Below are 57671 nucleotides of genomic sequence, written 5' to 3'. Positions count from 1 at the left end.
ACGGAGGCCGAGCGCACGCTCGACCTGAACGGTATTGCACCGGTCGAGGCCATTACGCGTCTTGCGCATTTTGTGTGGGACTACTACCGGGATCATCCGGAGCTGCTGCGTCTCATCAACAATGAGAATCTGCACGAGGCGCGCTACATGCAGAAGTCCACGCGCATCCGGGAGATGATCTCGCCCATTGTGGCGACGCTGGGCAGCATTCTCGAACGCGGCCAGCGCGCGGGTCTGTTCCGCACCAATGTCGACCCGCTGCGCTTTTACGTCACGCTCTCGGGCCTCGGCTACTACATCGTGTCGAATCGCTTCACGCTGGAGGCGACACTCGGCCGCGATTTCAGCAGCGCTTCCGAGCGTAGCGAAGTCGTGCAGATGAACACCGAGTTGCTGCTCGCGTATCTGCTTAGACGCTAGAACACGCGCTAAGCCAGGCGAGTCAGGCGCTAAGGTCACCCAGGCCGAACCACGCCTAACCACGCCGAACCAGGTGTTAGGCGCCACGCGCGGCTATCTGGCGGCGCGAAGCGCGCGATCGGGGTGCATGCGTGCGGGTGACGCCGCGCGCGCTTTCGCGAGCCTCAAACAACAACGGCCCCTTGCAGGGGCCGTTGTTTTGCGTTCGATGCGCGCGCAACCTTCTGGCGGGCGTCCCGGTTTACCCGAATCGCGCCATGCCGTTGCCTTCAGGCTTCGACTTTTTCCTTCGCGACCTTGGGTGCCTTGTTGTGGGCAAGGATGAAGTCGCGCAGTTGCGGATAAATGATGGTGCGCCAGCGGCGGCCCGAGAAAATGCCGTAGTGGCCGCACTTTTCCGCGGTGAAATGCTGCTTGTGCTCCGCCGGAATACCGCTGCACAGGTCCTGAGCGGCGCGCGTCTGACCGTCGCCGGAGATGTCGTCGAGCTCGCCTTCGATCGTGAAGAGGGCGGTCTTCTTGATGTCCTGTGGCCGCACGCGCTCGCCGGCCACGTCCCAGGTGCCTTCAGCCAGACGGAATTCCTGGAAGACGACGCGAATCGTGTCGAGGTAATAGTCGGCGTCCATGTCGAGCACCGCGTTGTACTCGTCATAGAAACGGCGGTGCGCTTCGGCGTCGTCTTCGTCGCCGCGCAAGAGGCTCTGGTAGTAATCCCAATGCGAGGCCGCGTGCCGTTCCGGATTCATGGCCACAAAACCCGTGTGTTGCAGGAAGCCCGGATAGACCTTGCGGCCCACACCCGGATAGTTCGGCGGCACCGTGTAGATCACGTTGTTGTCGAACCATTCGAACGAGTGCTGCGTGGCGAGCGAGTTGACCGAGGTCGGGCTCTTACGCGCGTCGATCGGGCCGCCCATCATCGTCATTGTGCGCGGCGTTTCTTCGCCGCGGCTCGCCATCAGCGAAATGGCGGCCAGCACCGGCACTGTAGGCTGGCACACGGAGATCACGTGCAGATCTTTGGCGCCGATGTGACGGATGAATTCCTGAATATAAGCAACGTAATCGTCGAGGTGGAACGCGCCGTCTTCGAGCGGCACCATGCGTGCGTCGATCCAGTCGGTGATGTACACCTTGTGGTCCTGCAGCAGCGTGCGCACCGTGTCGCGCAGCAGCGTGGAGTGGTGGCCGGACAACGGCGCGCACACCAGCACGACCGGCTCGTCTTTCAGTTGGCTGACAGCGCCGCTGTCGTCGGCGAAACGCTTGAAACGCAGCAGACGGCAGAACGGCTTCTCGACGATCGTCTGTTCGATGATCGGGATGTTATGACCATCCTTAACAATCTGGTGCAGGTTGAATTCGGGTTTTTCGTAGTCTTTGCCTAGCCGGTAGAGCAATTCGTAACCGGCGGAAAGACGTGTGGCGCCTGGCACATAGGCGAAAGGGCTGGCCGGATTCGCGAAGGATTTCGACGCGGCCTGGGCCCAGGCGGTCAGCGGGCTGAGCAGAGCCCGCTGGAATTCATGCAGTTGATAGAGCATGGGTGCTCCGGCGTTGGGGCGATTCGCATGGGGCTTCGCAAACACGCGTTTCGCGTTGCAGCGGGCCGTTGTGGTTGTAGGCGCTTGATTATCGGCCAAGAGTCTCGTTTGATGATATCGGACAAAGTATATTTGTGCAATGCAGCAACGCGACGCCCCCTGGCAGCTAAAACGTCATTAACTCATGGTACGGGCGATGTTGCCGTGCCGCTATACGGGGTTGCCGCAGGGTCAAGTTTGCCCGTCTCCGTGCCGTTATGCGGCGGCTGCCCGGCCGCTCTCGCCATTTCCTGCTCGTGTTTCATCAGGTTCAGCCCGGTGTGCACCAGCGCCACGTGCGAAAACGCCTGCGGGAAGTTGCCGACGAGGCGCTTCGCGGCCGGGTCGTATTCCTCCGCCAGCAGACCGACGTCGTTGACGAGCGCGAGCAGGCGTTCGTACATGGCCTCCGCTTCGGCGACGCGTCCCTGCATCGCGAGGTTGTCCACCATCCAGAAGCTGCACGCGAGGAAGGTACCCTCGCCGGGCGGCAGGCCGTCGTCGACTTCCGTCGTGCGGTAGCGCATCACGAAGCCGTCGCGCAGCAGGTATTTCTCGGTAGCGGCGAGCGTGCCGATCACGCGCGGATCCGACGGCGGCAGGAAGCCCACCTGCGGCAGCAGCAGCACGCTCGCGTCGAGTTCGTCGCCGCCGAACACCTGGGTGAAGGCGTTGAGCTGGGGATTCCAGCTTTTCTCGCAGACCGTCGCGTGAATCTGTTCGCGAATCTCGCGCCAGTGGTCGAGCGGGCCGGGCAGCTCGAACGATTCGGCGGACTTGATCGCGCGATCGAACGCCACCCAGGCCATCACCTTCGAGAAGGTGAAATGCTGGCGGCCGCCGCGCGTTTCCCAGATGCCTTCGTCGGGTTCCTGCCAGATCGTTTCCAGGTGTTCGAGCATTTCGCACTGCACGTTCCAGGTGGTCTCGTCCGCTTGCAGGCCGCCCACGCGCGCGAGATGCAGTGCGTTCATCACTTCGCCGTACACATCGAGCTGAAGCTGGCCGGCCGCATTGTTGCCGATGCGCACCGGCTTCGCGCCCTGGTAGCCGGGCAGCCAGTCCACCTCGAACTCCGGCAGACGCCGTTCGCCGCTGATCCCGTACATGATCTGCAACTGCTCGGGCGCGCCGGCCATCACGCGAGCCAGCCAGCTGCGCCACGCGCGCGCTTCGTCGAAGTAGCCGCCGCGCATCATGGCGAGCAGCGTGATGGTGGCGTCGCGCAGCCAGCAATAGCGGTAGTCCCAGTTGCGCGTGCCGCCCAGCTGCTCGGGGAGCGACGTGGTAGGCGCCGCCACGATGCCGCCGGTCGGCTCGTAGGCGAGCGCCTTGAGCGTAATCAGCGAGCGGCGGATCGGCGCGGCGTACTTGCCTTCGACCGTGCTGCGCGCCGACCACTCGAGCCAGTGGTTCTCGGTCCGTGCGAGGGCGGTGTGCGGATCGCGGGCCGGCGGAATGCGCAGGTGCGACGGCGAATAAGCGAGCGCAAACGGCACCCGTTCGCCGGGCGATACCGTGAACTCGGCGACGGTGTGCATGTTCTCGCCGCGCAGCTCGACGGGCGTGCGCAGCACAGCCGTATCCGGCCCGACGATCGCCTTGATGCCGCTGTCGTGCTTCAGGCGGCTGACCCACGGAATCGAAAAGCCGTAATCGAAACGCAGCACCAGTTCCATCTTCATGCGCACGGTGCCGCGCCGGCCCACGACGATGCGCACCAGTTCCGACCAGCCGTTGCCGGGCGGCATGAAGTCGATCACGGTGACCGCGCCTTCGTCGGTTTCGAAATCGGTCTCGAGGATCAGCGTTTCGCCGCGATAGCGGCGGGTGATCTTCGCCGGCGTGTCGGAGACGGGCGCGATCAGCCAGCGGCCGTTTTTTTCCGTGCCGAGCAGGGCGGCGAAGCACGCGCCGGAGTCGAACCGCGGCCAGCAGAGCCAGTCGACGGAACCGTCACGGGAGATCAGTGCGGCGGTGTGGCCGTCGCCGACGAGGGCATAGTCTTCGATGAGTGCGGGCATAGGTGACTGGGTAAGCGGAATGAGCGGGGCGTGGCCGGCGTGTCAAGCGTACGCCCGGAACGCCCCGGGGCTTGGTTTAGTACCGGACCTGTGCCATGCGGTTTGGTTCAGCCGGTCTGACAGGCAAAAGCGGGACAACCTCGGGGCAGCTTGCGGCAGATTCGGGGCAACTTCGCATTGGCATTTTGAGATAGCGCTGCCTACAATCGGACTTTTGGATGATGGGCGAAGATTGGGCCGCAGGCGTGGGAAGGCCGGTCTATCGCGCACGCAAACGCTGTTTTCGAGGACGAAAGCCATGCTGAACCCGTCGAAATCCGATTGCATCACCATTCTCTCGGCCGCCAGCGAACTCGCTGACGATTCCATGCTGCCGCTCGATGCCGGCCGCCTCGGCCTGTCCCGCAACGGGATGCAGGCCGCCGCCCTGTTCCTGATCGAGCGGGCCTGCTTCAAGCGTCATCGGGAGGGTGACGGCCATTATGCCGTCGGCGGCCTGTCGCTGCAGGGACGTCTGCGGCTCGACCAGCTCGCGAACGGCTAGGCCACGCGGATAATCCCGAGGGGCTGGGTCGACTTCTGCGCTTGACTTCGCTTCAGCCGGGCGGCGCCAACCGGCCGCCTGGTTGTGTCCGCACGCCAGTCGCTCGAACTCAAAAGTGCGAAGCGCCTACGCCGAAGATGCCGATCACCCCGATGATGACCAGATAGATCGCGACGATGTAATTGAGCAGACGCGGCATCACGAGGATGAGGATGCCGGCGATCAGCGAAACGACGGGGCCCAGGCTGAGGGTGATGTTCATTGAGACTCCGAGTGGTGAGACGGGTGTGAGAGAGGGTTCTCATGGGCAGCAGGGTGCACCGCCCGCCAACACCGGTTGCCAGCCTTGCGGGCTGCGCGATCCGGCTCAACGCCTGGCTTCTATCTTCTATACTGGCGCGGATAACTAAAACGTTCCAAATCGCGTGGCAGACCAGCGACACCATCAAAACCGAATAACCCGATGTCCAGGAGGTCGACATGCATCGTAGTGCCCAAGCCGCCGCAAGCGCCGCGTCACACTCTTCGCTTCAACCTGTCCGGAAGGCCGCATTGACGCCATCTGCCCGGTCTGTCCGTTCGATCATAAAAGGTTTCGTGCTCATGGTCTCGATTGTCGCTACCCATGCGTTTGCCCAGGACGCCGGCCCGGCACCGGCCGACGGCGTCTACGACATGATTGTCGGTACCTACACGGGCGGCAAGAGCGAAGGGCTCTACGTCTACCGGTTCGATACGAAGACCGGCGAGGCCACCCGCGTGTCGGTCGCGCAGACGGTCAACCCGTCGTATCTCGTGGTGAGCGGCGACCGCCGCCATGTGTACGCGGTCAACGAACTGCCCGGCGACAACGGCCCGGCCACGCAACGCGGCGGCATCAGCGCGTTCGGCTTCGATCCGGCGAGCGGGCAGTTGACCTTTCTCAACAAGGTGTCGGCGGAGGGCAACGACCCGTGCTATCTGAAGATTTCGCCGGACGGCAAGTATCTGCTGACCGCGAACTATTCGGTGGCGGCGGACCCGGGCGGCAGCTTCGCGGTGTTCCCGCTGCAGGCGGACGGCCAGGTGGGTCAGGCGGTGCTGACCGTGCATCATGAAGGCGGCGGTCCGGTGAAGGGTCGTCAGGACAACTCGCATGTGCATTCAACCGTGTTCTCGCCGGACGGCCAGTATCTGTTCGCGCAGGATCTCGGCGCGGACAAGCTGTACTCGTACCGCTACACGCCGGATGGCAGCCGCGGCCTGTTCGGTCCGACGGAGTGGCGTTATACGGATGTGAAGGCCGGCAGCGGTCCGCGTCACCTAGTGTTTGGAGTGGACGGCAAATACGCGTATCTGACGAGCGAACTGGCTGCGACGGTCAGTACGTTCCGCTACGACGACGGCAAGCTCACGCTGCTGCAGGTGTCGCCGCTCACGCAGCCGGGCTTCAAGGGGCAGGTGGGGGCAGCGGCAATCCATCTGTCGCCGGACGGACGCTTCCTCTACGCGACCAACCGCGGCGACGCGAACGAGATTGTGATCTTCGCGGTTGACGCGGCGAACGGCCATCTGAAACTGGTGGGCCGGCAGTCGAGCCTCGGCAAGTCGCCGCGCGAGTTTGCCATCGATCCGACCGGTAACTGGCTGATCGTCGGCAATCAGAACAGCGACACCGCGTATGTGTTCAGGCGCGATCAGCAGACCGGTTTGCTCGAGGCGAATCCGAAGCGGATTGAGATCGGCTCGCCGGTGGATTTCAAGCTGGTGTCGCCGTCTTGAGGTTGGGGGGGGACGTAGCGTCACGAAGCAGTGTCCTAAGGCGTCTTGAACCCTAAGCAAAACGGGCCTCGGAAGCATGCATGCCTCCGAGGCCCGTTTCATTTTCTGACGCAGCAGCGGCTTTCGCCTATTCAGCCGGTCCCGGTGCGAGCACTTCGCGGCTACCGTTGATGCCCATCGACGACACCAGTCCCGCCGTTTCCATCTGTTCGACGAGTCGCGCTGCGCGGTTGTAGCCAATGCGCAATTGCCGCTGCACCGACGAGATCGACGCGCGCCGCGTGCGCACCACGAAGGCGACGGCTTCGTCGTAGAGCGGATCGGCTTCGGCGTCCGGCGCGTCGCCGAACAGGTCCTGGGTCGCGCCTTCGCTGGCGGGGCCGTCGAGAATGCCTTCTTCGTATTGCGGCTCGCCGAACTGCTTCAGATATTCGACGATCCGATGCACTTCCTCGTCGGCGACGAACGCGCCGTGCACGCGCTGCGGATAGCCGGTGCCCGGCGGCAGGAACAGCATGTCGCCCTGGCCGAGCAGCGATTCGGCGCCCATCTGGTCGAGAATCGTACGCGAGTCGATCTTCGAGGACACCTGGAAGGCGACCCGGGTCGGAATGTTGGCCTTGATGAGGCCGGTGATCACATCGACGGACGGGCGCTGGGTGGCGAGGATCAGGTGGATGCCGGCGGCGCGCGCTTTCTGCGCGAGCCGCGCAATCAGTTCTTCGATCTTCTTGCCGGCGACCATCATCAGGTCGGCCAGCTCGTCGATCACCACCACGATCAGCGGCAGCGTGGCGAGCGGTTCGGGGGCTTCGGGCGTCAACGAAAACGGATTGCCGAGCTTCTTGCCGGCGGCCTCGGCATCGCGGATTTTCTGATTGAAGCCGGCGAGATTACGCACGCCGACCGCCGACATCAGCCGGTAGCGCTTCTCCATTTCGCCGACACACCAGTTGAGCGCGTTGGCGGCGAGCTTCATGTCGGTGACGACCGGGGCGAGCAGATGCGGAATCCCTTCGTAGACCGACAGTTCGAGCATCTTCGGGTCGATCATGATCAACCGCACTTCTTCGGGCGTCGCCTTGTAGAGCAGCGACACGATCATCGCGTTGATCGCCACCGACTTGCCCGAGCCGGTCGTGCCGGCCACCAGCATGTGCGGCGCTTTGGCGAGATCGGCGACCACCGGATGACCGGTGATGTCCTTGCCCATCGCAAGCGTAAGCATGGAGTGCGAATGCTGGTAGACGTTCGCCTCGAGGATTTCCGACAGGCGGATGGTCTGACGCTTCGCGTTCGGCAGCTCGAGACCCATGCAGGTCTTACCGGGAATCGTCTCGACCACGCGGATCGAGGTGAGGCCGAGGCCGCGCGAGAGGTCCTTCATCAGGCCGACGATCTGGCTGCCGCGTACGCCGAGCGCGGGCTCGACTTCGAAGCGCGTGATTACCGGGCCGGCCGATGCGCCCACCACCGTCACCGGCACCTTGAACTCCTGCAGGCGCTGTTCGATCAACTGGCCGGTTTCGGCGAGCCGTTCTTCGGAGACGGGTTCGACATCGGTGTCGGCGCGCGCGAGCAGGTCGAGCGTCGGCAGTTCGACGCGCGACGCAGCGGGCGCGCGGAATTCGAATACGGTGGGCGTGTGGCCGCTGACCGGAGCGCGCGGCGCGATGGGTTCGTTGGCCGGTTCGCTGCGCGGCAGGGTGAACGGCGCGGGGGTGGGGGCGTCCTGGGGCGTAGCGTTCGGTTCGGCGAAAATCTCTTCGATTGCTTCGTCGCTTGCTTCGTCGTGGACTCCGGCGAAAGCGGGTGCGGTGTCGCGGATGGCGGTTGAGGCGCTGACGTGGTCGAGCGGGTCGTCGTCGGGATTGTCGATATGGTCCGACAGCGGCTCGCGTGTAGCCTGGGCGTCGATGCTCGCAACGTTCGCCGCCGCGAAGCCGGGGAAGCGCACGACGTTCGATGGGGTAGGGGCGGGCGCGGACGGCGGCGTTGCGGCGTCCATTTCCGTTTCCCATGGCGCGAGCGCTTTGTCGATGACGAGCTCCGCCGCAGGTGCGTGCATCGCATTTGCAGCGCTCGCGTGGTCGACGTTCGGCGTGGCCGGTGCCTCGCCACTGTCCATGTGCGCGGGTGTGTCGACGGCGGCGGGAAGTACCTGGGCGGATGCTTCAATGGGTTTATCCACCGGCGCATCGTCAACCGGCGACCCGGCTTCAGGCGACACGATAGGCCAGCTCACCGGTTCGGCGAGTTCGTGGTGTGCGGTGACGGGGGCCTCGGCGGCCGGCTCGCCCAGAGGCGCGCTGGACGCATCGACCGTTGCCGCCTCGCTCGCCGGCATAGGAGTTGGAGTCGGCGCTGGAATTGGCGCAGGCGCAGGTGCCGGCGCAGGCGCTGCCGTTGGCGTCTCATGCGTCACGTCCTCCGCAACCGGCATAGCGGGCACGTCGTTCGCAAACCTGATCGCCTCTGGAACCGTGCGTCGAGCGAGGCTCGCGCCTGCGATGGTTGTCCAGCGAGCCGCGTTCTCTTCGATGCTGCGCAGCGTCTCCTGCACGCTGGCGGGCGGGGTGACGTGTTCGGTCGTTGCTGCGGGCCGCGAAAAGCTCGGGGCGCGCGAACCGGAGACGGCCGGGTGTCGATGCGCCTGCGCCGCGTTGGCGACCGGTCGCTGCGTTTGCGTCGGAGCGGGCGCCGGTGAGGGGCGTGAGGCGGGCGTAGCGGCGGAGGGCGTGCCGGGGCGCACCGGCTGATTGACGTGTTGCGCCGAAGGCGCGCGGTTCGCGGCTGCCGGGGAAGCGGGCGCCGCGCCAGGTGCGACCCGACCAGGAACGATTCCCTTCGACGGAGCCGCCGTGCCGCTCGTCCCGGCCCCGACGCCCCGCGCTACTGCAGCTCCGCGCGCCGCCGAACCCGGCTCGCGCAACCAGCCCGCCGGCGCGACGGGTTCAGCCGGCGCCCACGCAGCCGCCTTGTCGATCGCAGCACCGGTATGCTGAGCCGGCGCCGGTCCAGCACCTTGCCGAGCCGGCGTACCGGCCCGTGTCCGTCCCGCCTGGTCAGCCGCTGCGGCTTGACCGCGCGGCGTCGCATTTCGTGCTTGCCAACCCGCGCCACCCGGCGCCGCACCCGCCGCGCGCGCGTCGCCCCCCAGCGCATCCTTACCCAGCGCGTCCTTCCCGCCAGCCAGACCGGCCGCGCCAGCACCCGCTCCACGCGTCGCAGCCGGCGGCCGCCACACGGTCGGACGCGCATAGCGGCCTTTGGTCTTGGGGGCCATCGTATTGGTTGGCGTCGAGGCGTACGGAGGCAGCGTGTCGTCGACTGTGCTGCGGCGGCGCGCGTCTTCATCGCGTTTGGCCAGCCCGCGGCTCAGGCCGAGGCCGAATGCCGAATCCGCCCACAAGGCGACACTGCTCCAGCGAAACTCGAGCAGCCACGGCAGGCTCACCACCAGCAGGCCGAGCATCACCAGCGGCGTGCCGACGTGGCCCAGCAGCCGGCCGAAGCCGGCCGCCAGCGCATGCCCGAAGCCGTCGACGCCGACCATGCCCACCATGCCGAGCAGCGACGCCTCCAGCGTGCAACTCGCCACGAGGACGCAGACAAAGCCGAGCCACAGCCGGATCGTGCCGGGCCCGCGCAGCCCGACGCCGCCTGGCAGCACAGACTTCACGAGACGCCACAAGAGAGGAAGGAACCAGACGGCCGACCCGCCGAACCAGCCGAAAACTACCGTGTGCATGCTAGACATCAACGAATGACGGATCCGCGAAAACGCAATCCGTCGAGTTTAAACCGGCGAAGCACGACGCTTCGAAGACAGCGGCAAGCGGGCGGCCTGTGCCTGCCTGACCCGCCTGAAAAAAAGCACGGCAAGCGGCGCGGCCCGAGCGGACGTCGTCGATCCCCGCAGCGCCCAGGCTAAGCGCCACCCGCGCGCTCATTTTTCATCGTGCCGCGCGAAAACCAGCTTGTCGCCATTGTCGAGGATCAACTGCAACTCCTGCGGCGGCCGCATCTGCACACCGGTGTGGTCGATGTGTCCGAGCGCGTCGAGATAATCGCCTTCGATCTGGCCGCCCGGTGTGGAGCAGGCCATCCGCGTGCTGCCCAGCGTCCCGAAGCTCAGCTTGCCGTCCTTCAGCGCGTAAGTGCCCATGTAACGGTTGCATCCGGAAAAGCCGCTGGCATGGCGCTGGCCGGTAGCCGTCGACAGCGTGAGCGTGATCGGCGCACCGCTGTCGGCGCCCGGAATGGTGCGCATCGTGCCGTCCGCCTGCTTCCAGCCGGTGAGGTCCCACGACGTATCGTCGAGCAATTGCGTCGCGGCCGGGTTGAACGGGTCGGGCGGCGGCGCTTTGGTATCCGGATGGGTGGGCATGGCGCAGGCGCTCAGCAACGCCGCCACGCTCAGCGCGGCAAACGTGGCGCGTCCCGGCAGACGCCCCCGCGAGCCGGACGGCGCGAACCGCGGTGCAGTGGATGGTGCGACACGGGCTGCAAACAACGGTGCAAAAACCGTGGCGACACGGGGTGCAAGCAGCGCTGCAACGAGACGCGCAAGACGTCGCGCTGAAGACGTTGGGAACATGGCGTCGGTCCTCTTCAAACTGGCGAAGGCGTAAGGGTAACGCACTCAGGTTGCCGCACGCGAGCGCTCTCGCGCACGGCACGGCGCCGAGCGTCCGGTGCAGAGGTTGCGCATGTTAACATTGCTGATCTACCCATTCCATCTCATCTGACATTTTTCTGGAGACTCCATGCAGATCGGCCAACGGATCGGCACCCCGCTTTCGAACTCGGCGACGCGCGTCATGCTGCTCGGCGCGGGCGAGCTGGGCAAGGAAGTGATCATCGCGTTGCAGCGCCTCGGCGTGGAAGTGATCGCGGTCGACCGTTATCCGAACGCGCCGGGTCATCAGGTCGCGCATCGCGCCCATGTGATCGACATGACCGACCGCGCCGCCTTGCGTGCGCTGGTCGAGCAGGAACGCCCGCATCTGATCGTGCCGGAAATCGAAGCCATCGCCACGGATGCGCTGGCCGCAATCGAAGCCGACGGTCTCGCCGAAGTGATCCCCACGGCGCGCGCCACGCAACTGACGATGAACCGCGAAGGCATCCGCCGTCTCGCCGCCGAAGAGCTCGGCTTGCCCACGTCGCCGTATGCGTTCGCGGATTCGCTCGAGGAGCTGAAGGCGGGCATCGCGAAGGTGGGTTATCCGTGCGTCGTCAAGCCGGTGATGTCGTCGTCGGGTAAGGGGCAGTCGGTGCTGAAGAGCGAGGCCGACGTCGAACCGGCCTGGCAATACGCGATGGCCGGCGGTCGCGTCAATCACGGCCGCGTGATCGTCGAAGGCTTTATCGACTTCGAGTACGAAATCACGCAATTGACCGTGCGCGCGATCGATCCGGCAACCGGCGAGACGAGCACGTATTTCTGCGATCCGATCGGCCACGTGCAGGTGGCGGGCGACTACGTCGAGTCGTGGCAGCCGCAGCCGATGAGCCCGCTCGCGCTCGAACGTTCGCGCGATGTCGCGCACAAGGTGACGGCGGCGCTCGGCGGCCGGGGTCTGTTCGGCGTGGAACTTTTCGTGCGCGGAGATGACGTATGGTTTTCGGAAGTGAGTCCGCGTCCGCACGACACAGGGCTCGTCACGCTGTGCTCGCAACGTCTGTCCGAGTTCGAATTGCATGCGCGGGCCATTCTCGGTCTGCCGGTGGATACGGCGCTGCGTGCGCCGGGGGCGTCGGCGGTGATTTACGGCGGTCTGGACGAAGCCGGTATCGCGTTCGAAGGCGTGGCGGCGGCGCTGGCCGTGCCGGATGCCGATCTGCGGTTGTTCGGCAAGCCGGAGAGTTTCGTCAAGCGTCGCATGGGCGTGGCGCTCGCCACCGGTGCGGACACCGACGAAGCCCGTGTCCGTGCGAAGCAGGCTGCGGCAGCGGTGCGGCCGGTGTCGGCGAAATAAGTCGTGGAATGAGCGGCGCAATCGGGTTGTCGTCCACGCAACCCGCGTGATCCGCGCACCTTGTACGATCCGCGCGTCACGCATCCCGCGTGCATGCGGATCGTTGAAGTATCGAAGGCAGGAGAAGGACCCATGAGCTCAGACACCCGCCAGATCGCGCGGCTTCGCCGGACCGGGCGCCTCGGTGCGCTGGGCGTGCTGGTCGCGCTGTGCGCGGGACTGGCCGGCTGCGGCCTCGCCGCGGCGCCGTGCCGGGTGGCGTCGGCCGGTCTGAAGATTGTGCCGGTAGTCGGCCACGTAGCGGCCGCGCCTACCGACGCATGCGCGGACGTCATCGATCCTTGAGCAGCTAACCACCTAGCGAGGCAGCGGATGCGGAAATGGCTCGTCGCGGTAACGAGTGTGCTGGCAGTCGCGGCGTCGACAGGCAGCGCGTGGGCTGCGCCCTTGCGCCTTGCTGAAATTCAGACCAAAGACCGGCAGACCCACAAATACACCTGCGCCACCGGCAAGATCCTGCAGGTGACCTACTGGAACGCCGCGAACGGCCAGAGCTTCGCGCTGGTGCCCGTCAAAGGTCAGCCGATGCTGTTCGTCAATACGCTCTCCGCGTCCGGCGCGAAATACCAGGCGGGCAGCTACACCTGGTGGACCAAGGGTCCGCGCGCCGACCTCTACGATGCGACGGCGGGCGAGAACGCTCCGCCGGTTCTGTCCGACTGCGTCACGATCGTGCGGTAGCGTGGGCAGCCACGTGGCCATGCCCCCCATGCTGCATCGCCGCACCCTCGTCATCCCTGCCGGCTTGCGCGCAGTTTTTTCTCCCAGGTAGTAAGCTGTTCGACGCGTCCACTCCTTACTACGTGGCCGCGCCCGTCATCGTCTTCGATCATCCGTCCCGGATCCCACTGCGTGGGCGTGCCGTCCGCGCTCGTTCGTCAAGCGAGACTCTCAATGAAAGCATCGGATCTGTTCGTCAAGTCGCTGGAAGCTGAAGGTATCGAGTACGTGTTCGGCATTCCAGGGGAAGAAAATCTCGATCTCCTCGAGTCGCTGCGCCGCTCCAAAATCAGGCTGATTCTCACCCGTCACGAGCAGGCGGCCGGTTTCATGGCGGCGACCTATGGGCGTCTGACGGGCCGCATCGGCGTGTGCCTCTCGACGCTCGGCCCGGGCGCCACCAATCTCGTCACGGCCGCCGCGTACGCCCAGCTGGGCGCCATGCCGATGCTGATGGTCACCGGCCAGAAGCCGATCAAGACCAGCAAGCAGGGGCACTTCCAGATTGTCGACGTGGTTCGCATGATGGAGCCGCTCACCAAGTACACGCGGCAGATCGTGTCCATCGGCAACATCCCTGCGCTGGTGCGCGAAGCGGTGCGGCAGGCGGAGGAAGAACGCCCCGGCGCCGCGCATCTGGAATTGCCTGAAGACGTCGCCGACGAAGAGGGTGACGGCAAGCCGATTCCGAAGAGCTTCAGCCGCCGTCCGGTTGCCGAAGAGAAGGCGGTCGCGCGGGCGGTCGAAGCCATCACGAGCGCGAGGCATCCGCTGCTGATGATCGGCGCGGGCGGCAATCGCAAGACCACCACCAGGATGCTGCGCGAATTCGTCGACCAGATCGGCATTCCGTTCTTCACCACGCAGATGGGCAAGGGCGTGATCGACGAATCGCATCCCCTGTGGCTCGGCAATGCCACGCTCTCCGACGGCGATTTCGTGCATCGCGCCATCGATCACGCGGACTGCATCATCAATGTGGGCCACGACGTGATCGAGAAGCCGCCGTTCTTCATGCGCAGCGGCGACGCGGGCGAGAAGACCGTGATTCACGTGAATTTTCTCGGCGCGGAAGTCGACCCGGTGTATTTCCCACAGATCGAAGTAGTGGGCGACATCGCCAATGCGGTGTGGCAAATGAAGGAGAGTCTCAAGGAGCGTCAGGAGCACTGGGATTTTTCGCGCTTCAAGGAGATCAAGGCGCACTTCGAAGAGCATCTGGTCAAAGGGCAGCTCGACGACCGTTTCCCGATGTACCCGGTGCGGATCGTCAACGACGTCTACGAGACCACGCCGGTGGACGGCATCGTGTGTCTGGACAACGGCATGTACAAGATCTGGTTCGCGCGCTACTACCGGGCCCACGAACCGAACTCGCTGCTGCTCGACAACGCGCTGGCGTCGATGGGCGCGGGCTTGCCGTCGGCGATCGCGACCAAGATCGTGCATCCGGACCGCAAGGTGATGGCGGTGTGCGGCGACGGCGGCTTCATGATGAACTCGCAGGAGCTCGAGACGGCGGTGCGTCTGAAGCTCGATCTGGTGGTGCTGATCCTGCGCGACGACGCCTTCGGCATGATCCGCTGGAAGCAGGAGAACATGAACTTCCCCGACTACGGCATGACGCTGCAGAACCCCGACTTCGTGGCCTATGCGCAGAGCTACGGGGCCAAGGGTCACCGCATTTCAGCGGCCGGGGAGTTTGCGCCGCTGTTGCGCGAATGCTTCGCCACGCCGGGCGTGCATGTAATCGACCTGCCGATCGACTACTCGGACAACGAGCGCGTGCTGAACCGCGAGATCAAGCGCCTGAGCGCGCAACTCTGAATCCAGCCGGGGCATGCGGCTTGCTGCATGCCGCCGGTCGAGACAGCTCGCATCAAGGAGAACGTGTCATGTTGAACAAGACCTACCCGTACTACCTCGCGAATGTGGCGGTGGCGGCCAATACCGATCTCGAAGTCACCGACAAGTTCAGCGGCGAGGTGGCCACCCGTGTCGCGATGGCGGACGCCGCGGCGATCGACAAGGCGATCGGCCACGCCGTCGAGGCGATGCCCGCACTGCGCGCGTTCCCGCCGTTCAAGCGCCAGGCGGTGCTCGAACACTGCGTGAAGCGCTTTCGCGAACGCTACGACGAACTGGCGATGGCGCTGTGCATCGAAGCCGGCAAGCCGATCAACGATTCGCGCGGCGAAGTCACGCGGCTGATCGATACGTTCAAGGTGGCCGCGGAGGAAGCGGTGCGCATCGACGGCGAGATCATCAATCTGGAGATTTCGCCGCGCGCGAAGGGCTATCACGGCTACGTGAAGCGCGTGCCGATCGGGCCGTGTTCGTTCATTTCGCCGTTCAATTTTCCGCTGAATCTGACCGCGCACAAGGTGGCGCCGGCGCTGGCCGCGGGCGTACCGTTCGTGCTGAAGCCGGCGAGCCGCACGCCGGTCGGGGCGCTGATCATGGGCGAGATTCTCGCGGAAACGGACCTGCCCAAGGGCGCGTTTTCAATCTTGCCGGCCCACCGCGACGGCGCGGACCTGTTCACCACCGACGAGCGGTTCAAGCTGCTCTCCTTCACCGGTTCGCCGGCGGTGGGCTGGGAGCTGAAGAAAAAGGCCGGCAAGAAGAAGGTGATTCTGGAACTGGGCGGTAACGCGGCGGCGATTGTGGACGGCGATCAGGGCGGCAAGCTCGACTATGTGGTCGAGCGGCTGGCGTTCGGCGCGTTCTATCAGTCGGGGCAGAGCTGCATTGGCGTGCAGCGCATTCTCGTCCACTCGAGCCTCTACGACGCGTTGCGCGAGAAGCTGATTGCGAAGACGAAGTCGCTGATCATGGGCGATCCGAAGAACGAGAAGACCTTTGTCGGGCCGATGATCTCCGAGTCGGAGTCGAAACGTCTGGCCGGCTGGATGGAGAGCGCGGTGCTGGACGGCGCGAAGATCGTGGCCGGCGGTAAGGTGGAGGGCGCGATGTTCGAGGCGACCTTGCTCGAAGGCGTGAAGCGCGATTCGGACCTGTATCGCAAGGAAGCCTTCGGTCCGGTGGCGATTCTGGAGCGCTTCGACGACTTCGCGGCGGCGCTCGCGACCGTCAACGACAGCGACTTCGGCCTGCAGGCGGGCGTCTTCACGGATTCGCTCGCCCATGCGCATCAGGCGTGGGACCAGTTGGACGTGGGCGGCGTCGTGATCAACGACGTGCCGTCGTTCCGCGTGGACAATATGCCGTATGGCGGGGTGAAGGACTCCGGGCTGGGGCGCGAGGGCATCCGCTACGCCATCGAGGACATGACCGAGATGCGGCTGATGGTGATGCGCGAGACGTGGTGAGCCGGGCGGCTGGGCTGCTTCGCTGTCACGGGACTGTCGTCTGCGTGGCCTAGTCTGTGCGGGCCTGTGGCCGTTCCCGCCGGGTTTGCGCCCCTTTGTCCGGGGCGTGAGCAGAAAGCGGGCGTGTGCGCCATGAGTGTTTTTGCTGAAGTGCTACAATACCGGCCTTTCCGGCGGGTGTTTCCGTCGGCCGGAGCCGGCTGCATCCTTCCCTGACGAAATCGGGACTTTGCGGCACGCCGTGGCTCCGCTTCATCCTGATGCCCTCCGCGGCCCCGGCCGCTGCCGCGCCCCCCGCGCAGGCGCATTTTTAGCGAAAGCCACCATGTCCGACACAGCCGTCACGCCCAGCACCGAGACTTTTGACCAGTTTGGCCTTGCGCCGGACATCCTGAAAGCCATCGTCGAGCAGGGTTACACCACGCCCACGCCGATCCAGGCGCAGGCGATCCCTGTTGTGCTGTCGGGACGCGACGTCATGGGCGCGGCCCAGACGGGGACCGGCAAGACCGCGAGCTTTTCGCTGCCGATCATCCAGCGCCTGCTGCAGCACGCGAGCACGAGCGCCTCGCCGGCGCGCCACCCGGTGCGCGCGCTGATTCTTACGCCGACCCGCGAATTGGCCGACCAGGTTGCCGCCAACGTGCACGCTTACGCCAAGCATACGGCGCTGCGCAGCGCGGTGGTGTTCGGCGGTGTGGATATGAATCCGCAGTCGGAGCAGCTGCGCCGCGGCGTCGAGATTCTGATCGCCACGCCTGGGCGTCTGCTTGACCACGTGCAGCAAAAGACGGCCAATCTGGGCCAGGTGCAGATGCTGGTGCTCGACGAAGCCGACCGTATGCTCGACATGGGCTTCCTGCCGGATCTGCAGCGCATTCTGAATCTGCTGCCGAAGGAACGTCAGACGCTGCTGTTTTCGGCGACCTTCTCCGGTGAAATCAAGAAGCTGGCTGCGACCTATTTGCGCAATCCGCAGACTATCGAAGTGGCGCGCAGCAATTCGACCGCGACCAATGTTACGCAGACGGTTTATGAAGTGGCCGAAGGCGACAAGACCGGCGCGGTGGTGCAACTGATTCGCGAGCGCGGTCTGAAGCAGGTGATCGTGTTTTGTAACAGCAAGATCGGCGCGAGCCGTTTGGCGCGCAGTCTTGAGCGCGACGGTGTGGTGGCGACCGCGATTCACGGCGATCGTACGCAGAATGAGCGTATGCAGGCGCTTGACGCTTTCAAACGCGGTGAGATTGAGGCGCTGGTGGCGACGGATGTTGCTGCGCGTGGGCTCGATATCGTTGAGCTGCCGGCTGTGATTAACTTCGATCTGCCGTTCAATGCCGAAGATTATGTGCACCGGATTGGGCGTACCGGGCGGGCTGGGGCTTCCGGCGATGCGCTTTCTTTGTGTAGCCCGAATGAGCGCAAACAACTCGCCGATATCGAGAAGCTGATCAAGCGGCCGCTCGATGTGCAACGTCTCACTGTTGATGTGCCTGTGCGGCATCATCATGAAGAGCGTAGTCCGCGGCGGGAGCGCGAAGGGCGCGAAGGTCGCGAGGAACGGGGGAGTGGGCGGCGTCGTGCTTCCTCTGGTTCCGGTGCTGGCGGTTCTTCGTTCGAACGGCCGCATCATCATCGGCAAGCTCCTGTTGATGATTTCTTTTCCAAACCTTATGAGCCTTCGCCCTCCAGTCGCAAAGCCGATGAGGTTGCCGATGTTCCCGTGAACAAGGTGGCTTCCAAGCAGCCGCTCGCTGCGTTGTTGGGTGGGTTTGGGATGCCTGTCAGGAAGAGTACTTCGTCGTAAGGTGGGGGTTTCTTTTGCCTGCGGCGGCGTTTGGTTGGTGGGCTTCTGGTTTTGGCCTTTTCTTGTTTTTGGCCTTTCCTTGTTTTCTTCGTGGTCTATTGGCGTCGCCCCTGTGCGGGGCAGCACCTACTTTTCTTTGCCGCCGCAAAGAAAAGTAGGCAAAAGAAAGCGGGCTCACACCGCTAGCTCGTAGGTGTCCACCTCTGTTTGGCCGCCCGGAATGGTCCGAGACGAGATCCGCCCTCGCACCGCCCTACCCCGTGACACAGCAGTCTTCCGCTCCAGCGCGCGCTGCGCGCCGCCGTTAGGTCATTCCCACCCCTCGGTCTTTGCTTCTACTCCTTCTACTCCTTCTACTCGGTTGTGTCGCCGTGCTCGCTTCGCGCCGCAGTTTCGCCGCTCGCCCGCTCAACAGTTGTCGTCCCATTGCCCTTCTTCGTCAACGGGTTGCTGCTTCACTCTCTAAGTGTCGAGTGCCCGATATCTCGCCGCCGCAGTGGCCCCCTCATTTGAAGCGTCGGGCCCAAGCCTTTGTCGCGGCGGCGTAGAACGATTCCAGCGAAGTGTGCGTCTGATCGCCCGTATTCATATCCAGGTTCAAGTGCCGCGCCGCCGCGTGCAGGGCGTCCAGCGGGCGGCTTGTGTCGAGTGCCGTGGCGCCCGTTTGCTTGCTTAACTTCTCGCCGTCGCGGTTTGTTACCACCGGAACATGCAGGTACGCCGGCGTCGGTATACCCAGGCATCGCTGCAGATAGATCTGGCGCGCCGTCGAATCCAGCAAATCCGCGCCTCGCACAATGTGCGTGATCCCCCCGTCAGCATCGTCTATCACCACCGCCAGTTGATATGCCCACTGGTCATCCGCTCGCCGTAACACGAAGTCGCCAACTTCAGTTGCCAGGTTCTGCGTCTGTAATCCCTGCCAGCGGTCGTCGAACGTGATCGTCGCAAAACCCCGCTCAGGAGTTCCCGGTGCCCCCTCGGCGGCTATCTCTGCAGCTATTCCCGCAGTACCTCGGTTAGCCACCGGTGCGACTTTTCCCGTGGCCTCGTCGCCGTTGTTCCCGGATATGTTCAACGCAGCGGTCTTTCCGTCGTCGTTCTTACCGTCATCCCCGTCCGGCACGCGCAACCGCCACGCACGCGCAGATTTGCCGCGCAGGCCGTTGCGGCATGTGCCCGGGTAAGCGAGGGTGGTATTGCGTGAGTGCGCGTTCAGCAACGAATCGCTGATCTCTCTACGCGTACAGCCGCATGGATACACAAGACCCGCGGTCCGCAGTTGGTCCAGTGCCTGCTGGTAGCGCGCGGTACGCTCGCTTTGCCAGATCGGCGGCTCGTCCGCGCGCAGGCCAAACAGGTCCAGCGTCGCCAGGATGTCCTCCGCCGCGCCAGGCACCGTCCGTGGGCCGTCGATGTCCTCGATCCGCACCAGCCACGCGCCGTCATGCGCGCGCGCATCCAGCCAGCTCGCCAAGGCGCTGACCAGCGAACCAAAATGCAGAGGTCCAGTCGGAGAGGGGGCAAATCGGCCGCGGTAGCTCATGTTCCGGTTCTCTATCCAGGCCAACTACCCGCACACGTACGCCGCCGCAATCCTCACGCCGCACGCGCGGCGTTTCGCTCCGGATGGCACTCCGGGCATGTCTTGCCGGGTACATACAGCGGTGACTGCTGCGCCTCCGGGCTGACCACCGCGCGGCAGCCGAAGCATTGCGCCGTTGCGGTTGGCTTCAGTTCGGGATCGAGCGCAGTGCGGTAGTCGAACACGAAGCACTCGCCGTGATAATGCGCGCCACCCACTTCCTCGAAATACTTCAGGATGCCGCCCTCGAGCTGGTACACGTTCTCGATGCCCACTTCCTTCATGTGGATCGCCGCCTTCTCGCAACGAATCCCGCCCGTGCAGAACGACACCACCGTCTTGCCTTCCAGGTCAGCACGGTTCTGCTCGATGACCGCCGGAAACTCGCTGAATTTCTCAATGCGGTAGTCGAGCGCGTCGTCGAACGTGCCCACGTCCACTTCAAACGCATTGCGCGTGTCCAGCATTACCACCGGGCGCCCTTCGTCGTCGTGGCCGCGGTCGAGCCACGCCTTCAGCGTAGGCGCATCCACAGACGGCGCGCGACCCAGTTCGGGCCGGATTGCCGGCTTCTTCATGGTGATGATCTCGCGCTTCAGCTTCACCAGCATGCGGCGGAACGGCTGCTTCCCGGACAGGCTCTCCTTGAACTGCAGGTTCGCAAACTTGCCCTCGAACAGCGGATCGTGGCGGATATAGTCCATAAACCCATGCGCAGCTTCCGGCGTGCCCGCAACGAACAGGTTGATGCCTTCCGGCGCAAGCAGGATCGTGCCCCGCAGGCCGAGCGCATTGCACCGCTCGGTGACGAGCGGGCGCCACTCGGCAGTGGCTTCGAGGGTGGCAAATTGGTAGGCGGCGAGATTGACGATGCTCATGATGGTCCAGCAGTAAAGTGGCCCGGCGGCGCAGCAGACAGCGCAAGCGGCACAGGGTGGCCGCGCGCGTGGCGCGGCCACGGCAAACAGGGCGAAACCCGTATTATCCCTCAAGCGGCCGGATTGCCCGAGTCGGCCGAATGGCTATCCGGTTGCGGCAGCGCAAGACGTCAGGGAATTGTCCGGCGCCGCCCGCGCTTCCTGCCGGGCAATCGTCACTGCGCCAGCGGCTCGCGGGGCAGGTCAACGGTCGGTGCCGCGCAGGGCAGGGGCCGGGCGCTTGCCCCCTGGCCGGATGGCTAACGCGGCGCTTTGGGCTCAAATCTTCGGAAGGGTGGAGTTACAATAACGCCCATGTCAGATCCCCGCTTCGTTCATCTCCGCGTTCACTCCGAATTCTCGATTGCCGATGGCATCGTGCGCCTTGACGACATCGTCGCGGCCGCCGCCAAAGACGGTCAGGGGGCGCTCGCCCTCACCGACCTCGGCAACGCATTCGGCCTCGTCCGTTTCTACAAGGAAGCCCGCGGCAAAGGGGTCAAACCCATTGCCGGTTGCGACGTCTGGATCACCAATCCGGATGATCGCGACAAGCCCTCGCGCCTGCTGCTGCTGGTCAAGGACAAACGCGGCTACCTGAACCTGTGCGAATTGCTGACCAAGGCGTGGCTCACGAATCAATACCGTGGCCGCGCAGAGGTTGAAGCCGGCTGGCTTGAAACCGGCCTGGGCGAGGGCCTGCTGGCGCTCTCCGGCGCGCAGCAAGGCGACATCGGCATGGCGCTCGCCGCCGGTAATGAAGAAGCGGCCAAACGCAACGCGCAACACTGGGCGAAGGTTTTCCCCAACGGTTTCTATATCGAGCTGCAACGCTGCGGCCAGCCGGGTGGTGAGGCGTACGTGCAGCAGGCGGTGACGCTGGCGGCGTCGCTGAAACTGCCGGTGGTGGCCACCCATCCGTTGCAGTTCATGACGCCCGACGACTTCACCGCGCACGAAGCGCGCGTGTGTATTTCGGAAGGCGACATGCTCGCGAATCCGCGTCGCCAGAAGCGTTTCACGACCGAGCAGTATTTCCGTTCGCAAGAGGAAATGACCGCGCTGTTCGCGGACATTCCGTCTGCGCTCGCCAATACGGTTGAAATCGCGCGCCGCTGTAACCTGACGCTCGAACTCGGCAAGCCGAAGCTGCCGCTGTTCCCCACGCCGGACGGCATGTCGCTTGACGACTACCTGGTGCATCTGTCGAAGGAAGGGCTGGAAAAGCGCCTCGAGCAGTTGTACCCGAACGAGGCGGAGCGCGAGGCGCAGCGCGAGACGTACTACAAGCGCCTCGAATTCGAGTGCGGCACGATCATCAAGATGGGCTTCCCTGGCTACTTCCTGATCGTGGCGGACTTCATCAACTGGGCCAAGAACAACGGCGTGCCGGTGGGGCCGGGCCGGGGCTCGGGCGCCGGCTCGCTGGTCGCGTACGCGCTCGGCGTGACCGACCTCGATCCGCTGCGCTACAACCTGCTGTTCGAGCGTTTCCTGAATCCGGAACGGGTGTCGATGCCCGACTTCGACATCGACTTCTGCCAGCATGGGCGTGATCGCGTCATCCAGTACGTGAAGGAAAAGTACGGCGCGGACGCGGTGTCGCAGATCGCCACCTTCGGCACGATGGCGGCGAAGGCGGCCGTGCGCGACATCGGCCGCGTGCTCGATCTCGGCTATATGTTTACGGACGGTATCGCCAAGCTGATTCCGTTCAAGCCCGGCAAGCACGTCACTATCGCCGACGCGATGAAGGAAGAGCCGCTCTTGCAGGAGCGCTTCGACAACGAAGACGAAGTGCATCAGCTGATCGAACTGGCGCAGCGCGTCGAGGGCTTGACGCGTAACGTCGGCATGCACGCGGGCGGCGTGCTGATCGCGCCCGGCAAGCTGACCGACTTCTGCCCGCTCTACACGCAGGGCGACGAAAGCGGCGTCGTGAGCCAGTACGATAAAGACGACGTCGAAGCGGTCGGCCTCGTGAAGTTCGACTTTTTGGGTCTGACCACGCTGACGATCCTCGACTGGGCCGAGCGCTATATTCGCCGTCTCGATCCTTCGAAGCAGGACTGGTCGCTCGCGCAAGTGCCGCTCGACGACCCGGCGTCGTTCACGATCCTCAAGAAGGCCAACACGGTCGCCGTGTTCCAGCTGGAAAGCCGCGGCATGCAAGGCATGCTGAAAGACGCGCAGCCGGACCGCTTCGAGGACATCATCGCGCTCGTGGCGCTGTACCGTCCGGGCCCGATGGACCTGATCCCGAGCTTCTGTGCGCGTAAGCACGGCCGCGAGGTGGTCGAGTATCCCGATCCGCGCGTGGAGCCCATCCTGAAAGAGACCTACGGCATCATGGTCTATCAGGAGCAGGTGATGCAGATGGCGCAGATCATCGGCGGCTACTCGCTTGGCGGCGCCGACTTGCTGCGTCGCGCGATGGGTAAGAAGAAGGCCGAAGAGATGGCCGAGCACCGCGCGTTGTTCCGCGAAGGTGCGGCGAAGAACGGCCTGACCGGCGAGAAGGCCGACGAAATCTTCGACTTGATGGAGAAGTTCGCGGGCTACGGCTTCAACAAGTCGCACGCGGCTGCGTACGCCCTGCTTGCGTATCACACGGCATGGCTGAAGGCGCACCATCCGGCCGAATTCATGGCAGCGAATATGTCGCTTGCCATGGACGACACCGACAAGGTCAAGATCCTGTTCGAAGACTGCATCACGAACAAGATGGCCGTGTTGCCGCCGGACGTCAATCTGTCCGCGTATCGCTTCGAACCGGTGGCAGAGGCGGACGGCAAGCGCTCGAAGACGATCCGCTACGGTCTGGGCGCCATCAAGGGCAGTGGCCAGAACGCGATCGAAGAAATCCTGCGGGCGCGCGAAGAGGGGCCGTTTATCGACCTGTTCGACTTCTGCAACCGGATCGACCGCCGCGTGGTCAACCGTCGCACGGTCGAAGCATTGATCCGCGCGGGCGCGTTCGACGCGCTGCATGCGAATCGCGCTCAGTTGATCGCGTCGGTGTCGCTTGCCATGGAGGCCGCCGACCAGGCGAGCGCCAACGCCATGCAAGCGGGCCTGTTCGACATGGGCGACGCGCCGTCGCAAGGTCACGAACTGGTCGACGAGGCCGAATGGCCCGAAAAGAAAAAGCTGCAGGAAGAGAAGGGCGCGCTTGGGTTCTATCTGTCGGGCCATCTGTTCGACGCCTATAAGGACGAAGTGCGCCGCTTCGCGCGCCAGAAGATCGGCGAGTTGAAGGAAGGCCGCGACAAGCTGGTCGCGGGCGTGATTGCCTCGCTGCGCACGCAGATGACCCAGCGCGGCAAGATGCTGATCGCGCTGCTCGACGACGGCACCGGCCAATGCGAAGTGACGGTTTTCAACGAGACGTTCGAAGCCCACAAGGCACTCTTCAAGGAAGACGAGTTGCTGGTGGTGCAGGGCCAGGCGCGTAACGACGCGTTCACGGGCGGCATCCGTTTCACGGTCGACACGGTGATGGATCTCGGCCGCGCACGGTGCCGTTATGCGGAAGCCGTGAAGGTGCAGATGAACGGCAACGCCGACGCGCTTGCGCTGCGTCGCGTGCTGGAGGCGCATAGCGCCGGTGCGGATGAACCGCAAGCCGCGCAGGCGCCTGCAGTGTCGTCGCGCGGCGGTGGTGGTGGCCGCAGCGGTGGCTTTGGTGGCGGCGACGGCGGCCGTCAGCGCCAGGCTGTACAGATCCCAAGCGGGCTGGCGGTGCAGATCGTTTATCGCAGCGAAAACGCGGAAGGCGAAGTGCGCCTTGGCGACGCGTGGCGCGTGAAGCCCACTGACGAACTGCTCGCGGCGCTGCGCGGCGAGTTCGCCGGTAGCTCAATCGAAATCGTCTACTGACGGCAGGCAACGGCCCGCGCATCTCCGCGCGGGTTCGTTAGCGGCGCCCGGCGCGAGAATAAGCGCTTACGGTTCGCCGCACATGGTATGGGCCAGCGCTTACTACTCACCGCTCACCGCTTGCGCGCCCCCAACAGCCCGAGCTTCAGAAACCGGTAATACACCGTCTCCGCATTGAACACCGCGATCATGAAGCCGGCGCGGCCATCGAGAAAGCCGCGCCGCAGCACGTAAGTGCGGACGAACGCCCACGCTCCGCGCGCGAGCGCCTTACCGAAACTTCCGCCTTTGCCAGCCGCATGACGCTGCTGCGCACCCGCGCTCGAGTATGCGTCGAGCTTGCGCAGCACGGTTTCGAAGTCTTCGTACGAGTAGTGCATCAGCTTGCCCGTCAGGCGCTGCGCCGGGGTATCGAACACCAGCCGCTCGTGCACGAGGTCGTCGGAGAAACGGGCGGCGCCGCGCTTGAACAGTCGCGGAATCCAGTCCGGATACCAGCCGCTGTGGCGGATCCAGTGTCCGCAGAAACTCGACAGGCGATCCACCGCGTAGACATCGGCGCCGGGCGCGGCAAGCGCGGCGCGGATCGCCGCCGCCAGTTCCGGCGAGACGATTTCGTCGGCATCGATCGAGAGGATCCAGTCGGTGTCGAGCGCGTCGAGCGCGCGGTTTTTCTGCGGCCCGAAGCCGGGCCAGTCGGGCTGCTGCAGCACCCGCGCGCCGTGAGCCTCTGCAATCTCGACGGTGCCGTCGGTGCTGGCGCCGTCGACCACGACGATTGCGTCGGCGAAGGCCACCGCGCAGAGGCACTCGGCCAGGCGCGGCGCCGCGTTTTTGGTGATGATGGCGACGCCGAGGGTGGGTTCTTTCATGCCTGAAGAGCGGAGAGGGTGCAGGGTGGGTAAAACGCGTCGCGCAAGTATACACAGCGATATACAGCACGAGGTTGCGCCAACGCGGCTGGCCGTGGCCGTAACCGTGTCCACAGGGCCGTGCCCATCCAAACAACAACGCGCCGCGGCCACGCTGAAAGCCCCCCGTCAGGCGGGTGTCATCCCCGTACAACGGCCGGCGCGCCGCAACCGCCCAAGCGTTTACAATGCGGTATTTTGTGCGTCCACCTACCGGGTGGGCGTAACGTTCGCCTTTCTAGAGGATTCCTTGAGCGCGAAGCCCACGTTAAGCAAAGTCATCGGTTCATCAGGCGACGCCTCTTCTCCGTTCGCCTTGTTACGCCGGCTTTGGCCGTACATCAAGCCGATCCTGTGGACCCTGATTGGTGCGATTGCCGCCATGGGCGTCAGCGCCGGCACCGACGCGCTCATCCCCGTGCTCCTCAAGCCGCTGCTGGATAAGGGCTTCGGCGCGCACGCCGCGCGTGGCCTGACGTGGATGGTGCCGGTCGGTGTGATCGGGCTCGCGGTGGTCCGCGGGGTTTCTCAATACGCGTCCGGTTACCTGATCGCGTACGTCTCGAACACGATCCTGTTGCGCTTGCGTCTGGAGATGTTCGACCGCATGGTCCATACCAGCGTCAGCTTCTTCCAGCGTGAGACGGCCAGCACCGTCATCAACGCCATCGTCTTCGAGGTCAACCAGATTCTCAACGTGCTGTTGGGCGTCATGGTCACGCTGGTGCGGGATTCGCTGACGGTCCTGTTCCTGCTCGGCTACCTGTTCTACCTGGACTGGAAGCTGACGATGATCGTCGCGGTGATGCTGCCGGCCATCGGCTGGCTGATCGGCAAGATCAACCGCAAGCTGCGCCGCCTCAACCGCGAAAACCAGTTGCTCACCAATGAGCTGTCGTACATCGTCGAGGAGACGGTGGGCGGCTACAAGGTGGTCAAGGTGCATAACGGCGAGTCGTATGAGATTGAGCGCTTCGCCGAGATGAGCCGCCGTCTGCGCGGTTACTCGCTGCGCATGACGACTTCCGGTGGACTGGCCCAGCCGCTCACCCAGTTTCTGGCGTCGCTCGCGGTCGCGGTCGTGGTCACGATCGCGGTCGTGCAGTCGGCGCACGGCGGCACGACGGTCGGCAGCTTTGTGTCGTTCATTACGTCGATGCTGCTGATCGTCTCGCCGCTCAAGCACCTGATGGACGTCAACCAGCCGTTGCAACGCGGCATGACCGCGGCCGAGCTGATCTTCGGCCTGATCGACGAGCCGTCGGAGCCGCAGGGCGGCGGCAAGCCGCTCGAACAGGCTGCCGGCCATATCGAGTTCCGCGACGTCTCGTTCAACTACGGCGCCACCAGCACGCACGACCGGCAAACGCTGGACCGCGTGTCGTTCAAGGTCGCGCCGGGCGAGATGGTCGCGCTGGCCGGGCCGTCGGGCAGCGGCAAGACCACGCTCGTCAACCTGCTGCCGCGCTTCTTCGATCCGACCGGCGGCGAGATCCTGGTCGACGGCGTCGCGCTGCCGGAGTACGACGTTCACGCGCTGCGCAGCCAGATTGCAATGGTGAGCCAGGACGTGGTGCTGTTCAACGACACGATCGCGCACAACGTCGCCTACGGCCAGCCGCCGGATGCGGACAAGGTGAAGGCGGCATTGCAGGCCGCGAACCTGTGGGACACCGTGGCGTCCATGCCGAAAGGGATGGAGACGCTGGTCGGCGACAACGGCCTGATGCTCTCGGGCGGTCAACGTCAGCGTCTCGCGATCGCGCGCGCCATCTACAAGAATGCGCCGATCCTGATTCTCGACGAAGCCACCTCGGCGCTCGATTCGGAATCGGAGCGCCATGTGCAGGCGGCACTGGAAACGCTGATGAAGGGGCGCACCACGCTCGTCATCGCGCACCGGCTGTCGACCATCGAACGCGCGGACCGGATCCTGGTGCTGGAGGCCGGACATATCGTCGAGCGCGGCAGTCATCGCGAATTGCTGGAGCAAGACGGTCTGTATGCGCATCTGCACCGCATCCAGTTCCAGCAAAACGCGGCGTAAGGCAGAGAAGCCGGGTTGAAAGTCAAACGCATTCAAGGTGTGCTTTAATCCGTGCCGTGCCGTGCCGTGCCGTGCCGTGCCGTGCCGTGCCGTGCCGTGCCGTGCCGTGCCGTGCCGCGGGCGCAGGCCTGCCGCGGCCAGCGGGCTGTCATGCCCGGCCGCCTTTCCCTTGACGTTTGACCCGACGCCGCGTGCGTGCCGGTCTGAATAATGAAAATCGGACTCTCCAGTAATGCGCTGAAACATAGTGGCGGCCTCGAGCGCTATGCGATGGACCTGGTGCGCGGTTTCGCCGCCGCCGGCATCGAGCTGGCCTTCTTTGCGCGCCGCTTCGACCCGTCGGTGCCGGAGAGCGGGATGGTCGAGGCGCATCGCATCAACGTGTCGTTCCTGCCGGGCAAGCTGCGCGACCTCTGGTTTTCCTGGCGGCTGCGCCGCGCGCGCCGCGCCGCCAAGGTCGATGTGCTGATCGGCTGCAACCGCGTCGACTCGTCCGAGATCGCCATTTGCGGTGGCACCCACCTCGGTTTTCTGCGCGCCACCGGGCGGGCGGCAAAGCGTTCGGACCGCTGGCAGATCGAGCTCGAGCGCCGCCAGTACGAGCAGTCGAGCGTGATCGTCGCGCACTCGCAGTTGATGCGCGACGAGCTGCGCGAACTCTACGGTGTTGAAGAAGCGAAGATCCGCGTGCTGTATCCGCCCGTCGACGGCGCGCGCTTCACGCCCGCGGATGCCGCCCGGCGCGCCGAGCTGCGGCGCAAGTTCGGCTTCGCGGATCACGAAATCGTCCTGCTGTTTCCCTCCAGCAGCCATGAGCGCAAGGGCTTGCCGCTGATCGAAGCCGCGTTGCGCGGCACCGACCTGCCGGTGGTGCTCGCAGTGGCCGGACGGCCGCCCGCGCGCACCTCGGAGCGGGTGCGCTACATCGGCTACGTGAAAGAGATCGAGGACGGCTACCGTGCCGCCGATTTCACCCTGCTCGCGTCGAAGTACGAGCCGTTCGGGCTGGTCGGCGTCGAATCGGTGATGTGCGGCACGCCGGTGATCTTTCCGTCGAGCATCGGTTGCTGCGATGCGCTCGCGCCGCACGCGAAGTTCGTCTTCGCACCGGACGACGAGGCGGACCTGCGCGCCACGCTCGAGCGCGCCGTGCAGCAGCGGCTCGCCGCCGCGCCGCCGGACCAGGCCGAGGTGGCGCGCGGCGCCGTGCTGTACGACGCCAGCGTGGCCGGCCATGTCGACGCCTTGCTGGCGTTGGCGAGGCGCATCCGCGGCGGGAATTGACCGATGCAGCAGCGGCGCCGGAACCGCTTGCCTGCCCTCGGTGGAAGCCCGCACAGCCCCGTCCGTCCTGCTTTCCAGCCAGGCCCCCATGCTATAATTTTTGAATATAAAGCGCGTGGCGCGACCACGGGCCGCCCCATCCATTTTTCACTTCGCTTTCAGTGCCGGCGCAGTCAGGCGGCGGGTGCAGGGTGCCCACAGCCATTGCGTCAGCGTTGCCGTGCGCGGCCTCGCGCCGCACTGAGGGTGAAAGTCATCGACAAGAAGACCGCTGGAGATTCTGCATGGGGAACGCGACCTCAAGCTGGGTACCGGCGCATAGCCAGATCGCGGACGCGACCAACGTGCCGATGACCCAATGAGCCGACTTTCCGGGCGTATTCGCATCTTTGCGCGTGCCATTCCGCGCCTCGTTTTAAAGCCCTTGCGCCGCCGGCCGTCGTCGGTGCGGCGCATTCTGCTTGCCCACCATCTGCTGCTCGGCGACACCTTGCTGTTGACGCCCTTGCTGGCCAAACTGCGCGCGCAGTATCCACAGGCGCAGATCGATCTGGCCTGTCCGAAGGCGATTGTGCCGCTGTACGCGGGGCGGCCCTTCGGCGTGAACGCGTTGCCGTTCGACCCGCGCGACCTCGCCTCCGTCAAGGGCGTACTGGATGCCGGACCGTACGATCTCGGCTTTGTGCTCGGCGACAACCGGCATAGCTGGCTTGCGCTCGGCGCGGGCTGCCGCTGGATCGTGGCGCATGCCGGCGATGTGCCAGCGTGGAAAAACTGGCCGGTCAACCAGAGCGTGCCGTATCCCGAGACGCCGGCCGCCTGGGCGGATCTGGCCGCCGACCTGGTGGAGGGGCCGCCGCCCCGTGCTTACCGGCCCGCCGACTGGCCGGCCCCCGCGCATGCGGTGTTGCCCGACGCCGATCTGCTGACGCAGCCTTACGTCGTCCTGCATCCCGGCGCGAGCACCGAAGTCAAGCGCTGGCCGGACGCGCGCTGGCGCGAACTTGCGCAGCGGGTCGAGGCACTCGGCTATATTCCCGTGTGGAGCGGTGGCCCGGGCGAGGTCGAACTGATCCGCACCATCGACCCGGATCCCCATCATCCGAATATGGCGGGGCGGGTCGGGCTCGGCGAGTTGTGGCATCTGTTTGCCGGCGCGAAGGCCGTGATCTGCCCGGATACGGGCGTCGCGCATCTGGGACGCCTGGTCGGCGTGCCGACGGTCGCGCTGTTCGGCCCCGGCAACGCGCAGATTCATGGCGCGGGCCGCTATTGGAGTGAAGTGCCGTTCGCACCGGTGACGATCGCGCAGATGCCATGCCGCGATCAACCGTTTATTTTCCGGCGCGAAGTCGCCTGGGTTCGGCGTTGTGACCGCAACTGGAAGACCTGCGTGGCCTGGCAGGGCGACCATGCCGACTGCATGGGGCGCATCTCGGTCGAGTCGGTGTACAACGCATTGCAAAACGTTCTGGTGGAAGTGTAATGACGAACACGTTCGCGCGCGTCGAGCGCGTCCTGTGGATTGCGTGTCCGGTCATCCTGTTCGCGGTGATGTTCGGTCACATGACGGCCGTCGTGTACATGGCGCTGGCGCTGCTCGCGCTCGGCACGCTGGGCGGGCTGTTTTCGCCGCAGCGCCCATCGTTCCTGCACTGGCCGCTCGTCGTGCCGATCGCCTGCTGGGCGCTCTGGAGTCTCGCCGCCGTGGCATGGTCCGCCTATCCGGCGGTGAGCATGCATGCTTGGTGCGATGAGGTGCTGTATCCGCTCGTGTCGTTCTGGGGCTTCTGGCTGTTCGGTACACGCACGCAGCGGCTCGCCCCCATCGTGCTGGTGAGCTGGGTGGCATGCGTGCTGCTCGCCGTGATCAGCGCGCTCTACTGGGGGCATCTGCAGCCGCCCACCCCGAACACCTTTCCGATGCATTTCTATAACCGGGTCGGCCACACCAGCACCATGGCGGTGTTTGCCATGGCGTTATTTGCCGGCGCGCTGTTGCGTCGCGGCTGGCGCGCGTTCGGCCTGAGCGGTCTGGTGCTGTGCCTGTTCATCGGCCTCGCCACGCTCAACCGGTTTTTCTGGCCGGCCGCCGCCGCGGTGCTGCTGGTGGCGCTGTTTCCGTGGTATCGACGGCACGTGCTGCTCGCCTTGCTGGCGTTTGCCGTGGTCGGCGCGGCGGGCGTCGGCACGCTCGAATACAGTGCGCGCATGCGGCTCGGCGCCGCCGCGCCCGCGACGGCGTCGCACGACATGGCGATCGACGGTCACCAGTTACCCGTGCCGCAGGCGTTTTCCAGTATCGGCGACACGGTGTCGTCCGACACGCGGCCCAAGTTGTGGGCGTTCTATACGGCCGAAGCGAAGCGGCATGCGTGGATTGGCGTCGGCTTCGGCAAGCCGTTGCCCGGCATGGTGTATCAGCAGGAGATGCCGCAAAGCCTGTTGACGATCGAGCCGCAGGCGCTGACCCACGCGCACAATCTGTTTCTGAACACCTGGCTGCAGACCGGCCTCGTCGGCGCGGTGCTGGAAACGGTGCTGCTGCTGTGTCTGGTGATTGCGTTCTGGCGGGTGCGGCGGGACGATCCGTGGCTGTGCGCCGCAGGCGTTGCGCTGGTTGCCGGTATGATCGCGAAAAATACCACGGACGATTTCATGTGGCAGACCACCATGCTGGGTTTCTGGGCGTTCGCGGGCCTCTTGTTGGGCAGCGCGCAGCAGCTTGCCCGGGACGAGTCGCGGCGCGGCTCGCGCGGGCCGTTCTAAATCAAGGTCTGGACGCATTGAGAGTATGAAATACGATAGTCGACACGACCGCACCGAACTGTTCGATCCGCCGCGGCGCATCCTGTTTCACATCAACGATTTCGGCAAGGGCGGCACGGAAACCTCCCTGCTGGCCTGGTTGAAGACGCTCGACCGGCAACTCTTCGCGCCCAGCGTCAGCGTGACCTATCCGACTGACGAACTGCTGTTCTGGCGCGCCCATTCGATTCCCGACGACGTGCCCGTGCATGTGCTGGCGTCCGCGAAGTGGATGAACGCGCTGCACGAAATACGCCGGCAGGGCAAACTGGGCGGCCACCTGAAGCTGCTGCACAAGGTGCTGACCTACTGTGTGATCCGGCCGCTCGCCGCGCTGCGTTTTCGGCGGATTGCGCGGGACCAGGATATTGTCTGCGACTTCGATTTTTCGCTGCGGCATCTGGCCGGCACCTGCAACGTGCCGTGGATCGGGGTGAGTCACTTCAGTCTCGCCGCGCGTTTTGGCGAGAAGAGCGCGCGCTACCTGGCGCGCCGCACCAGGCAGTATTCCCGCTATGCCGCGATCGCGGTGCTGACGCCCGACATGTTGCGGGAAGGACAGGCGCTGTTCCCACCGGGCCGGGTGAATCTCGTCGAACTGCCGAACGTCATCGACGTCGAGTCGTTGCGCCTGAAAGCGCGGGCGACGATCGAGCGTCCGGCGCAGACGTTTATCGTCTCGGTGGCGCGTCTCGACGAAGGGCAAAAGGATCATACGACGCTGCTGCGTGCGTTTGCCTATGTGCGCGCGCAACGGCTGAGTACGGCCGACCTCGTGGTGATCGGCGAGGGGCCCGACCAGGCGATGCTCGAGCGCCTCGCCGTCGAACTCGGGATTCGCAAGTCCGTCCATTTCCTCGGCTTCTGCTCGAACCCGTTTCCTTTTATTCGTCAGGCGGAAATGCTGGTGCTCAGCAGCCGCTACGAAGGTTTCGGCATGGTGCTCGGCGAGGCGATGGCGCTCGGCACGCCAGTGATTTCGACCGATTGCCCCACCGGTCCGCGCGATCTGCTCGAGGGCGGCAAAGCCGGTTTGCTGGTGCCGATCGGCGATGTCGACGAAATGGCGCGCGCCATCGAGCGTTTGCACACGGATACGCTGCTGCGTCGAACCGTGGTGCAGAACGCGCTCAGGAAGGTGGCGACCTTCGCGCCGGAGAGCGCGAATCAGCGCATGTTGACGCTTGCACAGCAGATTTCCGGCGGCGACGGTCCGACCGGGCTGGCGTGGCACGGCCGCGACTCGGCGGTGGCCGGGCGTCTGCCTTAGCCGCTGGCCTGGTGGTCGCCCGAAGCCGCAGCTAAAGCCACAGCCAAAGCGGCTACCTGAGTCATGCCACCCATTGCTGCCGGCGCCGTCTTCCGAGCCCGCTCACACACCGCCCGTCACAAGCCCGAGCACCGACAGGTCCGGATGCGTGCCGTCGACGATGCTGCGCCCCGCATGCAAGGCTTCGTAAAGCGCATCCGCCAGACTGGCAAACGACTCTTCGCCGTCTGCGTGAAACGGCACTATGTGACCCGGCAGCGCCGGATCGGCGCCCGGGTGACACACATAGCCGAGGTAGGTGAAGCGGCTCTCGTCGGGCTGTTTTGGGCGCGGTGAGGTGTGAATCTCGAAGCCTTCGTATTCAACCGTTTGCCAGGCGTGGGTTTCTTCCGACATGGTGGCCTCCGTTCGGGCCTTGCGTGCAGGGTGTGGGTGCGCGCGGTGTACGTGATGCCGCTTCAGCGTCGCGGCCGGACTGAGGGCGCTGTGCGGCGTCCAGTGCGCCGCGGGCGTCAGTGCCGGTGTCGCATCCGGTCCCACAGCCGGTGGCCGTCCAGCCGCGCCAGGGGCCTCGCTCGGTGATGCTCGCGCCGGTAGTGCGCGCTGAGGATCATGACACCGGTGACGATGACGACCAGTCCCACTACGATGCTAACCATCGATTCCGCCATGGCAGCCTCCATCCATTTCCACTGCATGTCAAAAGTCTAGGTGATTTGGGCGAAAAACGGCGGACAGCGGTTGGCGTCGTGTCGTATAGAATGGTGCGCTTTGCCCGTACGCTCATGTGGTTCAAAAACCTTCAGCTTCATCGTCTCCCCATTCCGTGGACCGTCACCCCCGAGCAAATGGAAAAGTGGCTTGCGCCGCACGCATTCCAGCCGGGTAGCAGCGTCGAGATGCAAACCCAGGGGTGGGCCTCGCCGCGCGATAACGACGCGCTCGTCTATTCGATCAACCGCCAGATGCTGCTGGTGTTCCGCACCGAAAAGAAGCTGCTTCCCGCGTCGGTGGTGACGCAGGTGACCAAGGCGCGTGCGCTCGAAGTCGAAGAGCAGCAGGGTTTCAAGCTCGGCCGCAAGCAGATGCGCGAACTCAAGGAGCAGGTCACCGACGAACTGCTGCCGCGCGCCTTCAGCATTCGCCGCGACACGCGCGTCTGGATCGACACGGTGCACGGCTGGCTCGTCATCGATGCCGCGTCGCAAGCCGTCGCTGACGAGGTGCTCGGCTTGCTGGTCAAATCGATCGATCAGTTGCCGCTCGCGAGCGTGCGCGTCGCGCAGTCGCCGGTGGCGGCCATGACGGAGTGGCTGTTGTCGGGCGAGGCGCCCGCCGGCTTCACGCTCGATCAGGACACCGAGTTGCGCTCCCCGGCGCAAGGCAATGCGACCGTGCGCTACGTCGGCCATGCGCTGGATGTCGACGACATGCGTCGCCACATCGAAGCCGGCAAGCAATGCATGCGTCTGGCGATGACATGGGACGACCGCGTTTCATTTGTTCTCACGCCGTCGCTGACCATCAAGCGCATCACGCCGCTCGATGTGATCAAGGACGCCAGCGATCCCACCGCGCAGAACGACGACGAGGTATTCGACTCGGATATGACGCTGATGACAGGCGAGCTCGCACGCATGTTCGCCGATATCGTCGCGGCATTGGGCGGTGAGCAGGGCGATGCGATGTTGCAGGCCGCAGCGGCTTGACGCGAGTGCATTCGGCAACGTAAAAGGGGCGCGCAAGCGGGCAGAAAGTCTTTGCGTATTGCGGGGATTTCGCTGGGTTTATTTTGTAACCAGGTGTCACGCCCGACGATGGAATTTGCGCCCCGTCACGCCCTTCGCTTTATGACTTTTTTACTTGCCGGCGCGCTCGTGCGCCGAATAGAATCGTGGTCGTTACATCACAGGAGTCCCTCGTGGATGGTTGCTTGAGTGGTCGAAGATCGATGCCGGCATCAACCGGTTTTTCCGCCGCGAGATAGCGCAACGCAGGGTTCCTCCTTTGCCGCTAGCTCGCTTCGGCCGGGCTAGCGCGCTTCAATAACAACAGGCTGTTTGAGGCCTGTTTTCAGCACGCTCCCAACGTTTGACGCACATGGCAGGGCTGCCATGTGAAGCATCGTCGCGTCTTGAGAATGCGCCCGCATTGCGCGGGTGCGACGGGAGTCGGTTCATGTTCATCATCGAGTCACTGGTGTTGCAGTTGAAAGGCGCCATGCGTCTGCCGAGGGCGGCGCCTGCGCTTGCGCCGTCGCGCTCGCCGGCGCTGCTGCGCTATGGACCTGTCCGGTTCATCGCCGGCATGGGCAAGCGGATCGCGCGCGCGGCGCTGCGACTCGCGCATGCCGGCGCACCGCTGACGCCGGTGGGTTACGTGCTGGTATTCGTCACGCTGGCTGCGATGCTGCTCGTCGCGATGCTCTCCACCTCACCGCTGAGCCATGAACTGGGCCGCTCGGATCGCCTGAGCTGGTGGTTCTCCTGACCCCACGTCAGCGCGGGCACATCGCATGCTGAATGCATGAAATATATCGATGCATTCTCGGCGGGAACCGCGCATGCGCGCTCGTGTCGGACTGGCATGACGCGGCCTGCGCGCTTGACCCTGTGACCGCGTGACGTAACGCGCTGAAAAATCGCTGTACACGTACGTCATTGAATTGCAGGCCCCCATGACCTAGCGTTCAGTAGTGCCTGGCGGCGTCGCGCAAACCTGCCCGATCCGATGCGTCATGCGGGCTGGAGCAGGTTCCGGCCGAACAGCAAACGGAGTCGTCGTTGATGAATTCCCCCGTCCGCCGATCGCTCGAAGTCGACTTCCTGCGCGGAGTCGTCCTGATCGTGATCGCGCTCGACCATATCCAGGGCAGCGTGCTGTCGCGATTCATGCTGCACAACTATGCGTATTGCGACGCGGCCGAAGTATTCGTGTTTCTTGGCGGCTATGCATCGGCGGCTGCCTTTATGAATGTCGCGACATATCGCAGCGAGCACGCCGCCAAGCGACGCTTTGTGGTGCGCGCATGGGAGATCTACCGCGCATATCTGTTCACGGCCGCGCTGATGCTGCTGGCCGGCGCTGCGCTGATGCTCGGGCATGTCGATTCCCCGGTCGTGGGCGAGACAGGGTGGGGCGATCTGCTGCGGCATCCGGTCGGCACGTTGCTGGGCATCGTCACGTTGCGTCATCAACCGTTCCTCTCCGCGGTGCTGCCGATGTACACGCTGTTCGCGCTCTGCGTGCCGCTCTCGGTGCCGCTGGCGAATCGCCGGCCGGCTGTGGCGCTGTTCGCAAGTCTGGCGGTGTGGCTGGCCGGCGCATGGCTCGCGCGCGTGCTGCCGAGTGCGGATCCCGGCGGCTGGGCTTTCAATCCGTTCGCCTGGCAACTGATGTTCATGCTCGGCATCCTATGCCGTCTGCATCCGGTATCGAACGCGTTTCAGGTGTCGAGGGCGGGGCGTTCGCTGACCGTGGCGGCTATCGCGGTGGCGCTCACCTTTGCGTTCGTCAAGCTGTGCCTCGAAACCCAGGCCACGCCAGGCTATATGAAGCAGAACCTCGCGGCGGTGCGCGTCGTCAGCTTTGTGGCGATTGCGTGGCTCGTGGCGCAAGCGGTGCGCGCGCAGGCAGTACGCTGGATAGCAGAGCGCTTGCCGGCCGTTGTCACCGTCGGCAAGCAGGGCCTCGTGTGTTTTGTCGGCGGCACGGTCGTGTCGATCGGCGTCGATACCGCCGTGCGGCTCGCGAGAGGGCCGGCCTGGCTGAACGGGCTGGCGGGCGACGCGGTCGCGATCGGCGCACTGCTGTTGCTCGCCGCTGTCGCGCAGAAATGGAAGGCGCAGAAAGCGCGTCCTGCTTCGCTGCGTGGCGCGGCGGTGCCCGCGAGAGCGGGGCGGCGCGACGGCTGAGTGAAGCGGCGTAGCGGCAAGATCGCGCGACGGCTGAGGCGACGCGCTGGCGTACCCGCGCCGCATGACCCGGCGGTGCGATCTCCCCCATTTTTCTCGCAGCTTCGGTGCGGCGCCATTGCGGCATACCGCGAGCCTGCGATATAACCGTGAAAGGCACGTTGCCGCGCAGCGTTCTGGGGTCCTGGTGCGGCGACGCTCGAACACGGCGCCGGCATCCGGAGACTGACGATGGTTCGTCTGGTGATGATCCTGTTGGGAGTCGACTATCTGCGCACCCGTTGGCGCGCGCTCACGACAGCAGGCTGGATCAGTCTGATCCTTGGCATCGCGGTCTTCATCGACGCGCTCGACAGCGCGCTGTACTTCCCCATCACACCGTTCGCCTGCCTGCTGCTGCTCGAAGGTCTCGCCACGCTCACGGTCGCCTGGACCGGCATGGGCGGGCAACGCACGTTGCGCTACGTGAAAGGCCTGGCGTTCTGCGTGGCCGCGCTTCTGATCCTCGCCGGCCATCATCACGGCAACTTCATCCTCTCGATGATCTTCGGCACGCTCTTTTTTGCCGATGGTCTGTTGCAGATCATCTCTGCGCGCGTCGTGCGCTTTCGCACCTGGCGTTTCGCGGTGGCAGGGGGCGTCGTCGAAATCGCGCTGGCGATTTTCTTCTACCAGCCGTTTCCGACCCACTACGTGGGCACCGTTCCGTACTGCCTCGGCCTTGGCCTGATGTTCGGCGGCTGGAACATGATCCTGCTGGGCTCGCGCGTGCGACGCTTGTCGTCGAACCCCGCGGTGGCCGCCGACGACGCCGCGCAGGCCGCCAGCGCGACCGTCGAGCCGCCGCAGCCGGCGCCGGCCGTGGGCGTGTGGGACGGTCCGCCGGCCGCGGACGAACCCGCGCTGACCGTGCACGTGTGGACGCCGGTCGGATCGTCGAAGGGCGAGGCGCGCCGGCAGCCGATCATCGACCGCTATATCGCCGCAGTGGACCGCAACGGCGTGATCTCGACCGGACATGCGGCCCTCGAGTCGCCCGAGGGCGTCTACATCAGCCTGTATCCGGGCGTGGAGATCGACCGCTCGCCGGACGAGTTCACGCGGCTCTTGCGGGCCACTCGCGAGAACGACGTGCCGGGTTTGTTCCAGCCCGACTACGGGACCGAATCGACGGCCTGGTGCGCGTCGACGGTGCAGGTGCGCATCCGCAACTACGATCCCGAGCGGCTGCGGCGCTTCTGGGAGACCTACCGGCAGGATACGACCTACAACCTCACGTACCGCAATTGCTCGAGCACCGTCTCGCGTGCGCTGGAAGCGGCGATCGAAGGGGCGTCGGCGCGCGTATGGGGCCGTCACAACGGCTGGCGGCCGTTCATGAGAGTGATCGCCACGCCCGAGTTGTGGGTGGCCGCCCAGGTGCGCAAACGCGCCGCGACGATGGCCTGGACGCCGGGTCTCACGCTCGACTATGCACGGGCGCTGAGCATGCTGGCGGACCCGCGGCGCTCGGGCTGGGTGAAGATGGCGCGGCTCGCGCTCGGCACGATGTACCGTTCGCGGCGCCAATGGGCGGAGGAGCAGAAGACGGCGCCGAAGCTGCATGAGAACGGGCAGGCGGATACAGCGGGCCGTAGCGTCTGACCGCTGCGGCGGTTCAAAAACGCCCTGTCTATCAGGGTAGCCTGCCCCGTTTCGACGTCGTCCAGTAAAGTCGAACCGCATCAACCACTTACGGGTTTCGTCAGATAGTTATCAACAGATTTGCGAACAGAAACTGGGGATAACTATCGGGTTCTCCACACGCACGACCGCCAGCCTCAACCAAATGAGTACTTTCCACCAATCTGGCGGGTGTATGCTGGGCCGGAGGATGTTTTCTGCGCAATCAGTGTCACCACCCTGAATGTCAGACGCGGCGAGATAACGCCGGCGGCGGTCGCTGCCGTCCCTGCTGTTCCAGCAGGTTTTCATGGGCGGTTACGTGACCATCGAGTTGATCCCGGGGGCCAGCAGGGTCACCGAACCGCAGCGTTTGACCGTGCGGCATGTGAGTACCTATCGGTACTCGGAGCCGGTGCGCTTCGGCGAGCACCGGATGATGTTCCGGCCGCGCTCGGGGCACGACGTGCGCGTCGTCGCCACCCAGCTGGTGATCTCGCCGGCGCCGTCGCGGCTGCACTGGCTGCACGACGTGTTCGACAACTCGGTGGGCGTGGCCGCGTTTTCCGGCGAGGCGCCCGAACTGTGCTTCGATAGTCAGGTGGCCCTCGAGCACTACGAATCGCCGCTTCCCGATTACGCGCTCGAACGATACGCCGCCACCTGGCCGCTCGCCTACACCAACGAGGAAGCCTCGGATCTTGTCAACGCGCGCAGCCGGCAATACCCCGACGCCGAGGTGGATCTCTGGGCTCGCCGCTTTCTCGCGACGCGCGGCGCGACGTCCACGATGACGCTGTTGCGGGCCATGACGCAGGAGATCAAGAGCGGTTTTCGCTATGTGCGGCGTACGGAGAAGGGCGTCTACCGTCCCGCCGATACGTTGCGTCATCGCAGCGGCAGTTGCCGCGATTTCGCGGTGTTGATGATGGACGCGGTGCGCTCGCTGGGGCTCGCCGCGCGCTTCGTGAGCGGCTACATCTTCGTGCCCGATTTCGACACGACGCTTGGCGGCGGCGCCACTCATGCGTGGCTGCAGATTTACCTGCCGGGCGCCGGCTGGGTGGACTTCGACCCGACCAACAGCATCATCGGCAATCGCCATCTGATTCGCGTGGCGGTGGCCTGGAACTACTACCAGGCGCTGCCGCTGTGGGGGACCTGGCATGGCGCGGCCCATTCGTTCCGCGGCCTGCAGGTCGACGTATCCGTGACTGAGGATGTTTGAGAGTCCTGATTGATTGTTCCAACCGAAGGTCTTGACTGAAGCAAGGGCGGTTTTATGAAATTGCGCGTGGGTTACGATCTGGTCTACGAGTGTGAGCAAGCCACTCCGATGATGCTCATGCTGAACACGCATTATTCGCGGGTGCAGGATGTGCTGAGCGCCGACGTGCTGAAGGTCGACCCGCCGGTTCCGATTACGCAGTACCGGGACGGCTTCGGCAATCTGTGCAGCCGCATCTTTGCGCCGGCGGGACGCATCTCGCTGTCGACCACGGCGGTGCTCGAGATCTCCGCCGAGCCCGAAACGATCGCGCCGAACAGCTACCAGCATCCGGTCGAAGAGCTACCGAATGAAACGCTGATGTTTCTGCTCGGCAGCCGCTATTGCGAAACCGATCTGCTCTCCGATCTCGCGTGGCGCCTGTTCGGAAAAACGCCGATGGGACGGCCGCGGGTCCAGGCGATCTGCGATTACGTGCATCGTCATATCGTGTTCGGCTACGGCCACGCGCGGCCGACCAAAACCGCGTGGCAGGCCTGGAACGAGCGCACCGGCGTGTGCCGCGACTTCGCGCATCTGGCGGTGGCGCTGTGCCGCGCGATGAATATTCCGGCGCGCTATTGCACAGGGTATATCAGCGATGTCGGCGTGCCGCCGCCGCACAGTGCGATGGATTTTGCGGCGTGGTTCGAGGCTTATCTGGGCGGCACCTGGCAAACCTTCGATCCGCGTAACAACGTGGCCCGCACGGGGCGGGTGTTGATGGCGCTCGGGCGCGATGCTGCGGATGTGGCCTTGAGCAATACCTTCGGTCCGTCCAAGCTGATCGGGTTCAACGTGCATTGCGCACCGGAAGTGGAGCCGACGGTGGCGCCGCTGGTTTGAGATGTGGGCGTTGCTGGGGTCGTTGTCAACGCCCGCGCACCTATGGCATCCTTACGCCATGTGCACGATGAACGTCCCCCTGATCTACACTTGGTGGCGCTCCTGAAGGAGCGGCATCGTCACGTCTTTACTACGACCATGACCGCCGCAGTCGGGCTGACATGGTGCTGTATCCCCGGTTAGCTTGTCCTGCGGCGGCGCTTTCAGAGAGCCCGTTTCATGCAAGACAGCCTGAACCCCACCGCCTCCCCCCGTCGTACCGTACTAACCGGCGACCGTCCCACCGGTCCGCTGCACCTTGGCCATTATGTCGGCTCGTTGAAGACCCGTCTGGCCTTGCAGGAGACGCACCAGCAGTTCGTGCTGGTCGCCGACACCCAGGCCATGACCGACAACGCGCACGACCCCGACAAGGTGCGCCGCAACGTGCTCGAGGTCGCGCTCGACTACCTGGCGGTCGGCATCGATCCGGGCAAGACCACCATCGCGGTGCAGTCGGCGCTGCCGGCGCTCGCCGAGTTGACGCTGCTGTACATGAACTTCGTCACCGTCGCGCGCCTCGAGCGCAATCCGACCATCAAGGAAGAGATTCAGGCGCGCGGCTTCGGCCGCGATATTCCGGCGGGCTTTCTCTGCTATCCGGTCGCCCAGGCGGCCGACATCACCGGCTTCAAGGCCCACGTCGTGCCGGTCGGCGAAGACCAGGCGCCGCTGATCGAGCAGACCAACGAAATCGTTCGCCGCATCAATCGGCAGGTGGGCCGCGACGTGCTGCCCGAGGCGCAAGCGCTGATTCCGACCACGGGTCGTCTGCCCGGCGTCGACGGCAAGGCCAAGATGAGCAAGTCGCAAGGCAACTCGATTCCGCTGTCGTCCTCGGCCGATGCGATCCGCGAGTCGGTCCGCAGCATGTATACCGATCCGAACCATCTGCGCGCTTCCGACCCGGGCACGGTGGAAGGCAACATGGTCTTCACCTATCTCGATGCCTTCGACGAAGATCGCGCCACCGTCGAGCGCCTGAAAGCCGAGTACCGCGCGGGCGGCCTCGGCGACATGGTGGTCAAGCGCCGCCTCGAAGAGCAGTTGCAGGCGCTGATTGCGCCCATCCGCGAGCGGCGCGAACAGTTCGCGCGCGAGCCGGGTTATGTGTTCGACGTCCTGCGTGCCGGCACACAGCGCGCGCAAGCGGTCACGCAAGGCACGCTGGACGACGTGCGGGCGGCGCTCGGCACGTTTTCGTTCGATGCGGTGACGCGCTGAGCGGCTGGGCGGCGGCGCCGCGGGCTCATTGCTGCATCGCGCGCACGGCCGCCTGCATCTCTTCCATCGGCACATCACGTTGATGCGTCGCCACCGACCAGCGATGCCCGAACGGATCTTCGAGCTGCGCGAAGCGGTCGCCCCAGAACATATTGGCGGCGGGCATCGTGATGCGGGCGCCGGCCGCGACGGCCTGCGCGACCACGGCATCGACATTCGGGACGTACAGGTGAATCGCCACCGGCGAGCCTTTCAGGGCCCTCGGCCCGAGCATCGAGCAGCCGGCCATTTCATCGACCAGCATCAGCATCGAGTCGCCGATCTTCACACAGGCATGCATCAATTTGCCTTCCGGACCGGGCAAGCGGAACTGTTCGACGGCGCCAAACGCGTCGCTATAGAACTGGATGGCTGCGGCGGCACCGGCGCAAATCAGATGCGGCGTCAGCGAGTGCATTCCTTCCGGAATCGGTTTGACAGCGGGTGCGGACATGGCGGTCGCTCCTTGTGTATAAGCGGGTTCGTGAATCAGGAGGCCTTGCCGGGTTCAGCAGGGCTTCATCCACATGACGAGCGGGAAGACAGGAAATCGACACGGCCACGGGAAAATTTATCGCGCCGGCGGGGCAGGCGGCCCGGGCAGCTCGGGTGACACGGGTGGCACTGGTGGCGCTGCCGGTCAGTGGTCAATGAGCGGTTGCTTCTTCGAGCCTCAGCCCGCTGCTTCCCCGGATCACACCACGCGCGCCTTCAGCCTCGCGAGAATTTCCTGGGTGTGCTCGCCCACTTTCGCCAGCGCCTGGCGCACCCCCGGCCGGCGGCCGCCCATCAGGAGCGGCAGCAGGACGACGTCGGTGGTGCCGCCGTCCTCTGTTTCCATTGGCACCAGTCCGCCGCTCGCTTTCAGGTGCGGATCGTCGAGCAACTGATCGGGCCGCACGATCGGCGCGTACGGAAGCCCGGCGGCTTCCAGTTGCAGCGCGAGCGCGTCCGCATGATGGTCCTTGAGAATCGCGCCGAGCCGCTCGAGCAGTTGCGGTCGCGCGGCGACGCGCAGCGCGTTGCTGGCGAATTGCGGTTCGGCGACGAGTTCGGGGCATTGCAGCACCTCGCATAGCGTCACGAACTGCCTGTCGCTGACCGCGCCGATAAAGAGCTGCTCGCCGTCGGCCAGCGTGAACACGTCGTAGACGCTCCATGCGGAGACGCGCGAGGGCATCGGTGGAGGTGCTTCGTGCGTCATCGAGTACTGCTGCATATGCTGGGCGCTCAGGAACACGCAGTTTTCGAACAGCGCGCTTTGCACCTCCTGCCCGCGGCCGGTGGTGTCGCGCTCGCGCAGCGCGGCCAGCACGCCGATGGCGCCGAACATGCCGCCCATGATGTCGTTGACCGAGGTGCCGGCGCGCAAGGGCCGGCCCACCGGGCCCGTCATGTAGGCGAGGCCGCCCATCATCTGCACGACCTCGTCGAGCGCGAGGCGCTTCTCGTAGGGGCCGGGCAGAAAGCCTTTGTGCGACACGTAGATCAGACGCGGATAGCGTTTCGAGAGCGTCTCGTAGTCGAGGCCCAACTGCGTCATCAGCCCGGGACGGAAGTTTTCCAGCATGACGTCGCACTGGCCGATCAGTTCGACCGCGGCGGCGTGGCCCCCGGGCGTCGTGATGTCGAGCACCACGCTTTTCTTGTTGCGGTTGAACGAGCGAAAGAAGCCGATGCCGAGGCCCGGTAGCTTGCGCGTCTTGTCGCCGCCGGGCGGTTCGATCTTGATGACCTCGGCGCCCAGGTCGGCGAGGATCATGCCGCAGGTCGGACCCATGACCATGTGGGTGAATTCGACGACGCGCAGGCCATCGAGCGGGAGAGGCGTGGGGATGCTCATGGAAACCTCAGACGGAAAGCTTGGGCGGCATGGGAGCGCCGACGTTGTGCTAATTTCGGGCATTCTGGACAATCTATAAAGCGGTATTTCGAGCAGTCGCTCAGCCATGCCCCCTCGGTCCGCTGTCATCCACCGCCGTCCGCAAAAATGCTGCATGACGGCGTAAATGCGGATGGGCAGACGGAAATCGTTATGATGATATTGAGGCAAGGGAGCGGCCGGGCGTCGCCGGACCGTTCGCGGCCGCGCGACGATGCGTTTGCGGCTGCGCACGGCACATTCGAATCATTCTGAGAGCGGGCGAGTTATGAGCAGGCGTCTGGATTGGCGGCAGTTCCCATGTGCGCACGCAGGGGCCGGCACACGCAAGTCTTTGCACTGAAGGGGCGGCCGCATGCAATACGATCTCCATGCCGACCCGCAGGTCCACGAAAGCGCACTTGCCGCTGCACCCTATGGCGTGTTCCTGTGCGCGGCGGACGGCACCTTTTGCTACGTCAACGCGGCTTACGAGCAACTGACCGGCTACCGGGCGGACGAGCTCGTCGGCCGTCGCACGTTCGATTCGCTGCACGACCCGGCGGAGCTCGCGCGGCGCCGCGCGGAATTGCCGGGTGTCGGGCGCTGGGGCCTGGACACGCCGGGCGCTGCGGCGTCGACATCCCTCACGAGTCCCACCCGCTACGAAAGCGAGTGGACCTACGTACGGCGCAATAACACCCGTATCGCGGTCATGCTGGCTCTATCGCCTCTGACGGGCGAGGCGGCTTTCTCGCGGATACCCGGACGCGCCGGCGATGAACCGATCGCTCTCGACCGCGACCGTGGCGCCGGCAGCAACCCCGCACGCTACGTGGGCATGGCCGTCGAGACGACCCGCTACGCGCAATCCGAAGCCAGGCTCTGGTATGTCTCGCATCATGACGGCGTCACGCGCCTGCCGAACCAGACGCTCTTCGCCGAGCGGCTCGACCTGACGGTGGCGCGGTGCCGACGCGACGGCACGGGCTTCGCGGTGCTGCTCGTCGAACTGAACTCGCTGCGCAAGCTGCGCGACGCGCTCGGTTCGTACGCGGCCGAACTCGTATTGCAGATTGTCGGCGAGCGCCTGCGCGGCCTGATTGCGTACGAAGGCACGATCGCCTCAATGAGCGGCGCGCAATTCGCACTGCTGGTCAACGAGACGGGGGCCGCCGCCGAGGCCCTGGCCGCGGCTGCGCTGGCGCGCATCTCGGAGTCCATCGACTGTTCGGGCACACCGCTCACGATCACCGCAAGCCTCGGCTGCGCGACCTATCCGGACGACGGCGCCGACGTGTCCACGCTGATGCGGCGGGCCAATGTGGCGTTGTCGGCGGCGAGCGCGGCGGGTGGCAATATGGTGCGGCGTTTTTCGGCGGCGCTCGAAGGGCAGGCCGCACGCCGCTTCGAACTCGAGACCATGTTGCGCGAGGCGCTCGACCGTCAGCAACTGCACCTGGTCTATCAACCGCAGATCACGCTCGCGACCGGGCGGATCGCGCAGGTCGAGACCCTGCTGCGCTGGCGTCATCCGGAGCGCGGCTTGATCAGCCCGGTCGAGTTCGTGCCGGTCGCGGAGGAGGCAGGTTTGATCGAGCGGATCGGCGAATGGGTGATTCGCACGGCGTGTCGCGATGCTGGCCGGTTGCTGCGGCTCACCGGCTCGTTGCCGCGGGTGGCGGTGAACGTGTCGCCGCAGCAATTCCAGCGGCAGAATCTGCTGGCGACGATCGAAAGCGCGCTGCACGAGGCGGGGCTCGCGCCGTCCTACCTCGAGGTGGAAATCACCGAAGGCGTTTTGCTCGGCGACACCGAGGAGGCGCTGCAGACCTTGCATGCGCTGCGCAAGCTGGGCGTCGAAGTGGCGGTGGACGATTTCGGCACCGGCTATTCGAGTCTCGCGTACCTGACGCGCTTTCCGCTGAACCGGTTGAAGATCGACCGGTCTTTCGTTATCCGAATGATGGTCGATCCGCAATGCGCGGCGCTGGTGGGCGCGATCATCGCCATGGCGCACGCGTTGAAGCTGCGCGTGACGGCGGAGGGTGTCGAGACGGAGGAGCAGGCCGAGCGGTTGCGCGAGCTCGGCTGCGATGAGGTGCAAGGGTTCTGGTTCGCGCGGCCGCTTAGCTTTACGGCGCTGCGCAATTTGCTGGCGCCGTTGGGGCATGAGTCGGCGGGGGTGATGCCGACGGGCGAGGGTGATGCCGTAGGTAGTTGATATTGGCCGACGCGACGGGGGCGCCGCCGCGACCTGCGCGATTTTTCGCATCGATCCGCGCGCGGCGCGAAAGCAGCCTCACGACCTCACACCATCACCCCAGAAAGAAACCGCTCCATACGCAACGCCACTTCATCGCACGCTTCGTCGAGCACGAAATGACCGCCCTCCAGCAAGTGAACCTCCGCGCCCGGCACATCGCGCTGATACGCATGCGCGCCTTCCACAGCAAACGACGGATCGTACTTGCCCCATAGCACCAGCGTTGGCGGCTGCTGCTCGCGCAAATACCGCTGCCACTGCGGATAACGTTCTACGTTGGTCCGGTAGTCGTAAAACAGCTCGGTCTGAATGTCGATCTGGCCTGGACGTGAGAGAAACGTGAACTCGTCGTGCCAGCTATCGGGATCGTAGCGCTCGGGACGCGGGCTTTTGCCGACGTGGCGCAGCCGGGTCGCGTCGAACGACAGCAGATTGGCCCGCAACGCGGCTTCGTGGGTCGCCCGGTCGCGCCAGAAAGCCTTGCGGGTATCCCACAGCGGCCCGAGTCCTTCTTCATGCGCGACGGCGTTCTGCACGATCAGCGCGGCCACCCGTTCGGGATGCGCGAGCGCCAGCCGGAAACCCACCGGGCCGCCGTAGTCCTGCACGACCAACGCATAACGCGTGAGCGCCAGCTTCTCGGTGAAACGCACCATCACCTGGGCGAGCTGGTCGAAGGTGTAGCGAAACTCCGCGGGCGACGGCGCGCTGCTATGACCGAAGCCCGGGTAGTCGGGCGCGATCAGCCGGTAGTGTGGCGCAAGCAGCGGCATCAGCGTCTCGTACATGCGCGACGACGACGGAAAGCCATGCAGCAGCAGGACAACGGGCGCGTCGGCACGACCGGCTTCGCGATAAAAGATCTCGAGTCCGTCGATGTGGACGCTTTGGTAACGCATGTCTGTGCGAGTGGATGGGGATGATGGCATCGCAAACCTCCTGATTAAGCGTGGATTGATGGCGCGTATAAACGAAGCGGGTCATAAGCTGGCGGTGGTGCGACTACGCAAGCAGTCGAAGAGATGCAGCAACCCCGCCGCGGCGAAGAACACGAGTGCCACGGCGCACACGCCGGGCCAACCCCAGCGCGCCAACGCGGGGCCCGCAACCGCTGCACCGCCGGCACTGCCTATAAAAAAGAGCCCGGTGTACAGGCCATTGACACGACCGCGCGACTGCGGCGCCAGCAGGTTGATGGCGCGCCGGCCAAGCGCCTGATCCGCGATCACGCCGCCGTCAATCGCAAGTGCGGCAACCGCCAGCAGTCCGATCGACACCGCGCGCGACACGCCATCGCACAACGCCCACGCCGCGACGAACGCAGCCACGATGGCGACGCCGTGCGCGACCATGGTCGTGCGCGTCGTATGCCCTCGGTCGCCAAGCCGTCCGGCCAGCGGCGCGATGATGACGCTGCCGCCGCCCGCGAGCGCAAAGAGCGCGATATGCGTGCTGTCGAGTTGGAGCGGCGAGCGGGCGAGCACCACGGCCACGCTGCTCCAGAAGACGTTAAAACCGGCCATCAGGAGTCCCTGGTAAAGGGCCCGGCGACGCAGGACCGGTTCATGCGCAACCAGCCGGCCCATCGAGGCAATCAGCGCGAGATACGACGGCGCGCCTACTGGGCGGATGTCCGGCAGCCGCGGCACCACCAGCAGCGTCGCGACGGCGACCAGCACGGCGTCGACGGCAAAAAAGCCGCGCCAACCGACGGCTCCGCCCACCACGCTTGCAAGCGGGCGCGACAGCAGGATGCCGAGCATCAGCCCGCTCATGACGTTGCCGACCACCTTGCCGCGCATGTGCGGCGGCGCGAGCGAGGCTGCTGCGGGCACCAGCATCTGCACCGCGCTCGCGGTGACGCCCACTGCAAACGACGCGCCGAGAAATACCGCCGCCGTCGGCGCCACTGCGGCAACGACGAGGCACACCACCTGGGCGCACAGCGTGCCGGCGATCAAGGCGCGATTCGGCCGCCGGTCGACGAGCGGCACGAGACCCACCAGGCCCGCGGCATAGCCCAGCAGCGTCAAGGCCGTGACGAGCGTGATCGCCGCGCCGAGATGCAACGATGCGTTCAGCGACGGAATCAAGGTTTGCGAGGCATAGAGCGGCAGAACCGCGACGGCCACCATGAGCGCGAAGCGCACGGTGGGGACGTCGTTCGCGAAGGGCGCGTCGGGCGCGTCCGGTGTGGCTGCGACTTCCGTTTCGAACAGGGGCGCATTCATGATGGGCGGGTTGGGTGGAGGAGTGTTCGATGCTACTCTCACGTTCATCAAACACAATTAGCGTGCAGAGCGATACATCATCACGCTGAGCGGGAGAATCCGGCATGGACGCATTGCGCGAACTCGAAACCCTGGTGGCCGTCGTCGAAGAGGGCAGTCTGACGAGCGCCGCGCGCCGGCTGGGCCGCTCGCTGCAGGCGGTAAGCCGTTCGTTGCAGATGCTCGAGAAGTCGCACGGCGCGACGCTGATCGTACGCACCACGCGCACCTGTCACCCGAGTCCGGCCGGCGTGAAGTTCTACCAGCGCGTCAAAGGCGCGTTCGCCGAACTCGAACTGGCGCGCACGGAATTGGCGGAAGAGGCGCAGCAGCTCAGCGGCCGCTTGCGCGTCAACGCGCCGACGCTGTTCGGCCCGCGCTATGTCGCGCCGCTCGTCGGCGAGTATCTGCAGCGCCATGCCGGGGTGACGCTTTCGCTGGATTTGACCGACGATTATCGCGACCCTAGCGAAACCGGCGCCGACGTGACGATCCGCATCGGCGAGACGCCCGATTCGCGGCTCGTCGCGCGGCGCCTCGGCACGATCCGGCGGGTGGCGTTCGCGGCTCCCGGTTATCTCGCGGAGCACGGTCGGCCGCTGCGTCCGCAGGACCTGGCCCAGCATGCCTGCGTGATTCGTACCGGCTTGCCGCACCCGGCGCGCTGGACTTTCCGATCGCGTCAAGGCGAGGAGATCGCGGTCAACGTCGCCGGCCGTTTCGACAGCAACCAGGTGGCGGCGGTCAACGCGGGCGTGCTGGCGGGCATGGGCATCGGACTCGCGGCGTTCTGGCAGATCCGCGACTGGCTGGAGGCAGGACGCGTCGAGCTGGTGCTGCCCGATTACGAACCCGCCGGACTGCCGCTGCACGCCTTATGGCTGCGCACGCGCAAGCTGCCGGCGCGCACGCGTCTGCTGATCGATTTTCTCGCCGCACGGCTCATCAACGAGCGGTTGTAGGCCTCGGGAAGTCGGCCGTGGACCGGCGCGGCCATGTCTGTTTCTTGCAACCCTCGCAATGCCGATCCCATAAATTTATACAGTCGGCTGGCAGCCTTGTGCCAGAATGGCGCGTAAAATAGCTTACGAAGAGACGTATATCAATATTACGTTTGCCGTACGTTCGGAGGCTGGCTGGCGGCACGCGCCGGCAACCTGTGCGGGGCGAGAGGCTCGCCGGTTGCGGAATTATCCGCAGTATCGGGCTAAGAGAGGCGTCAAGAAGGCTATGCTCGTCGCCCGACGCACCTCAGATGTTGCGTCCGATATTTTTCGTGCTATGGTATGAAAATTCTCTGGGCTCGCTCGGAGAGGGTAAGTATGACCGTAGGAAATGTATGAAAGTTGTAATGAGGTCGAGGTAGTCTGTATGGAATCCCAGTGGGTCGCACGGGGGCCAAACCGTTCTATACTCCGGAACTGGCTTTATTCTGGAGTCTTTGTATGTCCCAGACGGTGGCCCTTGCAATCGACTCGCTGCACGGATTCGAGCTGACGGAAGACGGCCAGTATCTGATGCTGCAGAGTAATCAGCCGGACCGGATTGCGTTGCATTGCTCGGTGATGCACCAGTTGCTGGCGGCTGTATCGAATGCGATTGGCTGGTCGGAGCGTATCCGGCACAAGAAACAGAGCGTGAAGTTTGCGATGCCGTGCGAAGCATGGGAAATCGGCGAGGATGCGGGCGTTGCGCCGCATCTGGTCATGACCTTCCGCCTGCCCGGTGGCGCCGAGTTGTCTTTCCAGGTGGCTCGCTCGCAAGCACGCCATATGACGGAAGCGCTGGCTGTGGCAACCGGACTTGCGCCCGCCGACGACATCTCAGGCATCAGACTGCAGTAGACCCAAGAGACATCCCATCCGCGCCGTGAGCCAGAGATTGGAAAAAAATCGGCGGCGGTTCCCATGTTGCATTGAAATCTTGTCGCTTATCCTGCATGAAGGTTCAAACACTATCGGCCCGCAGCGCTAGGGCGCTGACATTTATCGGCCTGAGCGTCACCGCAGTCTCGGCTTTTGCCACCGACTCATTTGTGGTTCGCGACATTCGGCTCGAAGGCTTGCAACGCGTCGAACCGAACACCGTTTTCTCGTATCTGCCCATCAAGCAGGGCGACACCTTCACCGACGACAAGGCTTCTGAAGCGATCCGTGCGCTGTACGCGACCGGCTTCTTCAACGACGTCAAGATCTCGACCGAAGGCGACGTCGTCATCGTGCAGGTGCAGGAACGCCCGGCGATCGGCACGATCGACTTCTCGGGTCTCCACGAATTCGACAAGGACAACCTGACCAAGGCGTTGAACTCGGTCGGGCTCTCGCTTGGCCGTTACTACGACAAGTCGCTGGTCGACCGCGCGCAGCAGGAGCTGAAGCGTCAGTACCTGACGCACGGCTACTACGCCGCCGAAGTCACGACCACGATCACGCCGATCGACCGCGACCGCGTCGGCCTGCTGTTCTCGGTGATCGAAGGACCGAGCGCGAAGATCCGCCAGGTCAACTTCATCGGCAACAAGGTGTTCAGCGACAGCACGCTGCGCGATGAAATGCAGCAGTCCACGCCGAACTGGTTCTCGTGGTACACGAAGAACGACCTGTACTCGAAAGACAAGCTCACCACCGACCTCGAGAACATCCGCTCGTACTATCTGGATCGCGGCTACCTCGAGTTCAACATCGATTCGACTCAGGTTTCGCTGTCGCCGGACAAGAAGGACATGTACCTGACGCTCACCCTGCATGAGGGCGAGCCTTACACGATTACGGGCATCCATCTGGCGGGCAACCTGCTGGATCGCGAAGCCGAGCTGCAGAAGCTCATCAAGATCAAACCAGGCGACCGCTTCTCGGCCGCCAAGCTGAAGGCCGCCACCAAGGCAGTGGTCGACAAGCTCGGCGAGTACGGTTACGCATTCGCCACGGTGAACGCGCAGCCGCAGATCGACCAGCAACATCACACGGTCGACCTGACGCTGCAAGTGGATCCGAGCCGCCGCGTCTACGTGCGCCGGATCAACATCGTCGGCAACACCCGCACGCGCGACGAAGTGGTGCGCCGCGAAATGCGCCAGCTCGAAAGCTCGTGGTTCGACTCGAGCCGCCTCGCGCTGTCGAAAGACCGCATCAACCGTCTCGGCTACTTCACCGACGTCGACGTGACGACGGTGCCGGTGGAAGGCACGGCTGACCAGGTGGACGTGGACGTCAAGGTCACGGAAAAGCCGACCGGTTCGGTCACGCTGGGTCTGGGCTACGGTTCCGGCGAAGGCCCGATCATTTCGGCGGGCGTTTCGCAGGACAACGTGTTCGGCTCGGGTACGAGTCTCGCGGTCAACGTCAACACGGCAACCACGTTCCGTACGCTGACGGTGACGCAGGTCGACCCGTACTTCACGGTGGACGGCATCAAGCGCATTACCGACGTCTACTACCGCACCAGCGAGCCGCTGTACTACTCGAACACGACCGACACCAGCTTCCGGATCATTACCGCCGGCGCGGATATGAAGTTCGGCATTCCGTTCTCCGAATCGGACATGGTGTACTTCGGCCTCGGCTTCGAGCAGAACCGCCTCGACGTCGACTCGACCACGCCGCAAAGCTATATCGACTACGTGAACGACTTCGGCCGCGTGTCGAACAACGTCCCGCTGACGGTAGGCTGGTCGCGCGACAATCGCGATAGCGCGCTGGTACCGAGCCGCGGTTACTTCACGCAAGCGAACGCCGAATGGGGTTCGCCGATCGGCAGTACGCCTTACTATAAGGCGGACCTGCAGGCGCAGTATTACTACTCGTTCGCGCGCGGCTTCGTGCTGGGCCTGAACTTCCAGGGCGGTTACGGTAACGGCCTCGACGGCAAGCCGTACCCGATTTTCAAGAACTACTACGCAGGCGGTATCGGTTCGGTGCGTGGCTATGAGCCGAGCTCGCTGGGTCCGCGCGACGCGTCGACGGGCGATCCGATCGGCGGTTCGAAGATGCTGGTGGGTAACATCGAACTGACGTTCCCGCTGCCGGGCACCGGCTACGACCGCACGCTGCGCGTCTTCACGTTCTTCGACGGCGGTAACGTCTGGGGTACGGAAGGCAACAGCGTGGGTGCGAACGGTCTGCGTTACGCGTACGGTGCGGGTCTCGCGTGGATCTCGCCGATCGGGCCGCTCAAGCTCAGTCTGGGCTTCCCGCTCGTCAAGCACGCCGGCGACCAGTACCAGAAGTTCCAGTTCCAGATCGGGACCGCGTTCTAAGCATCGCCACGAGGGCAGCCATGGGCTGCCCTCAGTCTTTTCCCCTTCCTCGCAGCATCCATTCTCCAGACAAACTCGCTCGCGTTTGCCCGCCCGGGCAGGTCTTCGCTCGCGCTTCGCATGCGTCTGTCCGCTATGCCGGCGCCACTGCAGCAAATCCGGAAATCAGGTAGGGTTCGTGCCGCGAATACAGCGCACCGGCGTGCGCGTATGCTGCATTTGCCGACCCTCAGCGCGCGTCTGAGGCGCGGCTCGTGAGACATGCCGCCCGACGGGACGCGGCCAGAGGAAGAGACATCATGGACAACAACGAAACCGGTTCAGCCCACCCCCATCCCCACCCCAGTGAGCGCCGGCGCGGCGTCGTTGCGGGTCTCGTCTACGTGTTCGAGCAGGTTATGCCGGACCCGTTCGTCCTGTCGATCGGCCTGACTCTGGTGGTCATCCTGCTGGCCTTCGCGTTTGCGCCGCACGCCACGTTGCCGGTGATCCTCGCTTCCTGGTACGGCGGCACCTTCAACATCCTCGGCTTCGCGCTGCAGATGATCCTGATTCTCGCCACCGGCTACGCGATCGCCGAAGCACCGCTCGTGCAGCGTGGCCTGCGGGCGATGGCCGCGGGCGTGCATACGCCGGCGCGGGCCGCGCTGCTGGTGTTTCCGATCGTCGCGGTAGCTGCATGGCTCAACTGGGGGCTCGGCCTGATCGTGGGGGCGCTGCTGTCGCGTGAAATCGCCAGGCGCGTGAAGGTGGATTTTGCGTGGCTCGTCGCGGGTAGCTATTCGGCCTGGTCGGTCTGCAATAGTGGCCTGTCGAGCTCCATCGCACTGTCCCAGGCCTCGCACGGCAATGCCCTGAACCTGGTGGAGAAGGCCACCGGCCAGGTGATTCCGTTGAGCCAGACCGTGTTCGCGCCGTTCGTCTTCATCCCGACCGTGCTGGTGGTGGTCGTGATGACCGCGATCTTCATCCGCATGCATCCGAAGCCCGAACACGTCGTGGCGTTCAGCGAAGCGGCGCCGGAAGCGGGGAGCGACGCAAAGGCGGGCGCGAATGCCAACGCCGCGTCCAACGCCGACGCCGACCCGCATGCCCGCGGCGCATTGCCGAGCTCGTTCGCGGCCCGTGCCGAGCGCTCGATGCTGGGCACGCTGATCCTGCTCGCGCTGGGCATCGGCTATCTTGCGATGACCTGGTCTGCGAAGGGTTTCGAGCTGGACATCAACACCACGATCCTGATCTTCCTGCTGGTGGGCCTCGCGCTGCAGCGCACGCCGATCGCCTACGCGGATGCGATTCGCCGTGCCGCGCGGCAGACCGGTTCGATGCTGCTGCAGTATCCGGTGTACGGCGGCATCATGGGCATCATGACGGGGACCGGGCTGGCATCGACGATCGCCAAGACCTTCGTGGCAATCGCCACGCCGGTGACGCTGCCGGTGCTGAGCTATCTGAGTTCGCTCATCATCACCTTGCTGATTCCGAGCGCCGGCGGCCACTGGGCGGTGCAGGGGCCGTTCGTGTTGCCGGCGGCGCTGAGCCTGCATGCGTCCGTGCCGCGCACCGCCATGGGTGTGGCGATGGCCGAAAACGTCTCGAACATGCTGCAGCCGTTCTGGGCGGTGCCGGTGGTGGCGATTGCGGGCATTCGCATCCAGCGCGTGATGGGCTACACGGCCGTGACCTTTGCGGTGTCGCTGGTCATTTACGGTGCGGCGCTGTGGCTGATTCCATAAGCCACCAGTTCAACTGACCACACCCGCATGCACGCCGTCGGTGCGTGCCCTCCTGCCGTCGCGCAGTTAAAGGCCTCAGGTGACCGGGGCCACCATCATGATGGCGATGACTTCGCCGGCCGTGGCAATCGCCACGGCCGACTCCACCGGATTGGTGTTGAGAAACGTCCATAGGTCGATATCGTCGCGGAACTGACTCCAGGTGCCGAAAAACCCCAGTGACAGAATCAGTCCGAACAGCAGGCTGAAGCCGAGCATCACGGACAGCCATTTGTCATGAGTCAGAAGATTGGCGGCGAACGAGAAGGCGGCGAGGCAGACGACCTGGGCGGCTAGAACGACGAGCATGCCGGGATGGTACTGAATGCCTTTGTAAGTGAACGAACGCGACAGGCGTGAGCGGTCATAGCGATTGCCCATGGTCTTTCCTTGCGAGTCCCGGCTCGGCAAAACGTGCGGTGGTTCTGTTTACGGTACGCCCAAATTCAATGAAGTCAAGGCGCAGCGGGTAAGGGTAAGCGAGCGACGGCAGGCTACGGTTCCACGCAGGTAAAACTGCTCGCATGGTTGACGTTGCCCTTGCCGAGATAGCGCGGAAACATCGGATACCTGCATAACGGTCGCGTGCGTCCGTTCGTCGGCGCGGCGATATCGGTCGCGGTCAGCGTCTCGGGCGACACGCCGTGCGTGACCCAGTTGTCGAGTGCGCTCAGCAGGTCGACTGAGGGAATGAATACGCCATTGCCGTGCTGATAGCCCGGCACCATGTAGAGCCGCATGAACGAATCGACCTTGTCGCTGCCGTACCGCGCGATCAACGCGTCGTGGTACGCAATGGTCTGATTGGGGCTGATGACTTCGTCTGCGAGTCCCTGCAGCGTAATCAGCTTGCCGCCGCGCGCGATGTAGCGGGCGAGGTTGGTGTCCAGCGCGCCGATCGTCTGCGACAGCGCGAACAGTTGCCGCTGGTAGTGGCCCGGATGCAGCAGGTCGAAGTTGATGGAATTGAACGTCGCGTCCTGAGTGATGAAGTAGCGCAGGTAGCTGTCGCCCTGGGTGAACAGGTAGCCGTTCGCCCGGAAGGTCGGCGACGGCAGCCGCACCGGATCGTGCGCAAGGCCGAGCACACCGGTCAGGCGCGTGCCCTCCAGCACGTTGTAGCCGGTGTAGCGGTTCGCGTTCCATGCGAGCGGGTAGGGTAGCGCGAGGCCGTCGCGCAGGACCAGCAGCGTCGCGATCTGCGGCTCCGTGAGGCACGCGTCGTCATTGGCCAACGGCGCGGTTGCCGCGTCCGCCGGGCAGCGCAGCGAATCGATGATCTCCTGCTCGTGCCGGCGGCAGCCTTCCACGTCGCTGACGATGCCGTCGGCCACGCCGTCCAGCTTGTCGCACATTTCCAGCGTGCGTTGATAGACCCGCTCGAGCAACGCGGGCGGCACGTAGCCGCCCGGCACGCCGTACTCGGCGTGGCCGAGCGCGACGCCAAGCAGACGCACGCCCGAGAAGTTGAGCGCGGGCGAGTTCGCGATCACGCCGTCGTAGTCGTCAGCAAAGCGCTGTATCACCGTGTAGCCTTCGCGGCCACCGGTCGAGCCGCCGGCGAAGTACATCTTCTCCGGTGGCCGCCCGTACACGCGCTCGATCAAGGCAAGCACGGCGTCGTGGGTCTTCTTCAGATGCGCGTAGCCGAAATTGATCACCGCCTCGTTGACGAGACCGAACTCGGCGAACGCGGAGTTGCCGGTATGGCCGGAGTCGTCGCCGAAGGTCGCATAGCCCTCGGCGAGCGGTGCGTGGACCGGCGAGAACGGCATCACGCCGAGGCCGCTCACCACTACACCGTCATAGCCGCCGCCACCCAGTTGCAGCGCCCGGCCGTTCCAGCGCACCGGCAGGTTCAGGTCGAAGTGGATATCGGGCGTGCTGGTTTCGACGGCCTTGATGCTGCCGGTGATGCGGCAAAACTCGCCGCTCTGGTTGCCGCTGGCGGTGGCGGGAATCATCGTCGCGCTGTCGATATGCACGCCGCGGGTTGGCAAGGCGATGAGCCGGGCGGGCAGCATCGCGCCGGCCAGCGGCGCGCATTGCGCGGCGAGCGGCGCGGCCTCCATCGACAGCGCCATGGCTGCCGGGGGCGCGAATAGCAGCGTCGGGCCGAGCAGCGCGAGGCTCACGCGCGCGCGCCGCCATGCTGCGCGGCGCGCTAGTGTCACGCCTCTTGCCGCCCTCGTAGTCATCCGCACCTGGCGCCTTGCATGGCGGCGCGCATCAGCCAGGCCGCGACGCAGAGAATGGCGAGGAAATCGATCACACGGTCCACCGGGAGATTGGGTTTAAACGTGCCGGGCAGTGGCTGCGTCGACACGAAGCGTTTGGCCACCGCGAAGGCGAGTACGAACATACGTTGCCACGCAAACGGATTGAAAGCCCAATCGCCGATGTCGTCAATCCTGAATAAAACCGCTAGCGGACAGGCGCGATTTGCAAGACCGAGTTCGGGCTTTTCGACGCAAGCGAAGGCGAGCTGCCGCGCATGCCCATGAACCGGCTTGGCCCGCAATTTGCTCGAAGAGTGACGCTGGCCGGGTAGGCGAGTGGAAATTTTGACTCGTCGCGGCCGGACCATTTCCACTATTTACGTCAGATCGTGACGCCACATCATGGTAGACAACATAGCGAAGCAGCGTGCGGAGCGCCTTTCCTCGGGGATTGATGGGATCGACGACATACTGGGCGGCGGTTTGACGCCGCACCGCATGTACCTCGTCGAGGGTGCGCCAGGCACGGGCAAAACGACCTTGGCCTTGCAGTTTTTACTGAGGGGGGCTGCCGAAGGACAGGCGGGCCTGTACATCACGCTCTCCGAAACCAAGGCTGAATTGATTTCGGTGGCGGCGAGCCACGGCTGGGACGTCAGCAAGTTCACGATCGTCGAACTGCTGTCGGACGAGGGCCTCGATCCGCGCTACGAGCAAACCGTTTTGCAGCCCGCCGAAGTCGAACTCGGCGAGACCGTGCGGGTTGTGATCCAGCAGGTCGACGAACTCAAGCCGGTGCGCATCGTCCTCGACAGTCTGTCCGAATTGCGGCTGCTCTCGCAGAATCCGCTGCGCTATCGGCGGCAGATTCTCGCCTTGAAGCGCTACCTGGCGACGCGCGAATGCACCGTGCTGCTGCTCGACGACAACTCGTCGGAACCGGGCGACCTGCAACTGCATAGCATTGCGCACGGGGTGATCAGCCTCGACAGCCTTGCCCACGATTACGGTGGCAACCGGCGCCGCATGCGCATCGCCAAGATGCGCGGGATCAAGTTTCGCGAAGGCTTTCACGACTTCACCCTGGATACCGGC

45 protein-coding genes (2 of these 45 cut by a window edge) are annotated in these 57671 nt (G+C 64.8%); 28 read left to right on the top strand and 17 right to left on the bottom strand.

Annotated features, from left to right (window positions below; translation table 11 throughout):
• On the top strand, nt 1-420 hold the 3' portion of the coding sequence (locus P3T42_RS20260) for a TetR/AcrR family transcriptional regulator (protein ID WP_074301975.1). It extends 213 nt beyond the left edge of the window; 420 of the gene's 633 nt are visible here — the last part of the coding sequence; its start codon lies off the left edge, out of view; the stop codon is at nt 418-420.
• Nucleotides 421-689: 269 nt separating this feature from the next.
• Here P3T42_RS20260 and P3T42_RS20255 read toward each other — a convergent pair whose 3' ends face one another.
• Together P3T42_RS20255 and P3T42_RS20250 are read right to left on the bottom strand one after the other, a co-directional pair.
• Complete coding sequence (locus P3T42_RS20255; protein ID WP_429307050.1) at nt 690-1967, bottom strand: polyhydroxyalkanoate depolymerase; 1278 nt, start codon at nt 1965-1967, stop codon at nt 690-692.
• Between the two features lie 182 nt (nt 1968-2149).
• Nucleotides 2150-4030, bottom strand: coding sequence for a glycoside hydrolase family 15 protein (locus P3T42_RS20250; protein WP_074301973.1), 1881 nt, complete (start codon nt 4028-4030; stop codon nt 2150-2152).
• A gap of 298 nt (nt 4031-4328) precedes the next feature.
• Between P3T42_RS20250 and P3T42_RS20245 the strand changes: the two genes are divergently transcribed.
• On the top strand, nt 4329-4574 hold the full coding sequence (locus P3T42_RS20245) for a hypothetical protein (RefSeq protein WP_074301972.1): 246 nt from the start codon (nt 4329-4331) through the stop codon (nt 4572-4574).
• Between the two features lie 109 nt (nt 4575-4683).
• Here P3T42_RS20245 and P3T42_RS20240 read toward each other — a convergent pair whose 3' ends face one another.
• Nucleotides 4684-4836 (bottom strand): DUF3096 domain-containing protein, encoded by a 153-nt coding sequence (locus P3T42_RS20240; protein WP_074301971.1) that lies wholly within the window; start codon nt 4834-4836, stop codon nt 4684-4686.
• Between the two features lie 218 nt (nt 4837-5054).
• Between P3T42_RS20240 and P3T42_RS20235 the strand changes: the two genes are divergently transcribed.
• The gene (locus P3T42_RS20235) at nt 5055-6335 is read left to right on the top strand and encodes a lactonase family protein (RefSeq protein ID WP_429307049.1); all 1281 of its coding nucleotides are present in this window, start codon (nt 5055-5057) and stop codon (nt 6333-6335) included.
• Nucleotides 6336-6462: 127 nt separating this feature from the next.
• On the opposite strand, the gene P3T42_RS20230 is transcribed toward P3T42_RS20235, so the two are convergent.
• The gene (locus P3T42_RS20230) at nt 6463-10086 is read right to left on the bottom strand and encodes a DNA translocase FtsK (RefSeq protein ID WP_429307048.1); all 3624 of its coding nucleotides are present in this window, start codon (nt 10084-10086) and stop codon (nt 6463-6465) included.
• Nucleotides 10087-10284: 198 nt separating this feature from the next.
• Nucleotides 10285-10935, bottom strand: coding sequence for an META domain-containing protein (locus tag P3T42_RS20225; protein WP_429307047.1), 651 nt, complete (start codon nt 10933-10935; stop codon nt 10285-10287).
• A gap of 169 nt (nt 10936-11104) precedes the next feature.
• On the opposite strand from P3T42_RS20225, the gene purT reads away from it, so the two are divergent.
• From purT to P3T42_RS20195, 6 genes are all read left to right on the top strand, one after another.
• Nucleotides 11105-12319: a formate-dependent phosphoribosylglycinamide formyltransferase gene (gene purT, locus P3T42_RS20220; protein ID WP_429307046.1), complete on the top strand. Its 1215-nt coding sequence runs from the start codon at nt 11105-11107 to the stop codon at nt 12317-12319.
• Nucleotides 12320-12451: 132 nt separating this feature from the next.
• The gene (locus P3T42_RS20215; RefSeq protein ID WP_074301966.1) at nt 12452-12664 is read left to right on the top strand and encodes a DUF6726 family protein; all 213 of its coding nucleotides are present in this window, start codon (nt 12452-12454) and stop codon (nt 12662-12664) included.
• 27 nt (nt 12665-12691) lie between these two features.
• Complete coding sequence (locus P3T42_RS20210) at nt 12692-13060, top strand: MliC family protein (protein WP_074301965.1); 369 nt, start codon at nt 12692-12694, stop codon at nt 13058-13060.
• 213 nt (nt 13061-13273) lie between these two features.
• Nucleotides 13274-14926, top strand: coding sequence for an acetolactate synthase large subunit (locus P3T42_RS20205; RefSeq protein WP_074301964.1), 1653 nt, complete (start codon nt 13274-13276; stop codon nt 14924-14926).
• A gap of 68 nt (nt 14927-14994) precedes the next feature.
• A complete protein-coding gene (locus P3T42_RS20200; RefSeq protein ID WP_074301963.1) occupies nt 14995-16431 on the top strand; it encodes an aldehyde dehydrogenase family protein in 1437 nt (478 codons plus the stop codon).
• Nucleotides 16432-16756: 325 nt separating this feature from the next.
• Nucleotides 16757-18238: a DEAD/DEAH box helicase gene (locus tag P3T42_RS20195; RefSeq protein WP_074301962.1), complete on the top strand. Its 1482-nt coding sequence runs from the start codon at nt 16757-16759 to the stop codon at nt 18236-18238.
• Between the two features lie 505 nt (nt 18239-18743).
• Here P3T42_RS20195 and gluQRS read toward each other — a convergent pair.
• Together gluQRS and P3T42_RS20185 are read right to left on the bottom strand one after the other, a co-directional pair.
• Nucleotides 18744-19784: a tRNA glutamyl-Q(34) synthetase GluQRS gene (gene gluQRS, locus P3T42_RS20190; protein ID WP_429307045.1), complete on the bottom strand. Its 1041-nt coding sequence runs from the start codon at nt 19782-19784 to the stop codon at nt 18744-18746.
• A 53-nt stretch (nt 19785-19837) separates the two neighbouring features.
• Nucleotides 19838-20701 (bottom strand): sulfurtransferase, encoded by an 864-nt coding sequence (locus P3T42_RS20185; protein ID WP_074301960.1) that lies wholly within the window; start codon nt 20699-20701, stop codon nt 19838-19840.
• Nucleotides 20702-21046: 345 nt separating this feature from the next.
• On the opposite strand from P3T42_RS20185, the gene dnaE reads away from it, so the two are divergent.
• Nucleotides 21047-24619, top strand: coding sequence for a DNA polymerase III subunit alpha (gene dnaE, locus P3T42_RS20180; protein WP_429307119.1), 3573 nt, complete (start codon nt 21047-21049; stop codon nt 24617-24619).
• Nucleotides 24620-24732: 113 nt separating this feature from the next.
• Here the strand turns inward: dnaE and P3T42_RS20175 are convergent, their stop codons facing one another.
• Nucleotides 24733-25491: a glycosyltransferase family 2 protein gene (locus P3T42_RS20175; RefSeq protein WP_429307044.1), complete on the bottom strand. Its 759-nt coding sequence runs from the start codon at nt 25489-25491 to the stop codon at nt 24733-24735.
• 289 nt (nt 25492-25780) lie between these two features.
• On the opposite strand from P3T42_RS20175, the gene msbA reads away from it, so the two are divergent.
• The 5 genes from msbA to P3T42_RS20150 all read left to right on the top strand — a co-directional run bounded on the left by msbA (nt 25781) and on the right by P3T42_RS20150 (nt 32939).
• A complete protein-coding gene (gene msbA, locus P3T42_RS20170; RefSeq protein WP_074302727.1) occupies nt 25781-27577 on the top strand; it encodes a lipid A export permease/ATP-binding protein MsbA in 1797 nt (598 codons plus the stop codon).
• Between the two features lie 210 nt (nt 27578-27787).
• Nucleotides 27788-28861 carry a glycosyltransferase family 4 protein gene (locus P3T42_RS20165; protein WP_429307043.1) on the top strand — a complete coding sequence of 358 codons (1074 nt, stop codon included), beginning with the start codon at nt 27788-27790 and terminating at the stop codon, nt 28859-28861.
• A 358-nt stretch (nt 28862-29219) separates the two neighbouring features.
• Nucleotides 29220-30347, top strand: coding sequence for a glycosyltransferase family 9 protein (locus P3T42_RS20160; protein WP_429307042.1), 1128 nt, complete (start codon nt 29220-29222; stop codon nt 30345-30347).
• On the top strand, nt 30347-31630 hold the full coding sequence (locus tag P3T42_RS20155) for an O-antigen ligase family protein (RefSeq protein ID WP_429307041.1): 1284 nt from the start codon (nt 30347-30349) through the stop codon (nt 31628-31630). Before P3T42_RS20160 ends, P3T42_RS20155 begins: the two co-directional genes overlap by 1 nt.
• A 25-nt stretch (nt 31631-31655) precedes the next feature.
• On the top strand, nt 31656-32939 hold the full coding sequence (locus tag P3T42_RS20150) for a glycosyltransferase (RefSeq protein WP_429307040.1): 1284 nt from the start codon (nt 31656-31658) through the stop codon (nt 32937-32939).
• Nucleotides 32940-33041: 102 nt separating this feature from the next.
• On the opposite strand, the gene P3T42_RS20145 is transcribed toward P3T42_RS20150, so the two are convergent.
• Together P3T42_RS20145 and P3T42_RS20140 are read right to left on the bottom strand one after the other, a co-directional pair.
• Nucleotides 33042-33335, bottom strand: coding sequence for a hypothetical protein (locus tag P3T42_RS20145; protein ID WP_429307039.1), 294 nt, complete (start codon nt 33333-33335; stop codon nt 33042-33044).
• Between the two features lie 116 nt (nt 33336-33451).
• Nucleotides 33452-33598, bottom strand: coding sequence for a hypothetical protein (locus P3T42_RS20140; RefSeq protein WP_171991764.1), 147 nt, complete (start codon nt 33596-33598; stop codon nt 33452-33454).
• Nucleotides 33599-33724: 126 nt separating this feature from the next.
• Here P3T42_RS20140 and P3T42_RS20135 point away from each other — a divergent pair, with 126 nt between their 5' ends.
• From P3T42_RS20135 to trpS, 7 genes are all read left to right on the top strand, one after another.
• Nucleotides 33725-34648, top strand: a complete 924-nt coding sequence (locus tag P3T42_RS20135) for a recombination-associated protein RdgC (RefSeq protein WP_429307038.1) — start codon at nt 33725-33727, stop codon at nt 34646-34648.
• A 469-nt stretch (nt 34649-35117) separates the two neighbouring features.
• A complete protein-coding gene (locus P3T42_RS20130; protein ID WP_429307037.1) occupies nt 35118-35429 on the top strand; it encodes a hypothetical protein in 312 nt (103 codons plus the stop codon).
• Between the two features lie 296 nt (nt 35430-35725).
• The gene (locus P3T42_RS20125; protein WP_429307036.1) at nt 35726-36853 is read left to right on the top strand and encodes an OpgC domain-containing protein; all 1128 of its coding nucleotides are present in this window, start codon (nt 35726-35728) and stop codon (nt 36851-36853) included.
• Between the two features lie 231 nt (nt 36854-37084).
• Nucleotides 37085-38497: an HdeD family acid-resistance protein gene (locus P3T42_RS20120; RefSeq protein WP_429307035.1), complete on the top strand. Its 1413-nt coding sequence runs from the start codon at nt 37085-37087 to the stop codon at nt 38495-38497.
• A gap of 328 nt (nt 38498-38825) precedes the next feature.
• Nucleotides 38826-39743 (top strand): transglutaminase family protein, encoded by a 918-nt coding sequence (locus tag P3T42_RS20115; protein ID WP_074301950.1) that lies wholly within the window; start codon nt 38826-38828, stop codon nt 39741-39743.
• A 54-nt stretch (nt 39744-39797) separates the two neighbouring features.
• Entirely contained in the window at nt 39798-40628 is an 831-nt protein-coding gene (locus P3T42_RS20110; protein WP_074301949.1) for a transglutaminase-like domain-containing protein, read from the top strand.
• A 219-nt stretch (nt 40629-40847) separates the two neighbouring features.
• Nucleotides 40848-41891 carry a tryptophan--tRNA ligase gene (gene trpS, locus P3T42_RS20105; protein WP_429307034.1) on the top strand — a complete coding sequence of 348 codons (1044 nt, stop codon included), beginning with the start codon at nt 40848-40850 and terminating at the stop codon, nt 41889-41891.
• Nucleotides 41892-41916: 25 nt separating this feature from the next.
• Here trpS and P3T42_RS20100 read toward each other — a convergent pair whose 3' ends face one another.
• Nucleotides 41917-42384 carry a VOC family protein gene (locus P3T42_RS20100; RefSeq protein WP_429307033.1) on the bottom strand — a complete coding sequence of 156 codons (468 nt, stop codon included), beginning with the start codon at nt 42382-42384 and terminating at the stop codon, nt 41917-41919.
• A gap of 240 nt (nt 42385-42624) precedes the next feature.
• Nucleotides 42625-43773 carry a CaiB/BaiF CoA transferase family protein gene (locus P3T42_RS20095; RefSeq protein WP_429307032.1) on the bottom strand — a complete coding sequence of 383 codons (1149 nt, stop codon included), beginning with the start codon at nt 43771-43773 and terminating at the stop codon, nt 42625-42627.
• Between the two features lie 394 nt (nt 43774-44167).
• Here P3T42_RS20095 and P3T42_RS20090 point away from each other — a divergent pair, with 394 nt between their 5' ends.
• Entirely contained in the window at nt 44168-46015 is a 1848-nt protein-coding gene (locus tag P3T42_RS20090; protein WP_429307031.1) for a sensor domain-containing protein, read from the top strand.
• A gap of 86 nt (nt 46016-46101) precedes the next feature.
• Here P3T42_RS20090 and P3T42_RS20085 read toward each other — a convergent pair whose 3' ends face one another.
• On the bottom strand, nt 46102-46986 hold the full coding sequence (locus tag P3T42_RS20085; RefSeq protein ID WP_429307030.1) for an alpha/beta fold hydrolase: 885 nt from the start codon (nt 46984-46986) through the stop codon (nt 46102-46104).
• 51 nt (nt 46987-47037) lie between these two features.
• Nucleotides 47038-48288: an MFS transporter gene (locus P3T42_RS20080; RefSeq protein WP_429307029.1), complete on the bottom strand. Its 1251-nt coding sequence runs from the start codon at nt 48286-48288 to the stop codon at nt 47038-47040.
• Between the two features lie 104 nt (nt 48289-48392).
• On the opposite strand from P3T42_RS20080, the gene P3T42_RS20075 reads away from it, so the two are divergent.
• The 4 genes from P3T42_RS20075 (at nt 48393) to P3T42_RS20060 (ending at nt 54318) form a co-directional block, all read left to right on the top strand.
• On the top strand, nt 48393-49289 hold the full coding sequence (locus P3T42_RS20075) for a LysR family transcriptional regulator (protein WP_429307028.1): 897 nt from the start codon (nt 48393-48395) through the stop codon (nt 49287-49289).
• Between the two features lie 483 nt (nt 49290-49772).
• Nucleotides 49773-50171, top strand: a complete 399-nt coding sequence (locus tag P3T42_RS20070) for a hypothetical protein (RefSeq protein ID WP_074301942.1) — start codon at nt 49773-49775, stop codon at nt 50169-50171.
• 95 nt (nt 50172-50266) lie between these two features.
• Nucleotides 50267-52582, top strand: coding sequence for an outer membrane protein assembly factor BamA (gene bamA / locus P3T42_RS20065; protein ID WP_083640788.1), 2316 nt, complete (start codon nt 50267-50269; stop codon nt 52580-52582).
• A gap of 299 nt (nt 52583-52881) precedes the next feature.
• The gene (locus tag P3T42_RS20060; protein WP_074301941.1) at nt 52882-54318 is read left to right on the top strand and encodes a TIGR00366 family protein; all 1437 of its coding nucleotides are present in this window, start codon (nt 52882-52884) and stop codon (nt 54316-54318) included.
• A gap of 75 nt (nt 54319-54393) precedes the next feature.
• Here P3T42_RS20060 and P3T42_RS20055 read toward each other — a convergent pair whose 3' ends face one another.
• The 3 genes from P3T42_RS20055 to P3T42_RS20045 all read right to left on the bottom strand — a co-directional run bounded on the left by P3T42_RS20055 (nt 54394) and on the right by P3T42_RS20045 (nt 56950).
• Nucleotides 54394-54738 (bottom strand): hypothetical protein, encoded by a 345-nt coding sequence (locus P3T42_RS20055; protein WP_083640786.1) that lies wholly within the window; start codon nt 54736-54738, stop codon nt 54394-54396.
• Nucleotides 54739-54851: 113 nt separating this feature from the next.
• On the bottom strand, nt 54852-56555 hold the full coding sequence (locus P3T42_RS20050; RefSeq protein ID WP_083640785.1) for a tannase/feruloyl esterase family alpha/beta hydrolase: 1704 nt from the start codon (nt 56553-56555) through the stop codon (nt 54852-54854).
• On the bottom strand, nt 56552-56950 hold the full coding sequence (locus P3T42_RS20045) for a hypothetical protein (protein ID WP_429307027.1): 399 nt from the start codon (nt 56948-56950) through the stop codon (nt 56552-56554). The genes P3T42_RS20050 and P3T42_RS20045 overlap by 4 nt, the downstream gene beginning before the upstream one ends.
• A gap of 28 nt (nt 56951-56978) precedes the next feature.
• Between P3T42_RS20045 and P3T42_RS20040 the strand changes: the two genes are divergently transcribed.
• A protein-coding gene (locus P3T42_RS20040; RefSeq protein ID WP_074301939.1) for an ATPase domain-containing protein crosses the window boundary here: on the top strand, nt 56979-57671 show its beginning. The gene runs 822 nt beyond the window's last position; only the first 693 of its 1515 coding nucleotides appear in the window; it begins with the start codon at nt 56979-56981; its stop codon lies beyond the right edge, outside the window.

The organism is Paraburkholderia sp. GAS38 (genome assembly GCF_050434965.1).
GTDB lineage: Bacteria > Pseudomonadota > Gammaproteobacteria > Burkholderiales > Burkholderiaceae > Paraburkholderia > Paraburkholderia phenazinium_A.
The sequence above is the reverse complement of the archived record's forward strand: the minus strand, read 5'-3'. Positions and strand labels throughout refer to the sequence as shown.

Bases quoted from the DNA above. Each gene is read 5' to 3' on its own strand.
- P3T42_RS20255 (WP_429307050.1), bottom strand. From the start codon at position 1,967: ATGCTCTATCAACTGCATGAATTCCAGCGGGCTCTGCTCAGCCCGCTG.
- P3T42_RS20250 (WP_074301973.1), bottom strand. From the start codon at position 4,030: ATGCCCGCACTCATCGAAGACTATGCCCTCGTCGGCGACGGCCACACC.
- P3T42_RS20245 (WP_074301972.1), top strand. From the start codon at position 4,329: ATGCTGAACCCGTCGAAATCCGATTGCATCACCATTCTCTCGGCCGCC.
- P3T42_RS20240 (WP_074301971.1), bottom strand. From the start codon at position 4,836: ATGAACATCACCCTCAGCCTGGGCCCCGTCGTTTCGCTGATCGCCGGC.
- P3T42_RS20235 (WP_429307049.1), top strand. From the start codon at position 5,055: ATGCATCGTAGTGCCCAAGCCGCCGCAAGCGCCGCGTCACACTCTTCG.
- P3T42_RS20230 (WP_429307048.1), bottom strand. From the start codon at position 10,086: ATGCACACGGTAGTTTTCGGCTGGTTCGGCGGGTCGGCCGTCTGGTTC.
- P3T42_RS20225 (WP_429307047.1), bottom strand. From the start codon at position 10,935: ATGTTCCCAACGTCTTCAGCGCGACGTCTTGCGCGTCTCGTTGCAGCG.
- purT (WP_429307046.1), top strand. From the start codon at position 11,105: ATGCAGATCGGCCAACGGATCGGCACCCCGCTTTCGAACTCGGCGACG.
- P3T42_RS20215 (WP_074301966.1), top strand. From the start codon at position 12,452: ATGAGCTCAGACACCCGCCAGATCGCGCGGCTTCGCCGGACCGGGCGC.
- P3T42_RS20210 (WP_074301965.1), top strand. From the start codon at position 12,692: ATGCGGAAATGGCTCGTCGCGGTAACGAGTGTGCTGGCAGTCGCGGCG.
- P3T42_RS20205 (WP_074301964.1), top strand. From the start codon at position 13,274: ATGAAAGCATCGGATCTGTTCGTCAAGTCGCTGGAAGCTGAAGGTATC.
- P3T42_RS20200 (WP_074301963.1), top strand. From the start codon at position 14,995: ATGTTGAACAAGACCTACCCGTACTACCTCGCGAATGTGGCGGTGGCG.
- P3T42_RS20195 (WP_074301962.1), top strand. From the start codon at position 16,757: ATGTCCGACACAGCCGTCACGCCCAGCACCGAGACTTTTGACCAGTTT.
- gluQRS (WP_429307045.1), bottom strand. From the start codon at position 19,784: ATGAGCTACCGCGGCCGATTTGCCCCCTCTCCGACTGGACCTCTGCAT.
- P3T42_RS20185 (WP_074301960.1), bottom strand. From the start codon at position 20,701: ATGAGCATCGTCAATCTCGCCGCCTACCAATTTGCCACCCTCGAAGCC.
- P3T42_RS20175 (WP_429307044.1), bottom strand. From the start codon at position 25,491: ATGAAAGAACCCACCCTCGGCGTCGCCATCATCACCAAAAACGCGGCG.
- P3T42_RS20165 (WP_429307043.1), top strand. From the start codon at position 27,788: ATGAAAATCGGACTCTCCAGTAATGCGCTGAAACATAGTGGCGGCCTC.
- P3T42_RS20160 (WP_429307042.1), top strand. From the start codon at position 29,220: ATGAGCCGACTTTCCGGGCGTATTCGCATCTTTGCGCGTGCCATTCCG.
- P3T42_RS20155 (WP_429307041.1), top strand. From the start codon at position 30,347: ATGACGAACACGTTCGCGCGCGTCGAGCGCGTCCTGTGGATTGCGTGT.
- P3T42_RS20150 (WP_429307040.1), top strand. From the start codon at position 31,656: ATGAAATACGATAGTCGACACGACCGCACCGAACTGTTCGATCCGCCG.
- P3T42_RS20145 (WP_429307039.1), bottom strand. From the start codon at position 33,335: ATGTCGGAAGAAACCCACGCCTGGCAAACGGTTGAATACGAAGGCTTC.
- P3T42_RS20140 (WP_171991764.1), bottom strand. From the start codon at position 33,598: ATGGTTAGCATCGTAGTGGGACTGGTCGTCATCGTCACCGGTGTCATG.
- P3T42_RS20135 (WP_429307038.1), top strand. From the start codon at position 33,725: ATGTGGTTCAAAAACCTTCAGCTTCATCGTCTCCCCATTCCGTGGACC.
- P3T42_RS20130 (WP_429307037.1), top strand. From the start codon at position 35,118: ATGTTCATCATCGAGTCACTGGTGTTGCAGTTGAAAGGCGCCATGCGT.
- P3T42_RS20125 (WP_429307036.1), top strand. From the start codon at position 35,726: ATGAATTCCCCCGTCCGCCGATCGCTCGAAGTCGACTTCCTGCGCGGA.
- P3T42_RS20120 (WP_429307035.1), top strand. From the start codon at position 37,085: ATGGTTCGTCTGGTGATGATCCTGTTGGGAGTCGACTATCTGCGCACC.
- P3T42_RS20115 (WP_074301950.1), top strand. From the start codon at position 38,826: ATGGGCGGTTACGTGACCATCGAGTTGATCCCGGGGGCCAGCAGGGTC.
- P3T42_RS20110 (WP_074301949.1), top strand. From the start codon at position 39,798: ATGAAATTGCGCGTGGGTTACGATCTGGTCTACGAGTGTGAGCAAGCC.
- trpS (WP_429307034.1), top strand. From the start codon at position 40,848: ATGCAAGACAGCCTGAACCCCACCGCCTCCCCCCGTCGTACCGTACTA.
- P3T42_RS20100 (WP_429307033.1), bottom strand. From the start codon at position 42,384: ATGTCCGCACCCGCTGTCAAACCGATTCCGGAAGGAATGCACTCGCTG.
- P3T42_RS20095 (WP_429307032.1), bottom strand. From the start codon at position 43,773: ATGAGCATCCCCACGCCTCTCCCGCTCGATGGCCTGCGCGTCGTCGAA.
- P3T42_RS20090 (WP_429307031.1), top strand. From the start codon at position 44,168: ATGCAATACGATCTCCATGCCGACCCGCAGGTCCACGAAAGCGCACTT.
- P3T42_RS20085 (WP_429307030.1), bottom strand. From the start codon at position 46,986: ATGCCATCATCCCCATCCACTCGCACAGACATGCGTTACCAAAGCGTC.
- P3T42_RS20080 (WP_429307029.1), bottom strand. From the start codon at position 48,288: ATGAATGCGCCCCTGTTCGAAACGGAAGTCGCAGCCACACCGGACGCG.
- P3T42_RS20075 (WP_429307028.1), top strand. From the start codon at position 48,393: ATGGACGCATTGCGCGAACTCGAAACCCTGGTGGCCGTCGTCGAAGAG.
- P3T42_RS20070 (WP_074301942.1), top strand. From the start codon at position 49,773: ATGTCCCAGACGGTGGCCCTTGCAATCGACTCGCTGCACGGATTCGAG.
- bamA (WP_083640788.1), top strand. From the start codon at position 50,267: ATGAAGGTTCAAACACTATCGGCCCGCAGCGCTAGGGCGCTGACATTT.
- P3T42_RS20060 (WP_074301941.1), top strand. From the start codon at position 52,882: ATGGACAACAACGAAACCGGTTCAGCCCACCCCCATCCCCACCCCAGT.
- P3T42_RS20055 (WP_083640786.1), bottom strand. From the start codon at position 54,738: ATGGGCAATCGCTATGACCGCTCACGCCTGTCGCGTTCGTTCACTTAC.
- P3T42_RS20050 (WP_083640785.1), bottom strand. From the start codon at position 56,555: ATGACTACGAGGGCGGCAAGAGGCGTGACACTAGCGCGCCGCGCAGCA.